Source organism: Planotetraspora mira (genome assembly GCF_016863275.1).
Classification (GTDB): Bacteria; Actinomycetota; Actinomycetes; order Streptosporangiales; family Streptosporangiaceae; genus Planotetraspora; species Planotetraspora mira.
This window is the reverse complement of record NZ_BOOO01000003.1, coordinates 1-57,671: the sequence shown is the minus strand read 5'-3', so window position 1 is coordinate 57,671 and position 57,671 is coordinate 1. Positions and strand designations below refer to the sequence as shown.

46 protein-coding genes (1 of these 46 running past the window's edge) are annotated in these 57,671 nt (G+C 71.4%); 23 read left to right on the top strand and 23 right to left on the bottom strand.

Features of this window, described 5'->3' with window-relative positions; genetic code table 11:
• The 5 genes in view from Pmi06nite_RS03465 to Pmi06nite_RS03445 are tightly spaced (at most 38 nt apart) and all read left to right on the top strand, a layout consistent with a single transcriptional unit that may run on beyond the window.
• Positions 1-356, top strand: the 3' portion of a protein-coding gene (locus Pmi06nite_RS03465) for an ATP-binding protein (RefSeq protein ID WP_203951351.1). 712 nt of this gene lie to the left of the window's left edge; 356 of the gene's 1,068 nt are visible here — the last part of the coding sequence; its start codon lies beyond the left edge, outside the window; its stop codon occupies positions 354-356.
• Positions 346-2,493 carry a DUF5682 family protein gene (locus Pmi06nite_RS03460; RefSeq protein WP_203951350.1) on the top strand — a complete coding sequence of 716 codons (2,148 nt, stop codon included), beginning with the start codon at positions 346-348 and terminating at the stop codon, positions 2,491-2,493. Before Pmi06nite_RS03465 ends, Pmi06nite_RS03460 begins: the two co-directional genes overlap by 11 nt.
• On the top strand, positions 2,493-3,611 hold the full coding sequence (locus Pmi06nite_RS03455; RefSeq protein WP_203951349.1) for a VWA domain-containing protein: 1,119 nt from the start codon (positions 2,493-2,495) through the stop codon (positions 3,609-3,611). Before Pmi06nite_RS03460 ends, Pmi06nite_RS03455 begins: the two co-directional genes overlap by 1 nt.
• A 10-nt stretch (positions 3,612-3,621) precedes the next feature.
• The gene (locus Pmi06nite_RS03450; protein WP_203951348.1) at positions 3,622-4,971 is read left to right on the top strand and encodes an MFS transporter; all 1,350 of its coding nucleotides are present in this window, start codon (positions 3,622-3,624) and stop codon (positions 4,969-4,971) included.
• Between the two features lie 38 nt (positions 4,972-5,009).
• The gene (locus Pmi06nite_RS03445) at positions 5,010-6,005 is read left to right on the top strand and encodes an enolase C-terminal domain-like protein (protein WP_203951347.1); all 996 of its coding nucleotides are present in this window, start codon (positions 5,010-5,012) and stop codon (positions 6,003-6,005) included.
• Between the two features lie 15 nt (positions 6,006-6,020).
• Here Pmi06nite_RS03445 and Pmi06nite_RS03440 read toward each other — a convergent pair whose 3' ends face one another.
• On the bottom strand, positions 6,021-7,406 hold the full coding sequence (locus tag Pmi06nite_RS03440) for an LCP family protein (RefSeq protein WP_239113586.1): 1,386 nt from the start codon (positions 7,404-7,406) through the stop codon (positions 6,021-6,023).
• Positions 7,407-7,555: 149 nt separating this feature from the next.
• Here Pmi06nite_RS03440 and Pmi06nite_RS03435 point away from each other — a divergent pair, with 149 nt between their 5' ends.
• Positions 7,556-8,506: an alpha/beta hydrolase gene (locus tag Pmi06nite_RS03435; protein ID WP_203951346.1), complete on the top strand. Its 951-nt coding sequence runs from the start codon at positions 7,556-7,558 to the stop codon at positions 8,504-8,506.
• Here Pmi06nite_RS03435 and Pmi06nite_RS03430 read toward each other — a convergent pair.
• Entirely contained in the window at positions 8,479-9,981 is a 1,503-nt protein-coding gene (locus Pmi06nite_RS03430; protein WP_203951345.1) for an alpha/beta hydrolase family protein, read from the bottom strand. The genes Pmi06nite_RS03435 and Pmi06nite_RS03430 overlap by 28 nt on opposite strands.
• Before the next feature lie 126 nt (positions 9,982-10,107).
• Between Pmi06nite_RS03430 and Pmi06nite_RS03425 the strand changes: the two genes are divergently transcribed.
• Positions 10,108-11,226 (top strand): exonuclease SbcCD subunit D, encoded by a 1,119-nt coding sequence (locus Pmi06nite_RS03425; protein ID WP_203951344.1) that lies wholly within the window; start codon positions 10,108-10,110, stop codon positions 11,224-11,226.
• A complete protein-coding gene (locus tag Pmi06nite_RS03420) occupies positions 11,223-14,336 on the top strand; it encodes an AAA family ATPase (protein WP_203951343.1) in 3,114 nt (1,037 codons plus the stop codon). Before Pmi06nite_RS03425 ends, Pmi06nite_RS03420 begins: the two co-directional genes overlap by 4 nt.
• Positions 14,337-14,345: 9 nt before the next feature.
• On the opposite strand, the gene Pmi06nite_RS03415 is transcribed toward Pmi06nite_RS03420, so the two are convergent.
• Positions 14,346-15,104, bottom strand: a complete 759-nt coding sequence (locus Pmi06nite_RS03415; RefSeq protein WP_203951342.1) for a M50 family metallopeptidase — start codon at positions 15,102-15,104, stop codon at positions 14,346-14,348.
• 67 nt (positions 15,105-15,171) lie between these two features.
• On the opposite strand from Pmi06nite_RS03415, the gene Pmi06nite_RS03410 reads away from it, so the two are divergent.
• The 5 genes from Pmi06nite_RS03410 (at position 15,172) to Pmi06nite_RS03390 (ending at position 21,001) form a co-directional block, all read left to right on the top strand.
• A complete protein-coding gene (locus Pmi06nite_RS03410) occupies positions 15,172-16,257 on the top strand; it encodes a magnesium and cobalt transport protein CorA (protein WP_239113581.1) in 1,086 nt (361 codons plus the stop codon).
• A gap of 85 nt (positions 16,258-16,342) precedes the next feature.
• Positions 16,343-16,891, top strand: coding sequence for a PadR family transcriptional regulator (locus Pmi06nite_RS03405; RefSeq protein WP_203951340.1), 549 nt, complete (start codon positions 16,343-16,345; stop codon positions 16,889-16,891).
• On the top strand, positions 16,891-17,862 hold the full coding sequence (locus Pmi06nite_RS03400; RefSeq protein WP_203951339.1) for an ATP-binding cassette domain-containing protein: 972 nt from the start codon (positions 16,891-16,893) through the stop codon (positions 17,860-17,862). The genes Pmi06nite_RS03405 and Pmi06nite_RS03400 overlap by 1 nt, the downstream gene beginning before the upstream one ends.
• Positions 17,863-17,867: 5 nt before the next feature.
• Entirely contained in the window at positions 17,868-18,722 is an 855-nt protein-coding gene (locus Pmi06nite_RS03395; RefSeq protein ID WP_203951338.1) for an ABC transporter permease, read from the top strand.
• A gap of 176 nt (positions 18,723-18,898) precedes the next feature.
• On the top strand, positions 18,899-21,001 hold the full coding sequence (locus Pmi06nite_RS03390; protein ID WP_239113577.1) for a thiamine pyrophosphate-dependent enzyme: 2,103 nt from the start codon (positions 18,899-18,901) through the stop codon (positions 20,999-21,001).
• Positions 21,002-21,017: 16 nt separating this feature from the next.
• Here Pmi06nite_RS03390 and Pmi06nite_RS03385 read toward each other — a convergent pair whose 3' ends face one another.
• Positions 21,018-21,596 (bottom strand): SACE_7040 family transcriptional regulator, encoded by a 579-nt coding sequence (locus Pmi06nite_RS03385; protein WP_239113575.1) that lies wholly within the window; start codon positions 21,594-21,596, stop codon positions 21,018-21,020.
• 54 nt (positions 21,597-21,650) lie between these two features.
• Here Pmi06nite_RS03385 and Pmi06nite_RS03380 point away from each other — a divergent pair, with 54 nt between their 5' ends.
• Genes Pmi06nite_RS03380 through Pmi06nite_RS03365 form a run of 4 tightly spaced genes read left to right on the top strand, consistent with a single transcriptional unit; the run spans position 21,651 to position 27,176 of the window.
• Positions 21,651-23,219, top strand: a complete 1,569-nt coding sequence (locus Pmi06nite_RS03380; protein WP_203951373.1) for a carboxyl transferase domain-containing protein — start codon at positions 21,651-21,653, stop codon at positions 23,217-23,219.
• Between the two features lie 7 nt (positions 23,220-23,226).
• Positions 23,227-25,146 carry an acetyl/propionyl/methylcrotonyl-CoA carboxylase subunit alpha gene (locus Pmi06nite_RS03375; protein ID WP_203951372.1) on the top strand — a complete coding sequence of 640 codons (1,920 nt, stop codon included), beginning with the start codon at positions 23,227-23,229 and terminating at the stop codon, positions 25,144-25,146.
• On the top strand, positions 25,137-26,030 hold the full coding sequence (locus tag Pmi06nite_RS03370; RefSeq protein ID WP_203951335.1) for a hydroxymethylglutaryl-CoA lyase: 894 nt from the start codon (positions 25,137-25,139) through the stop codon (positions 26,028-26,030). The genes Pmi06nite_RS03375 and Pmi06nite_RS03370 overlap by 10 nt, the downstream gene beginning before the upstream one ends.
• Positions 26,031-27,176, top strand: coding sequence for an acyl-CoA dehydrogenase family protein (locus Pmi06nite_RS03365; protein ID WP_203951334.1), 1,146 nt, complete (start codon positions 26,031-26,033; stop codon positions 27,174-27,176).
• Here the strand turns inward: Pmi06nite_RS03365 and Pmi06nite_RS03360 are convergent.
• The 4 genes from Pmi06nite_RS03360 to Pmi06nite_RS03345 form a co-directional block, all read right to left on the bottom strand.
• Positions 27,173-27,613: an ester cyclase gene (locus Pmi06nite_RS03360; RefSeq protein ID WP_239113573.1), complete on the bottom strand. Its 441-nt coding sequence runs from the start codon at positions 27,611-27,613 to the stop codon at positions 27,173-27,175. The genes Pmi06nite_RS03365 and Pmi06nite_RS03360 overlap by 4 nt on opposite strands.
• A gap of 147 nt (positions 27,614-27,760) precedes the next feature.
• Positions 27,761-28,372: a DUF3887 domain-containing protein gene (locus tag Pmi06nite_RS03355; protein ID WP_203951332.1), complete on the bottom strand. Its 612-nt coding sequence runs from the start codon at positions 28,370-28,372 to the stop codon at positions 27,761-27,763.
• Positions 28,373-28,424: 52 nt separating this feature from the next.
• Positions 28,425-28,661, bottom strand: a complete 237-nt coding sequence (locus Pmi06nite_RS03350) for a hypothetical protein (RefSeq protein WP_203951331.1) — start codon at positions 28,659-28,661, stop codon at positions 28,425-28,427.
• Positions 28,662-28,919: 258 nt separating this feature from the next.
• Positions 28,920-29,735 carry an alpha/beta fold hydrolase gene (locus tag Pmi06nite_RS03345; RefSeq protein ID WP_239113571.1) on the bottom strand — a complete coding sequence of 272 codons (816 nt, stop codon included), beginning with the start codon at positions 29,733-29,735 and terminating at the stop codon, positions 28,920-28,922.
• A 110-nt stretch (positions 29,736-29,845) separates the two neighbouring features.
• Here Pmi06nite_RS03345 and Pmi06nite_RS03340 point away from each other — a divergent pair, with 110 nt between their 5' ends.
• Positions 29,846-30,418 carry a hypothetical protein gene (locus tag Pmi06nite_RS03340; protein ID WP_203951329.1) on the top strand — a complete coding sequence of 191 codons (573 nt, stop codon included), beginning with the start codon at positions 29,846-29,848 and terminating at the stop codon, positions 30,416-30,418.
• A gap of 7 nt (positions 30,419-30,425) precedes the next feature.
• On the opposite strand, the gene Pmi06nite_RS03335 is transcribed toward Pmi06nite_RS03340, so the two are convergent.
• Complete coding sequence (locus Pmi06nite_RS03335; protein ID WP_203951328.1) at positions 30,426-31,496, bottom strand: DNA alkylation repair protein; 1,071 nt, start codon at positions 31,494-31,496, stop codon at positions 30,426-30,428.
• A gap of 57 nt (positions 31,497-31,553) precedes the next feature.
• On the opposite strand from Pmi06nite_RS03335, the gene Pmi06nite_RS03330 reads away from it, so the two are divergent.
• Positions 31,554-31,997, top strand: coding sequence for a GNAT family N-acetyltransferase (locus Pmi06nite_RS03330; RefSeq protein WP_203951327.1), 444 nt, complete (start codon positions 31,554-31,556; stop codon positions 31,995-31,997).
• Here Pmi06nite_RS03330 and Pmi06nite_RS03325 read toward each other — a convergent pair.
• The 3 genes from Pmi06nite_RS03325 to Pmi06nite_RS03315 form a co-directional block, all read right to left on the bottom strand.
• Complete coding sequence (locus tag Pmi06nite_RS03325; RefSeq protein ID WP_203951326.1) at positions 31,987-33,795, bottom strand: hypothetical protein; 1,809 nt, start codon at positions 33,793-33,795, stop codon at positions 31,987-31,989. The two genes, Pmi06nite_RS03330 and Pmi06nite_RS03325, sit on opposite strands and share 11 nt — an antisense overlap.
• Positions 33,796-33,901: 106 nt before the next feature.
• Positions 33,902-34,840, bottom strand: coding sequence for a carbohydrate kinase family protein (locus tag Pmi06nite_RS03320; RefSeq protein WP_203951325.1), 939 nt, complete (start codon positions 34,838-34,840; stop codon positions 33,902-33,904).
• The gene (locus Pmi06nite_RS03315) at positions 34,840-35,745 is read right to left on the bottom strand and encodes a pseudouridine-5'-phosphate glycosidase (RefSeq protein WP_239113569.1); all 906 of its coding nucleotides are present in this window, start codon (positions 35,743-35,745) and stop codon (positions 34,840-34,842) included. The genes Pmi06nite_RS03320 and Pmi06nite_RS03315 overlap by 1 nt, the downstream gene beginning before the upstream one ends.
• 55 nt (positions 35,746-35,800) lie before the next feature.
• On the opposite strand from Pmi06nite_RS03315, the gene Pmi06nite_RS03310 reads away from it, so the two are divergent.
• Both Pmi06nite_RS03310 and Pmi06nite_RS03305 read left to right on the top strand, forming a co-directional pair.
• Complete coding sequence (locus Pmi06nite_RS03310) at positions 35,801-37,357, top strand: phytoene desaturase family protein (protein WP_203951323.1); 1,557 nt, start codon at positions 35,801-35,803, stop codon at positions 37,355-37,357.
• 142 nt (positions 37,358-37,499) lie between these two features.
• Positions 37,500-39,419 carry a glycosyltransferase family 39 protein gene (locus tag Pmi06nite_RS03305; protein ID WP_203951322.1) on the top strand — a complete coding sequence of 640 codons (1,920 nt, stop codon included), beginning with the start codon at positions 37,500-37,502 and terminating at the stop codon, positions 39,417-39,419.
• A 2-nt stretch (positions 39,420-39,421) separates the two neighbouring features.
• Here Pmi06nite_RS03305 and Pmi06nite_RS03300 read toward each other — a convergent pair whose 3' ends face one another.
• From Pmi06nite_RS03300 to Pmi06nite_RS03260, 9 genes are all read right to left on the bottom strand, one after another.
• Entirely contained in the window at positions 39,422-39,679 is a 258-nt protein-coding gene (locus tag Pmi06nite_RS03300; RefSeq protein WP_203951321.1) for a hypothetical protein, read from the bottom strand.
• Positions 39,680-39,749: 70 nt separating this feature from the next.
• Complete coding sequence (locus Pmi06nite_RS03295; RefSeq protein WP_203951320.1) at positions 39,750-40,685, bottom strand: helix-turn-helix domain-containing protein; 936 nt, start codon at positions 40,683-40,685, stop codon at positions 39,750-39,752.
• A 125-nt stretch (positions 40,686-40,810) separates the two neighbouring features.
• Positions 40,811-41,017 carry a hypothetical protein gene (locus Pmi06nite_RS03290; RefSeq protein WP_203951319.1) on the bottom strand — a complete coding sequence of 69 codons (207 nt, stop codon included), beginning with the start codon at positions 41,015-41,017 and terminating at the stop codon, positions 40,811-40,813.
• Positions 41,018-41,099: 82 nt separating this feature from the next.
• Complete coding sequence (locus Pmi06nite_RS03285) at positions 41,100-42,848, bottom strand: acyclic terpene utilization AtuA family protein (protein WP_203951318.1); 1,749 nt, start codon at positions 42,846-42,848, stop codon at positions 41,100-41,102.
• A gap of 18 nt (positions 42,849-42,866) precedes the next feature.
• Positions 42,867-43,670 carry an enoyl-CoA hydratase-related protein gene (locus Pmi06nite_RS03280; protein ID WP_203951317.1) on the bottom strand — a complete coding sequence of 268 codons (804 nt, stop codon included), beginning with the start codon at positions 43,668-43,670 and terminating at the stop codon, positions 42,867-42,869.
• Positions 43,670-45,856, bottom strand: coding sequence for an ATP-binding protein (locus Pmi06nite_RS03275; RefSeq protein WP_203951316.1), 2,187 nt, complete (start codon positions 45,854-45,856; stop codon positions 43,670-43,672). The genes Pmi06nite_RS03280 and Pmi06nite_RS03275 overlap by 1 nt, the downstream gene beginning before the upstream one ends.
• A gap of 13 nt (positions 45,857-45,869) precedes the next feature.
• A complete protein-coding gene (locus Pmi06nite_RS03270) occupies positions 45,870-47,465 on the bottom strand; it encodes an acyl-CoA carboxylase subunit beta (protein ID WP_203951315.1) in 1,596 nt (531 codons plus the stop codon).
• The gene (locus tag Pmi06nite_RS03265) at positions 47,462-48,088 is read right to left on the bottom strand and encodes a TetR/AcrR family transcriptional regulator (RefSeq protein WP_203951314.1); all 627 of its coding nucleotides are present in this window, start codon (positions 48,086-48,088) and stop codon (positions 47,462-47,464) included. The genes Pmi06nite_RS03270 and Pmi06nite_RS03265 overlap by 4 nt, the downstream gene beginning before the upstream one ends.
• A 30-nt stretch (positions 48,089-48,118) precedes the next feature.
• Complete coding sequence (locus Pmi06nite_RS03260) at positions 48,119-49,471, bottom strand: FAD-binding oxidoreductase (protein ID WP_203951313.1); 1,353 nt, start codon at positions 49,469-49,471, stop codon at positions 48,119-48,121.
• Positions 49,472-49,654: 183 nt separating this feature from the next.
• Between Pmi06nite_RS03260 and Pmi06nite_RS03255 the strand changes: the two genes are divergently transcribed.
• Together Pmi06nite_RS03255 and Pmi06nite_RS03250 are read left to right on the top strand one after the other, a co-directional pair.
• Positions 49,655-52,402, top strand: a complete 2,748-nt coding sequence (locus Pmi06nite_RS03255; RefSeq protein WP_239113567.1) for an immune inhibitor A domain-containing protein — start codon at positions 49,655-49,657, stop codon at positions 52,400-52,402.
• Positions 52,403-52,518: 116 nt separating this feature from the next.
• Positions 52,519-53,448, top strand: coding sequence for a diacylglycerol/lipid kinase family protein (locus Pmi06nite_RS03250; protein ID WP_203951312.1), 930 nt, complete (start codon positions 52,519-52,521; stop codon positions 53,446-53,448).
• On the opposite strand, the gene Pmi06nite_RS03245 is transcribed toward Pmi06nite_RS03250, so the two are convergent.
• Together Pmi06nite_RS03245 and Pmi06nite_RS03240 are read right to left on the bottom strand one after the other, a co-directional pair.
• A complete protein-coding gene (locus tag Pmi06nite_RS03245) occupies positions 53,411-54,211 on the bottom strand; it encodes an SWIM zinc finger family protein (RefSeq protein ID WP_203951311.1) in 801 nt (266 codons plus the stop codon). The genes Pmi06nite_RS03250 and Pmi06nite_RS03245 overlap by 38 nt on opposite strands.
• Entirely contained in the window at positions 54,211-57,477 is a 3,267-nt protein-coding gene (locus Pmi06nite_RS03240; protein WP_239113565.1) for a DEAD/DEAH box helicase, read from the bottom strand. The genes Pmi06nite_RS03245 and Pmi06nite_RS03240 overlap by 1 nt, the downstream gene beginning before the upstream one ends.
• Positions 57,478-57,671: the final 194 nt, after the last annotated feature.

The window sequence follows — 57,671 nt, the reverse complement described above, 5'->3', positions numbered from 1 at the left end:
GCCGCTCGCTGGAACTGCCCGAGACCCCGGCCGGGATGGAGGAGATCCGCCGCGTGGTCACGGTCTTCCGCGAGCTTCGCGCAGGAGTGACGTCAGACGGGCGGACCAAGGTCAAGTCGCCGAGCGGCACACTGAGCACGGCCGAGGCGATCTCGGTGGTGACCAGCGGGATCGCCCTCGCGGCGCACTTCGGCGACGGAGTGCTGCGTCCCGCCGACATCGCGGGCGGGATCGTCGGCGCGGTCATCCAGGATCCGGTGGCCGACCGGGTGATCTGGCAGGAGTACCTCGAGGCCGTGGTCCGCGACCGCGACGACTGGCGCGACTTCTACCGGGCCTGCCGCGATGCGGGCTGACGTCGCCGCACCGTCGATCCTGGGCGTCCGGCACCACGGCCCCGGCTCCGCGAAGGCCGTCCGCGCCGAACTCGAACGGCTCAAGCCGGACGTCGTCCTCATCGAGGGCCCCCCGGAGGCCGACCCGCTTGTCGCGCTGGCGGGCGATCCCGGCATGGAACCGCCGGTCGCGCTCCTCGCGCACGCGCAGGGACGGGCCGCCTTCTGGCCGTTCGCCGTGTTCTCACCCGAATGGCAGGCGATCACCTACGCGCGCGAGGCGGGCGTCGAGGTGCGCTTCTGCGACCTGCCCGCCGCGCACAGCCTCGCCCTGCCCGAAGAGGAGGAGGCTGTACGGCTCGATCCGATCGGGGAACTCGCCCGGGCCGCGGGTTACGACGATCCCGAACGCTGGTGGGACGACGTCGTCGAGCATCGCGGGGAGAGCGGGACCCTCCACGCGGTCGCCGAGGCGATGGCGGCCATCCGGGAGGGACACGAGCCGTCCGGCACCGAGGCGCTGCGCGAGGCCGCCATGCGCCGGGCGCTGCGCCGGGCGCTCAAGGAGGGGTTCGGCTCCGTGGCCGTCGTCTGCGGCGCGTGGCATGTCCCCGCGCTGACCGATCTGCCCTCCGCGGCGGAGGACGAGCGGCTGCTACGGGGCATCCCCAAGGTCAAGGTCGACATGACCTGGGTGCCGTGGACGCACGGGCGGCTCGCCGCGCGCAGCGGGTACGGCGCGGGCGTCGCGTCGCCGGGCTGGTACGACCACCTGTTCTCGGCCTCCGACCGTCCCGTGGAGCGCTGGCTGGCCGGCGCCGCGGCGGTCCTGCGTGAGGAGGGACTGCCGGTCTCCTCCGCCCACGTGATCGAGTCCGTACGGCTCGCGCAGGGCTTGGCCGGGCTCCGGGGCCGGCCTCTCGCGGGGTTGTCGGAGGTGACGGAGGCCGCGAGGGCCGTGTTGTGCGAGGGCGACGACCTGCCCGTGGAGCTCATCCAGCGCCGCATGGTCGTGGGGGAGCGGCTCGGCGGCGTGCCGGGCTCGACCCCGATGGTCCCGCTTCAACGCCACCTGCGGGAGGAGCAGCGGCGGTGGCGCCTCAAGCCTGAGGCTCTCCCGCGCGAGCACGACCTCGACCTGCGCAAGCCGCTCGACCTCGGGCGCAGCCGCCTGCTGCATCGGCTGAACCTGATCGGCGTGCGGTGGGGGACCACGCGGGAGACCCGCGGGAAGGGCACCTTCAAGGAGTCGTGGACGCTGGAGTGGCATCCCGAGTTCGACATCGCCCTCATCGAGGCCGCTCCCTTGGGGATCACGGTCGACGGCGCGGCGGCCGCCCGGGCCAGGGAACTGGCGGCGGCGGACGGCACGTCCCTGGCCGATCTGACCTCGCTGGTCGAGCGGTGCCTGTTCGCCGACCTGGCCGGCCCGCTGCCGGACATCCTCCAGGCGATCAAGGACAAGGCGGCGCTCGACGGGCAGGTGTCCCATCTCATGGCGGCACTTCCCGCGCTCGTCCGGGCGCAGCGCTACGGCGACGTGCGCGGGAGCGGCGGGCTGGCCGCGATCACCGACTCGCTGCTCGCGCGGATCTGCGCCGGCCTGGCACCCGCGCTGACCGGGCTCGACGACGACTCGGCCCGGCAGATGGTCGCCCTGATCGACGGCGTCCACAGCGCGGTGGGGCTGCTCGAGAGCGACCTGTGGCCGGCGACCCTCGCGAACCTGGCCCGGCGCACCGGACTGCCGGGGATCATCGAGGGCCGGATCGTGCGCATCCTCTTCGACGCCGACGCGAGCGTGGACGACGTCTCCGTCCGCATGGCACGGGCGATGTCCTCCGGCAACCCGCCCGAGCGGGCCGCCGCGTGGATGGAGGGCTTCCTGTCGGGCGGCGGCCTGCTGCTGGTCCACGACCCGAGGCTGCTCGCGATCGTGGACGGCTGGCTCACTGGCCTGTCGGCGGAGGCGTTCGTCGACGTGCTGCCGCTGCTCAGGCGTACCTTCGGGGCCTTCGCGGCGCCCGAGCGCCGCATGATCGGCGATCGCGTCAGATCCGGCGCCCCCATGCCCGCCAACGAGGTGTCCGACGCCGACGACGACGAGCAGGCCGCGGGAGCCGTACGGACCGTTCTGGAAATCCTGGGGAGAGCGTGATGGACGAGCGGGCACGCCGGTGGAGGCTGGTGCTCGGAGGCGCGGCTGAGGGCGCCCTGCAGGGCGCCGACGCCGGCATGGACGCCGCGCTCGCGGCGCTCTACGAGCGGGGAGCGGGTCTCGGCGCGTCCGCGCCCCGGGTGGCGAGATGGCTGGGAGACATCAGGGAGTACTTCCCGTCGACCGTCGTCCATGTCATGCAGAAGGACGCGATCGAGCGGCTCAACCTGACCCGCCTGCTCCTCGAACCGGAGATGCTGGAGGCCGTCGAGCCGGACGTGCATCTCGTCGGGACGCTCCTGTCGCTCAACCGGGTGATGCCCGACAAGGCGAGGGAGTCCGCCCGGGCGGTCGTCAGGAAAGTGGTGGCCGAGCTGGAGGCCAGGCTGGAGCGGCGGACCCGCGCCGCCGTCACCGGCGCGCTGGACCGCTCGGCCAGGACCTCCCGGCCGAGGCGGGCTGCCGACATCGACTGGAACCGCACCATCAAGGCCAACCTGAAGAACTACCTGCCCGAACGGAACACGGTGGTGCCGTCCCGGCTCGTGGGCTACGGCCGCAGGCAGCAGGCCGTCCAGCGGGAGGTCGTCCTGTGCATCGACCAGAGCGGGTCGATGGCCGCCTCCGTGGTCTACGCGAGCGTCTTCGGCGCCGTCCTGGCCTCGATGCGGTCGCTCAGGACCTCGCTCGTGGTGTTCGACACCGCGGTCGTCGACCTCACCGACCAGTTGCACGACCCGGTCGAGGTGCTCTTCGGCACCCAGCTCGGCGGCGGCACCGACATCAACCGGGCGATCGCCTACTGCCAGGGCCTCGTCACCCGGCCGGCGGACACCATCTTCCTGCTGATCAGCGACCTCTATGAGGGCGGCGTGCGTGAGGAGATGCTGCGCCGGGTGGCCGCGATGACCGACGCCGGCGTCCAGGTCATCGTCCTGCTCGCCCTGTCCGACGAGGGGACGCCGCAGTTCGACCACGACAACGCGGCGGCGCTCGCGCAGATGGGGGTGCCGGCCTTCGCCTGCACACCTGACGCGTTCCCGGAGCTGATGGCCGCGGCGATCGAGCGCCGGTCCTACGACCAACGTCCGATGGCCGCCCCCGGCGGCCACCCGTAAGGTCCATGGCATGTCAGCCACGTCGACCGAGTCCGCCGTCTTCTCCCCGCGTCTGCGCGCCCTGAGCGCCGGAATGGTCGCGCTGAGCACGCTGGTGGCGTTCGAGTACCTGGCCGTGGCGACGGCGATGCCCGTCGTCGGGCGCGAGCTCGACGGCTACCACCTGTACGGCCTGGCCTTCAGCGGCGGCCTGGCCGCGGGAGTGATCGCGACGGTCGCGGGCGGGCGCTGGAGTGACGCGAAGGGCCCGCGTGCGCCTCTGTGGACCGGGGTCGCCGCCTTCATGGGCGGCCTCCTCATCGCCGGGACGGCCCCCACGATGGAGGTGTTCCTCGCGGGCCGGTTCATCCAGGGGCTCGGCGGCGGTCTTTTCAACGTCGCGCTCTACGTCCTGGTCGCCCAGGTGTACCCGGCGCAGGCGCACCCCCGGGTCTTCTCGCTGCTGGCCGCCGCCTGGGTGCTGCCCTCGGTGGTCGGGCCCGCGATCACCGGCATCGTCGCCGAGCAGCTGAGCTGGCGGTGGGTGTTCCTGGGCGTGCCGGTGCTCGCCGCTCCGGCGGCGCTCGTCCTGTGGCGCGGCCTGCCGCGGGGGACCGCGCCGCCCGCCGCCGGGACGGACGGGAACCGGGACTTCGTGCCGGCCCTCGTGTGGGGCGCGGTGGCCGCCCTGGGGGCGGCCCTCCTCCAGTACGGCAGCGGCACGTCGTGGCCCGGCTCGTCGCTGGCGATCGTGGGCCTGGTGCTCCTCGCTCTCGCGCTGCCCCGGCTGCTGCCCCCGGGGACGTTGCGGGCGGCGCGCGGCCTGCCGGCCGTCGTGGCCCTGCGCGGGCTCGCGGCCGGCGCGTTCTTCGCCACCGAGGTCTTCGTCCCTCTCACCCTGATGTCCGAGCGGGGGCTCAGCCCGGCGCAGGCGGGCATCGCCCTCACCGGAGGCGCGCTGGCCTGGTCGCTGGGCTCGTGGATCCAGGGGCGCGGATCGTTCGGCAGGGCGACCGTCCTCCGTGTGGGCACCGCGCTGATCGCGGCCGGGATCGCGGTCACCGCTCTGGCCGTCTTCGACAGTGTCCCCGTGCTCGCCGCGTTCGCGGGATGGGTCCTCGCCGGGCTCGGCGTCGGCCTGGTCTACCCGACGCTGTCCGTCCTCGTCCTCGAGTTGTCCGCGCCCGGCGAGGAGGGCAGGAACTCCGCGTCCCTCGGCATCGGCGAGTCCGTTTTCTCGATCGTCGCGGTGGCCGCCACAGGTGCGATCTTCGCGGGGTTCGGCGGCACGCCGGCCGTCTATCTGGCGTGTTTCGCCCTGCTCGTGGTCATGGCGGGGACGGGCGCCGCCGTCGCCGGGCGTTTTGACCACGCTCGCTGAGCGGGCACCATGGAGATCTGAAACAAGGGGGATTTCCATTGCCGCGCGTTCGGGAGCTCGAGATCTTCAGGATGACCCTGCCGTACGGCAGGCGTCCGGAGAGCGCCCTGGTCAAGTTCACCGACTACGGAGGCATGGCCGGCTGGGGTGAGATCGTCCAGCCGTCGCCCGACACCCCGCTCGAGAAGTCCCTGCCCGCGCTGATCGGCGTCGACTGGGAGCATCCGTCCGAGCTCGGGGAGATCCCCGGCGGGGCGGCCGGCGACATGGCCTGCTGGGACCTGTGGGGACGGATGAGCGGAGTCCCCGTCTTCCACGCCCTCGGCGGCACCCGTACGTCGCTGATCGCCACCGTGCGGGTGCAGGCCGACCGCTCGCTGGAGAGCATGGTCGCCCGGGTGAACCGCCACGTCGGCGGGGGCTACGCCCACGTGACGATCGACATCCACCCCGGCTGGGACGTGGAACCGGTCCGCGCCGTCAGGGCCGCCTATCCGGGGCTGGCCATCGCGGTGGACGGCCGCGGCGCCTACACCGACATCGCCCAGCTCGAGGCGCTGGACTCCTACGACCTGGCCGCCATCGAGCGTCCGTTCGCCGACCTGCTGACCAGCGCGGAGTTGCAGGACCGGGTGAGCGCGCCGGTCGCGGTGGAGGTCCACTCGGTGGCCGAACTGGACGAGGCGGTCGGCCTGCACGCCGGTCGCGCGCTGCTGCTGCGCCCGTCGCGGTTCGGCTCGCTCGGAGCCGTGCGCGCCGCGCACGACCGGGCGGTGGCGGCGGGATGGGACATCGTCTGCATGGGCGGTCTCGGCGTGGGACTGGCCCGCGCGGCGACGGTGGCCGTGGCCAGCCTGCCGGGGTGCACGCTTCCGAGCGCCGTGGCCGAGCCGCCGCAGAGCGCCCAGGTCGTCGTCCCCCCGGTCGGCGCCTCCGGCGGCGTCGTCGCGGTCCCCCTCACCCAGCCGGGCCTCGGCCACACCGTCGACGAGGCCAGGGTCCGCCGCCTGTCCAAGGAGTCCTTCCGGGTCTGAGGGGCCGGTCGGGCGTCACACGGCGCCGCAGCCCTCACCGATGGCGGTGAACGCGGGTGCGGGCGCGGCGACCACGGGCCGGTGCGGCGCGGGGGTCGGAGCGGCCGACTCGTGGAGGGCCTGGGCGGTGAGCGACCGGATCCGCGCCCAGTCGGGGGTGACCGTGCTGATCAGCGGGGGCATGAACTGCAGGCTCGTCACCCCGGCCTGCTTGACCTTCCAGGCGAGCGGCACCAGGTGCTCCAGCATGGGCCGAGGCACGTCGGTGCTGATGATCTCCTCGGTGGCCTCGGCCATCTGGCTGAAGTGCCTGAGCACGGCCGCCGGGTCCGTCTGCTGGAGCAGCGCGCCGAAGACGCAGCGCTGACGGTGCATGCGGTCGTAGTCGTCGCTCCCGGTGCGCGACCGGGCGTACCAGAGCGTGTCGGAACCGTTCAGCCGGCGGGTCCCCGCGGTGACCGTGCCCTCGCCGTACGTGCCGTACGTGATGTCCCTGTCGACGCTGAGCACCAGGCCGCCGAGGGCATCGATGATCTTGGCGAAGCCCCAGATGTTGACCATCGCGTACCAGTCGATCCTGATGCCCAGGATGTGACCGATGGTCTCCTTCAGCACCTGGGCGCCCATGTTCGTGCGCCCGCCGAAGAGTTCGGGATGGTCGTCGGCGTACTGCCACACCGAATACAGCAGGTCCTCGCGCCAACCGGGCCGCGACTCCGGCAGGAGGAACCCGGTCGGGAAGCGCGCCGCCATGGGGCTGCCCGGCGGGAAGCGCACGTGCTCGAGGTTGCGCGGCAGGCCCAGCAGCACGGTCTTCCCCGTACGGACGTCCACGCTGACCACGTTGATGCTGTCGGTCCTGATCCCGACGCGGGTGGTGTCCCCGTCTCCGCCGAGCAGGAGCACGTTGACGCGGCTCCGGCCGGCCCACGGGTCCTCCGGCCTGACGGGTTCACCGGGGATGCCCGGTTCGGTGAACACCGCGCCGATGGTCCGTTCCGAGATCGCCGCGTATTCGGCGACGACGGTGAACGGCACGGCGACCAGGACGGCCAGCATGCCCGCGGCCAGGCCGGTGACCACCTGCGCGCCCTGCGGCAGGGTTCCCGGGCGCAGCACCACGAACGAGTGCACCACGAGGCAGAGCCAGGCGACGGCGCCGACCAGGGCCCCCACGGTGATCGGGATCAGCCAGGCGATCGCCCGTCCCGCCGTGCCGGCGTCGGCGGCCGCCGTCACCACGGCGAGGCAGGCGGCGAGTGTCACGTAACCGCCGAGCAGGGCGAACCCGGTGCGCCGCCAGCCGGCGCGGAGGTGGGCGGCGCCCGGCACGAGAGCCGACAGCGCGACCCAGCCGATCAGCGCGGCGGCTTTTCTCGACGACACACCCCAGGAACGCATTTTCACATTGAAGCGGTCTGTCCCCGGACGTACCGATGGGCGAACGACGCCTAGCGAGTCGCGACCCACGGTTTGCCCGGGCCCCATCCGCGAGGTCTTCCGCTTGACCACCTCTTGTCCGTTAACCGACGCCGTTTACGATGTGCGCCGTGGACGACATCCTCGGCCCCGACTACGAGGCCATCACCCTGCCCATGGGCCGCGACGCCGAAGGGGAGGTCGTCGCGACGCTCGTCCGGCGGCCGGTTCCGGGGTCCCGCCGGGCCGTCCTCTACCTCCACGGGTTCACCGACTACTTCTTCCAGACGCACGTGGCCGACCACTTCGTCTCCCAGGGGATCGGCTTCTACGCCCTCGACCTGCGGAAATACGGACGGTCCTTGCTGCCGCACCAGACCAGGGGCCTCGTCGGCAGCGTCACGGACTACTTCCCCGAGATCGACGAGGCCGTCCGCATCGTCAGGGAGGACTGCGACGAGCTGACGATCATGGCGCACTCGACCGGCGGCCTGATCGCCGTCCTGTGGGCCGACCGGATGCGCGGCCGCGGACTGGTCGACGCACTCGTCCTCAACAGCCCGTTCCTCGACCTCAACGTGCCCGCTCTCGTCAGGGGCGCCGCCGACGCGCTCGGGGGCGTCCTGGCCAAGCTGCCCCCGAAGACGGTGCTCCCGCTCGGCGTGGCCACCGCGTACGGCACGAGCCTCCACCGCGACCATCAGGGGGAGTGGGACTACGACCTCGCGTGGAAGCCGCTCGAGGGCTTCTCCGTCCACGCCGTGTGGCTGGCGGCGATCAGGCGGGCGCACCGGCGCCTCCACGCCGGGCTGCGGGTGGACGTGCCGGTGCTCGTGCTGGCCGCCGAGCAGAGCCTCAAGGCCCGCGACTTCGTGCCGGGGGCGCACGGCGCGGACGTCGTCCTCGACACCGAGCAGATCGCACGCTGGTCCACCCGGATCGGCCCGCACGTCACCTGCGTCCGCGTGCCCGGCGGCATGCACGACCTCGTCTTGTCGGCGGAGCCGGTGCGCAAGCAGGTGTTCGCGGAGATCGACAGGTGGACGGCCTACGCCTACCAGGGGAAGGCGTACAACCCGTAGTAGGCGGCGGTCAGCAGCAGCAGTCCCGTGCCGCCGAGGACGCCGATCAGGACGCTCTTCTGCCAGCGGGTCGGCTCCCAGCCGTCCCGCAGGCCGCTCAGCACCGCCGCGGCCGCGGCGACCTCCTGCAGGAGCATCACGACCGCCAGCAGTCGCACGACCAGCCACCCGGCCTGTACGGCGGGCCACGCGCCCGCCTGGTTGACCGAGAACAGCACGATCAGCGTGATGAACGCGAGGACGGCGGCGAACCCCCCGAGACCGGTCCAGGCCATCCGGCGTAGCCGGCGTCGCACGGCGGGCCAGATGTCGGCCGCCGGCTCCACCGGCGCCTGCAGGCGCGTGTCGCGTCCCCGGATCCGGACGACCATCTCGGTGACCGGCGCCGCCACGTAGCCGACGGCGGCCAGGCAGATGGTCAGCCAGAGGATCGTGGCGCCGCCGTACCACGGGGCGGCGGGCACGTCGCTCGCCTCGAACCGCTGCACGGGAGTCGCGCCCGCGATGGGCACCGACGGCTTGGCCGTACGGGGGAGGTCCCTGATCCAGTTGGCCAGGGTCGGCAGGTAGTCGGGGACGAAGGGGCCGCCGGTCATCCTCATGGCGTGGTCGGCGCCGGCGAGGAAGCGGATCGTGTAGTCGGGGTTCCCGGCCGTGTGCAGGGCGCTGGTCAGCGTCTCCGTGCTCTCCACGAAGGGGATGGAGGGATCGGTCGTGCCGTACAGCGCGAGGACCGGCTGCTTCATGCCCTGGAGCGCGGGGACGCCGTCGTGGCGCAGGAAGTCGAAGCCCACGCCGCCCATCGCGCGGGTCAGCAGGTCACGCACGCCGGAGGGCGCGTGCAGGCGCTGCAACTGCTCGTTCAGCGCCCACGCGACCTGCCGCAGGGGGGAGACGTTCGGCGAGGACACCAGGACCACGTAGGCCACGTCGCTGCTGGCGGCGGCGATCGGGACCACCCAGCCGCCCTCGCTGACGCCCCACAACCCGGCCTTGGCGGGATCGACGTCGGGCCGTTGCAGCAGCGTGTGCAACATGCGCAGCGCGTCGTCCGCGAGCAGGGAGAAGTCACGCTGCCGGAAGTTGTAGCCCACGGTGCGCTTGTCATAGGAGAGGGTCACGATGCCCGCCTTGGCGAGCCACTCCGACTGGGTGGTGAACTCCGACCCGCTGCCCGATCCCGAGCCCTGGACGAACACCATCGCCGGGTGCCTGCCCGGCGTCGTGGGCGACCTGATCGTGGCCGTCAGCGTCTCGTTCCGGGCGGCCACCTTGACGTGCTCGGTCCTGATCGGCGTCGTGGTGGCGACCGGACGTGTCTCCGACGCCGGTTGGGCGGGCAGGTTCCTGAACTCCGGAGAGGCGGCCAGGGGTGGGGGATCGAACGCCGGAGGGGACAGCATGTAGCCGATCGCCGCCAGCACGACCAACAGCACACCCGCCGCGAAACCCAGCGTGCTCCGGCCGACATTCATGAGGCCGCTCCCCGGTGGATCATCCTGTACCGAGTCCAGGCTAAGTCATTACTCGTTCCATGGCCCGGATCGATTTGGGATCAGTGGGGCCGCATTTGTCGGAGGGACCTGTTAGCTTCCTGCGACATGCGTGTCCTGCACACTTCCGACTGGCATCTCGGCCGGTCGTTCCACCGGGAGAGCCTGCTCAGCGCCCAGGCCGCCTTCGTGGAGCACCTCGTAGAGACGGTCAGGGCCGAGCGGGTCGACGTCGTGGCGGTCTCCGGAGACGTCTACGACCGGGCGCTGCCGCCGGTCGACGCGGTGGCCCTGTGCGACGAGGCGCTCGCCCGGCTGAAGGCGGAGGGTGTGCACACGGTGCTGATCAGCGGCAACCACGACTCCTCCGTACGGCTCGGCTTCGGCGCCGGCCTCATGGAGCGGGTGCACCTGCGGACCGACCCGGCGCGTGCCTGGGATCCGGTCGTCGTCGGCGACGTGGCCTTCTACGGCATCCCCTATCTGGAGCCCGAGCTGGTCAGGGGCCCCTGGGAGCTGGCCGAGCGCACCCACACGGCCGCGATCACGCACGCCATGGAGCGGATCCGCGCCGACGGGTCCGGCCGGCGCAAGGTCGTGCTCGCCCACGCGTTCGTCACCGGCGGCGAGGCGAGCGACAGCGAGCGGGACATCAGCGTCGGCGGCGTGTCCCACGTGCCGCTGGCTGCCTTCGCCGGCGCCGATTACGTGGCGCTGGGCCATCTGCACGGCCGTCAGGTGATGAGCGAGACCGCCCGCTACTCGGGGTCGCCGATCGCCTACTCCTTCTCCGAGGCGGGGCAGCGCAAGGGGTCCTGGCTGGTGGATCTCGACGCCGACGGGCCGGGGGACGCCCGCGTCGACTTCGTCCCCGCGCCCGTTCCCCGGCCCGTCGGCACGCTGAGCGGCCGTCTCGACGACCTGCTGACCGACGCCCGCCACGCGGACCGCGAGGACCACTGGCTCCAGGTGACCCTCACCGACCCGGTCCGCCCGCGCGAGGCGATGGAGCGCCTGCGGCGCCGCTTCCCGCACACGCTGGCGCTCGCCTTCAAGCCCGACGGCCCGGTGGCCGTGCCCGCCCGGCCGGTCCACGTCGCGGGGCGCGCCGAGATCGACGTGGCGGCCGACTTCGTCCGCGAGGTCCGCGGTGAGCCGGCCGACGACGAGGAGATCCGCCTGCTCGGGGAGGCCGTCGAGGCCTCCCGGATCAAGGAGAGCCTGTGAGATTGCACCGGTTGGTGCTGGAGGCGTTCGGGTCCTTCCCGGGGGTCGAGGAGGTCGACTTCGACGCCCTCGGGGAGGCGGGGCTCTTCCTGATCCACGGGGCGACGGGCGCGGGCAAGACGACCGTGCTCGACGCGGTGTGCTACGCGCTGTACGGACGGGTCCCCGGCCGGCGGGACAGCGCCCGCAGCCTGCGTTGCGACCACGCACCGCCCGGGCGGGGGCCCGTCGTCACGCTGGAGGTGACGATCCGGGGGCGGCGCCTGCGCGTCACCCGGTCGCCCGCCTGGATGCGGCCCAAGCTGAAGGGAGAGGGCCTGGTCGAGGAGAAGGCCAAGGTCCTCGTGGAGGAGTTCACCGGCACGTGGATCGGGCGGAGCACCCGCGCCGACGAGGCCGGTCACCTGATCGGCGAGTTGCTCGGGATGAACGCCGAGCAGTTCTGGCAGGTCGCCATGTTGCCGCAGGGCGACTTCGCCCGGTTCCTGCAGGCGGACGGCGACGACCGCCGCAGGCTCCTCGAGAAGCTGTTCTCCGTCAAGATCTTCACCGACGTCGAGGCGTGGCTGGCCGACCACCGCACGCGGACCGGGCGCGATCAGCAGGAGCTCCGGCAGCGGGCCGAGTCCGTCGTGGACCGCATGCGCGGGGCGGCGGGCGCGGAGCTCCCCGTGCCGGAGGACGAGCCTGAGGCGGTGGTCGCCCTCGCCGCCGCCGCCTTCGAACATGCCGCAGGACTGTGGGCGGTGAGCGAGGCCCGCCTGCGCTCCGCTCGGGACCTGCTCGCCGGCGGCCGGGCGCTGGCCGACCGCCGGCGCAGGCACGCGGACGCGCTCGCCCGGCGTGAGGCACTGGACGGCGCCGCCGAGGAACGGGCGGACATCCAGGCGATCCTCGACGACGCGGCCAGGGCCGCGCGGGTGCTGCCTCTGATCCGCCTGGCGGAGCAGCGGGCCGAGGCCGCGGCCAAGGCCCGGCGGATGGCCGCCGACGCCACGAGCCGGGCGCTGCCGGGGCAGGAGCCGCCCGGCGAGGAGCGTCTGGCGGCCATGGAGCGGGAGCGCCTCGACGAGGTCGCCCGGGTGCGGCAACTCCTTCCCGAGGAGACCCGCCTGCGGCAGGTGCGCGCCGACCTCGACGCCGGCAGACGCAGGCTCACGGCTCTCGGGGAGCGTGAGGCGGCCCTCGCCGTCCGGCTCGCCGCATTGCCCGAGGGCCGGCGCGAGGCCGGCATGCTCCTCGATGAGGCGCGCCTGGCCGCGGCGGGCGTCCCGGGCCTGGCGGCCGCGAGGGACACCGCGGCGCGTGCGGCCGAGGTGACACGGCGGATCGGCGTGCTGGAGGCCGAGCTCGCGGCTCTCGCGGACAGCGAGAAGCGGATCCTCGCCGCCTCCCAGGACCACCGGCTGGGGGCGGCGGCGGCCGGGGTTCCGGCGCTGGAGACCGCCGCGCGGCTGGCCCGCGAGCTCGACGCGGCCGAGCAGGCCAGGCGCGCCGCGGTGGACGGGGCGCAGACCGCCCGCGACCGGCTGCAGGAGGTGCGCCGTGCCCGGATCGAGGGCATGGCCGCCGAGCTGGCGGCCTCCCTCGTCGCGGGGGAGCCGTGCGTGGTGTGCGGGTCGGCCGACCACCCTGCGCCGGCTGAGGCCGCCGGCCGGGCGTTGAGCGGCGACGACGAGCAGGCGGCCCAGGACGCCTTCGAGTTCGCCCGCCGGGCCCGCGAGGCGGCGGAGGAGAGGTGCGCCGAGTGGTCCTCGCGCCTCGCCGCCGAGATCCGCGACCAGGTGGCCCTGGCCGGCCGCCGTGTCGCCGAGACCACGACAGGGCTCACCGCTCTGCTGGAGGAGAAGGAACGCCTCCCCGGTGACGCCGGCGACCTCGACGAGGCGGAGCGGAGCCTGCGCCGCGCCGAGCAGGTCGCGGCCCGGGAGCCCGAGCTGGCGGACAGGTCCGCCCGGCTGGCCGCCGAGCTGGACGACCTGACGGTCCAGGCCCAGGAGATCGCGATCGAGGCGGCGGACACCCGGGCGCGTGACGAGCAGCTGACCGCCGACGAAGGCAGGCTCGCCGCGCTGGTGGACGCCGCGCGGGGTGGCGACGCGTCGCTCATGACCCGGCTCGACCGGCTCGTCGACGAGGCCGCACTCCTCAGGGACGCCAGTGAGGCGACCCGCGCCGCCGCCACGGCGGACCTCGAACGCCGGGCGGCGCTCGAGCGGGCCACCGACGCCGCGACCGACGCGGGGTTCGCCGGGCTCGAGCACGCCGGGGCGGCGGTGCGCGCGCCGGCCGATCTGGAGGCGATGGCCGAACGCCTCAGGTTCCTCGACGGCGAGCAGGTGGCCGTCGGCCGGCTGCTCGCCGATCCCGAGCTCGTCGCGGCGGCGGCCGAACCCGCACCGGACCTCGCGACCCTGGAGAGCGAGCACGACCGGGCCGACCGGGAGCACGCCGCCCGCACCTCGGCCAGGGATCTCGCCGGGGAGACGGCGTCCCGGCTCACGGCCCTCGCGGGAGAGCTGCGCGAGGCCCTCGCCCGCTACCGCCCGGCCGCCGAGCGGCACCGGCTCGCCCGCCGGCTCGCCGAGCTCGCGGGCGGGACGTCCGCCGACAACCAGTGGCACATGCGCCTGTCGGCGTTCGTGCTCGGCGAGCGGCTCAGGCAGGTGGTCGAGGCCGCCAACGAGCGGCTCGAGCACATGTCGTCAGGGCGCTACCTGCTCCAGCACGACCTCCGCCGGGCCGCGGGCGACCGGGGCCGGTCGGGCGGCGGGCTCGGCCTGCGCGTCCTCGACGCGTGGACCGGCGTCGACAGAGACCCGGCCACGCTGTCCGGAGGGGAGAGCTTCATCACCTCCCTCGCCCTCGCGCTGGGGCTGGCCGACGTCGTGACGGCCGAGGCGGGCGGCGCGGAGATCGGCACCCTGTTCGTGGACGAGGGCTTCGGCACGCTCGACGAGGAGACGCTCGACGACGTGCTCGACATCCTCGACGGCCTTCGCGAAGGCGGCCGGGCGGTCGGCATCGTCAGCCACGTCGCTGAGTTGCGCGTCCGCGTGCCCGTTCAGCTGCGGGTGGTCAAGGGCAGGGCAGGCTCGACGCTCGCGTGAGGGACGCGGTCAGGCGACGGGGATCCACCGGACCGCGAGGAGATAGGTGCCGGTCACGAGAGAGACCGCGGAGACGAGCAGGAACAACAACACCCAGAAGGTGCCGGGAATCCGCGTGAGCCGGGCGAGCTGGTCGGCGTCGGAGTCGGGCGCCCGCCCCCTGCGCCGTTTGCTCTGCAGTTCGAGGATCGGGCGCATGCCGCCCAGCAGCAGGAACCAGACCGCTCCGTACGCGGACACGGCCTGGGCGGTCGGGGGCGCGAACCACGACAGAGTGAACACGGCCCCGCCCACGGCGAGCAACGCCGCCGCGCCGTAGAGGTTCCTGATCTTGAACAGCATGCAGGCGAGCAGCAGGAGCACCGCCCACAGGAGCAACGTGATGTAGCCGTCCGCGACGAGCCAGGCGGCCCCGAACCCGAGCAGCGAAGGGGCGACGTATCCCGCGGCCGCGGTCGCCACCATCCCCAGACCTCTCGGGTTGCCCCGCGTGAGCGTCACGCCCGAGGTGTCCGAATGCAGCCGTATGCCCTGCAGCTTCCGCCGGGTCACCACGGCCACCAGCGCGTGGCCTCCCTCGTGCGCGATCGTGATCAGCCCGCGGGAGACGTGCCACGACGGCCGGTAGGCGATGACCGCGAGCGCGACGCAGCCGGACAGGACGATCAGCCAGAGCGGGGGCGCGACCTGTGTCGCGGTCAGCTCGTTCCAGAGGGCGTTCAGGTGGGCCACCTCCGCGGGGAATCGTACGGCCTCCGGGCACTTCATGGGTTCGAGGCTCTACCGTCTATGTGTGGCTGAGCGTGGAATACGTGGATTACGTGGCTTGATGCGAATGAAGGTGGAAAATTCCCCCGAGCATTCGATGGACCCCCGGTCGGGCGAGCAGGAGGCGACCCGGGAGAGCGTGGTCGACAACGCGATCTACGTCGGCGGCAGACGGGTGGACTCGCCCCCGTCGCTGGCCGCCGCGATCACGTCGCTGCGGTCCAGACCCGGCGCGATGGCGTGGATCGGCCTCTACCGGCCGGAGGACTCGGAGCTGGTGAAGGCCTCCGAGGAATTCGGCCTGCACGAGTTGGCGATCGAGGACGCGATCGTCGCCCACCAGCGGCCCAAGGCCGACCGCTACGGAGAGACCCTCTTCGTGGTGCTCAGGGCGGCGCGCTACCTCGACCAGGAGGAGAAGGTCGAGTTCGGTGAGCTGCACGTCTTCATCGGCCCCGACTTCGTCCTGACCGTACGGCACAGCGAGGCGCCCGACCTGTCGAGGGTGCGCCGCCGGATGGAGTCGAACCCCGACCTCCTGCGCCAGGGTCCGCAGGCCGTGCTGTACGCGATCCTCGACGCGGTGGTGGACGGGTACGCGCCCGTGGTCGCCGGACTGCAGAACGACATCGACGAGATCGAGGTCCAGGTCTTCGGCGGGGACCCGGCCGCGCCGCGGCGCATCTACGCGCTGTCGCGCGAGGTCATCGAGTTCCAGCGCGCGACCAGCCCCCTGGTGGGCATGCTCGACGGCTTCATCGCCGCCTCGCCCAAGTACGGCGTGGACGAGGAACTGCAGAGCTACCTCCGTGACGTGTCCGACCACGCCATCACCGTGACCGAGCGGGTGGCGGTGTTCCGGCAGATGCTCCAGGACATCCTGATCGTCAATTCGACGCTGGTCAGCCAGGCCCAGAACGAGGAGATGACCAAGCTCACCGCCGCCAGCATCGCCCAGGGCGACGAGGTGAAGAAGATCTCGGCGTGGGCGGCCATCCTGTTCGCGCCGACGCTGGTCGGCACCATCTACGGCATGAACTTCGACCACATGCCCGAGCTGCACTGGGCCGTCGGCTACCCGTTCGCCGTCGTGCTCATGGGCGTGGTCTGCCTGACCCTCTACTTCGTCTTCAAACGCCGCGACTGGCTCTGATCTCCCAAGGCACAGTAAAAAGTGCCTTGCTCTGTCAACTATCTAGATATATCTTTACGCTATCTCGATAGTTGAGGAGAAGGAGATGTACGAAGACGAGCACCCGCACTGGATGGGCGCCCCGCCACCGCCCCACCACGGGCTTCCCCCGCTTCCCCCGATGCCCCCCGCGCCCCCTGTGCCGCCGCATTTCGCACCACGGGTACGGCGCGGCGACGTCAGGATCGCCCTGCTCAGGCTCCTCACCGAGGAGCCGCGCAACGGCTACCAGATGATCGAGGAGATCTCCCGGCGCAGCGGCGGCGTATGGCGGCCGAGCCCCGGTTCGGTCTACCCCGCGCTCCAGCAACTGGAGGACGAGGGCCTCGTCCGGGGCGAGGAGTCAGGCGGCAGCCGCACCTATCGGCTGACGGACAAGGGCCGCGAAAACGCGGACGAGGGCGCCGAGCCGTGGGCCGACGTGGCGCGCAGCCTCCCCGAGGACCGGCACGAGCTGCGCCTGTTGTGGGGCCATCTCGGCGAGGCGTTCGTGCACCTCACGCACGTGGCGGACGACCGGCAGGTCGCCGAGACGAAGAAGCTTCTCAAGAGCACCCGTCAGGCGATGTTCAGGATCCTTTCGGAGGGCGAGTGATGGATGCCGCGGTGGCCGTGAAAGGCCTGAAGAAGACCTACGGAAAGGTCGAGGCGGTGAAGGGGGTCGACTTCGAGGTCGCCCCCGGCGAGGTGTTCGGCTTCCTCGGGCCGAACGGCGCGGGCAAGACGACGACGATCAGCATGCTCTGCACGCTGATCAACCCCACGGGCGGCACCGCGACGGTGGCCGGGCACGACGTGGTGTCCCAGCGCGACCAGGTCCGCCAGAACATCGGGCTGGTCTTCCAGGACCCGACGCTGGACGGATACCTCACCGCGGAGCAGAACCTGCGCTTCCACGCGGAGCTGTACGGCGTGCCCAGGTCGGCGCTCGACGACCGGCTCAGGCAGGTCATGGAGATGGTCGCCCTGTGGGACCGCAAGGACAGCAAGGTCATGACCTTCTCCGGCGGCATGAAGCGCCGGCTGGAGATCGCCCGCGGCCTGCTGCACTCGCCTCGTGTGCTGTTCCTCGACGAGCCCACCGTGGGGCTCGACCCGCAGACCCGGTCCGCCATCTGGGGATATATCAACAAATTGCGCCTGACTGAGGACATCACGATCTTCATGACGACGCACTACATGGAGGAAGCCGAGTTCTGCGACCGGATCGCGATCATCGACCACGGCGAGATCGTGGTGATCGACTCTCCGGAGGCGCTCAAGGCGAGCATCGGCAAGGACCGGGTCCAGCTCCAGACGGGTGACGACGACAAGACGATCGCGCTGCTCAAGGACCGCTTCGACATCGACGCCGCCGTCCACGAGGGCCAGGTGACCTTCGCCGTGGCGTCCGGCGAGTCGTTCGTGCCGCTGCTGTTCGCCGATCTCGGGCTGCCGATCCGGTCGGTCAGCGTATCCCGCCCGTCGCTCGACGACGTCTTCATGTCCTACACCGGCTCCACCATCCGCGACGCCGAGTCAGGCGACGGCAACGCGTGGATGCGTGCGATGGCCCGAGGAAGGTGAAATCGATGACTGCCGAAGTGGTCGGGGTGCGCGTCCCCCCGAGGACCGGCTCGCACGACGCCCGTGCGATCAAGGTGGTGCTCCACCGGGAACTGCTGCGGTTCGCGAACGACCGCACCCGCATGATCACAATGCTGATCCAGCCGATCCTGTGGCTGTTCGTCATGGGAACCGGGCTGGGCACGCTGGTGCGCGGGGTGATCCCGGGCATCGACTACCGCACGTTCATGTATCCGGGCATGATCTCGATGACCGTGATCATGACGGCGATGTTCTCCGCCGGCTCGATCGTCTGGGACCGCGAGTTCGGCTTCCTGCGCGAGATGCTCGTCGCACCCGTGAGCCGGGGCGCGATCGTGGTCGGCAAGTGCCTGGGCGGCGCCGTCGTCGCCACCGCGCAGGGCGTCATCATCCTCGCCCTCGCCGGTCTCGTCGGCGTGCCGTACTCGCCGATCCTGCTCGTCACGCTGCTGGGGGAGATGTTCCTCGCGGCCTTCTCGATCACGGCCTTCGGCGTGCTCCTCGCCGCCCGGATGCGCAACATGCAGTCGTTCTTCGGGGTCATGCAGATGGCCATCATGCCGATGATGTTCCTGTCGGGCGCCATGTTCCCCCTGGCCAACCTGCCCTCGTGGCTGCACGTCCTGACCACGGTGAACCCGCTGACCTACGCCGTCGACCCGATGCGGCAGGCGGTGTTCGGCCGGCTGGACGTGCCCGCACAGGTCAACGCGATGCTCAACCCCGGAGTGACCTGGTTCGGCTGGCGGCTGCCCGTCATCGTGGAGATCGGCCTGGTCGCCGCCATCGGCGCCGCCCTGCTCGGCGTGGCGATCACCCAGTTCAGGCGCGCGGAGTGAAGGAGATCTGAACGGAGTCATCACTGTGCGGGACGGAGCGTGCATCCTGCGACATAATCGGGCTTGTGGTGCGGGACGCTGTGGAGACTCATTTCGCCGAGGCCGTCGGTGCTCTGACGCCGGGATCCCCCAGGGATCCGAGCCTGCCGGTGCGACCGGGAACGACCCTTACAGGCATGCGGTGCCGCGAGCTTTTCGAGGTGCAGCTGGCAAGCCGGCTCCTCGACATCGCCGCGCGGGTGCTGCGCGAGCGCGGTGAGGGTTTCTACACGATCGGGTCGGCAGGGCACGAGGGCAACGCGGCCGTGGCCGCGGCCCTCCGCGTGTCCGACCCCGCGCTCCTGCACTACCGGTCGGGCGCGTTCTACCTGACCCGATCCGCTCAGGCCGGGCGGCTGGCCGAGGAGGGACTGCGCGACGTCCTCCTCGGCCTCGCCGCGTCGGTGGAGGAACCGATCGCGGGCGGCCGGCACAAGGTGTTCGGCCACCACGACCTCGCGGTGATCCCGCAGACGTCCACGATCGCCAGCCACCTCCCGCGCGCGGTCGGCGTCGGCTTCGCCATCGAGCGCGCCAGGACCCTCGGCGTCTCGTCGGGGTGGCCGCAGGACGCCGTCGCCGTCTGCAGCTTCGGTGACGCCTCCGCCAACCACGCCTCCGCGCTGAGCGGGTTCAACACCGCGGCCTACAGCCGGTTCCGGGGGCTCCAGCTTCCCGTTTTGTTCGTCTGTGAGGACAACGGCCTCGGCATCAGCGTGAAGACGCCCCCTGGCTGGATCGAGCAGGCCCACCACCCCCTGCTCGAGTACTTCGACGCGGACGGCTGCGACCTGGCGGACGTCTACGACAAGGCTCGCGAGGCGGCCGAGTATGTGCGGTCGACCCGTTCGCCCGCCTTCCTGCGCATGCGGACAGTCCGGCTGATGGGCCACGCGGGCTCCGACGTGGAGATCGGCTACCGCACCCGCAAGGAGATCGCCCTCGACCTGGAGCGCGACCCCCTGGTGGCCACGGCCCGGCTGCTCGTCGAGGGCGGCCTCGCCGAGCCCGACGAATTGTTGTCCCGCTACGAGGCCGAACGCGAGCACATCATCAAGCTGGCGATGGAGTGCACCCGCCGGCCCCGCCTCACCACAGCGGAGGAGGTGATGGCCCCGCTCGCCCCACGCGACCCCGAGGCCGTCGCCGCCGAGATCGCCAGGGCGGCGCTCACCGAGGTACGGGACCGGACGTTCGGCACGCTCCCCGAGCTGGAGGGCAAGCTCACGCTCGCGCAGTCCGTCAACAGGACCCTCGCGGACATGATGGCGTTGGACCCGGGCGTCATGGTGTTCGGCGAGGACGTCGCCAGAAAGGGCGGCGTGTACGGCGTGACCCGCGGCCTGCTGCGGAAGTTCGGCTCCGAGCGGGTCTTCGACACGCTGCTGGACGAGCAGGCGATCCTCGGCCTCGCGCTCGGCTCAGGGCTGTCCGGCCTGCTGCCCGTGCCCGAGGTCCAATATCTGGCCTACCTGCACAACGCGCTCGACCAGATCCGGGGAGAGGCCGCCACGCTGCAGTTCTTCTCGCAGGGGGCGTTCCGCAACCCCATGGTGCTCCGCGTGGCCGCCTATGCCTATCAGAAGGGCTTCGGCGGGCACTTCCACAACGACAACTCGATCGCCGCTCTGCGCGACATCCCCGGTGTCGTCATCGCGTCGCCGGCCCGGCCGGACGACGCGGCGGCCATGCTGCGCACCTGCCTCGCCTCCGCCCGCACCGATGGGAGCGTCTGCGTCTTCCTGGAGCCGATCGCGCTCTACCACACCCGCGACCTCTTCGACGAGGGCGACGGTGGATGGCTCGCGTCGTACGCGCCGCCCGCCAGGTGGACCGAGACCCATGTGCCGATCGGCCGTGCGCGCTCGTACGGCGACGGCCGCGACCTCACGATCGTCACGTTCGGCAACGGCGTGCGGATGAGTCTGCGGGCGGCCGTGAAGCTCACGGCGGAGGAGAAGGGCTGCCGGGTCCTCGATCTGCGCTGGCTGTCCCCCCTGCCCATCGAGGATCTGATGCACTCGGCGGAGCTCACCGGCAAGGTCCTGATCGCCGACGAGACCCGGCGCAGCGGCGGCGTCTCCGAGAGCGTGATCGCCGCGCTCATCGACAACGGCTTCACCGGGAAGATCGCCCGGGTGACGTCGCGCGACAGCTTCGTCCCGTTGGGCGACGCGTCCGGCACCGTGCTGCTCTCGGAGTCCGACATCGAGGACGCGGCGCGCAAAATGCTCGCCTGACGCCCTTTCAGGGCTTTCAGGGCAGGGCGGCGAAGGCGGCGCGCGCCATCTCGTGCAGGACGGAGGCCATCGCCTCGGGCGGGAGCTCGCCGGCGCTCCGGGGTGTCGAGTTGAGCAGGCCGAAGACCGCGTGGGTGGCGGCGCGCAGGCGCGCGGGCTCGCAGGAGGGGTGCAGCTCGCTGAGGACCGTCACCCACTCCTCGACGTAGAGCCGCTGGAGCCGCCGGATCGCGCGGCGGGCCGGTTCCGGCACGTTGTCGAGCTCCCGCTCGTGGACCCGGATGAGCTCGGGATTGCCGAGCGCGAACTCGATGTGGCCGCCCAGCAGCGCGTCGAGCGCGGCCTCCGCCGTCGGGGGCGCGGTCGCGAGCCGGGCGCCCTGTTCGTGCAGCCGCTCGCTGATGTCGAGCAACATCTCCCGGAGCAGCGCGTCCTTGCCGCTGAAATGGCGGTAGAGCGCCGGCCCGGAGATCCCCACGGCTGAGCCGATGTCCTCGATGGACACCCCGTGGAAGCCCCGCGCCGCGAACAGGGCGGCCGCCGCGCCGAGGATCTCGGCGCGCCGATTGCGGGTAGGGATTCGTGCGGTGGTCACGACACCCCATGGTAGACGAAGCCAGTTAATGATGACTAACATCCGAGCATGAGCATGAGTGCCTGGCCGGTGCTGGAGAGCACGTGCGACCCGGGCGCCGAGCCGTACAAGCGGAACGCGGAGGCGAACGAGGGCCTCGTCGCCGACCTGCGCGACCGGCTGGCGGCGGCCGCCCTGGGCGGTCCCGAGCGATCCCGCGAGCGGCATGTCCAGCGGGGCAAGTTGCTGCCGAGGGACCGGGTGGACACGCTGCTCGACCCGGGTGCGCGGTTCCTGGAGTTGTCCCCGCTCGCCGCCACCGGTCTCTACGACGACCAGGCGCCCGCCGCGGGGATCATCACGGGAATCGGGCGGATCTCCGGCCGCGAGTGCGTGGTCGTGGCCAACGACGCCACCGTCAAGGGCGGGACGTACTACCCCGTCACCGTCAAGAAGCACCTCCGCGCCCAGGAGGTGGCCCTGCACAACAACCTGCCCTGCGTCTACCTCGTGGACTCGGGCGGGGCGTTCCTCCCCAGGCAGGACGAGGTCTTCCCCGATCGGGAGCATTTCGGGCGGATCTTCTACAACCAGGCCACGATGTCGGCGCGGGGCATCCCGCAGATCGCCGCGGTCCTCGGGTCGTGCACGGCGGGCGGCGCCTACGTGCCCGCGATGAGCGACGAGGCCGTGATCGTCCGCGGCCAGGGCACGATCTTCCTGGGCGGCCCGCCGCTGGTGAAGGCCGCCACGGGCGAGACCGTCACGGCCGAGGAACTGGGCGGCGGCGAGGTCCACGCGCGCGTCAGCGGAGTCACCGACCACCTCGCCGAGGACGACCCCCACGCCTTGAAGATCGTCAGGGACATCGTCGCCACGCTCGGGCCGCGTTCGGCCCCGCCGTGGGAGGTCGCCCCCGGGGAGCCGCCGGCCCACGATCCGCGTGAGCTGTACGGGATCGTCCCGCAGGACACCCGGACGCCCTACGACGTGCGGGACGTCATCGCCCGCGTCGTCGACGGCAGTCGCTTCCTGGAGTTCAAGGCCGAGTACGGTCCCACCCTGGTCACCGGCTTCGCCCGGATCCACGGCCACCCGGTGGGGATCGTCGCCAACAACGGCATCCTGTTCAGCGAGTCCGCGCTGAAGGGCGCGCACTTCATCGAGTTGTGCGACCGGCGCAGCATCCCCCTGGTCTTCCTGCAGAACATCAGCGGGTTCATGGTCGGCAAGGCGTACGAGGCCGGGGGGATCGCCAAGCACGGCGCGAAGATGGTCACCGCCGTGGCCTGCGCGCGGGTCCCGAAGTTCACCGTGATCATCGGCGGCTCGTTCGGCGCGGGCAACTACGCGATGGCGGGGCGGGCGTACTCGCCGAGGTTCCTGTGGATGTGGCCGAACGCCCGGATCTCCGTCATGGGCGGCGAGCAGGCGGCCACCGTCCTGTCCACGGTGGGGAGCGCCGACGCGGACGAGATCCGCGCCCAGTACGAACACCAGGGCAACCCCTACTACTCGACGGCCAGGATCTGGGACGACGGCGTGATCGACCCCGCGGACACCCGGACCGTCCTCGGCCTGGCACTCGGCGCCGCCGCCAACGCGCCGCTCGACCCCGTCGGCTACGGCGTCTTCCGGATGTGAGCGCATGATGTTCGACAGCGTGCTGATCGCCAATCGTGGCGAGATCGCCGTCCGGATCATCCGGACGTTGCGGGCCATGGCCGTCCGCTCCGTAGCCGTGTACGGCGACGCCGACCGCGACGCCCCCCACGTCCGGGCGGCCGACCTCGCCGTACGGCTCCCGCGGGGCTACCTCGACGCGGACGGGATCATCGAGGCGGCCCTCGCGACGGGGGCGCAGGCGGTGCATCCCGGTTACGGGTTCCTCGCCGAGAACGCGGACTTCGCGCGGCGGTGCGCGGAGGCGGGCCTGGTGTTCGTCGGCCCGCCGCCCGCCGCCATCGAGGCCATGGGCGACAAGATCAAGGCCAAGGCGACCGTCTCGCGGGCCGGTGTGCCGGTGGTGCCGGGCGCCGCCGAGCCGGACGACGATCTCCTCGAGTGGGACCGCTTCCCCGCGCTGATCAAGCCTTCCGCGGGCGGCGGAGGCAAGGGCATGCTGCTGGTCAGGACCGCGGCCGAGCTCCCGGACGCGGTCGAATCCGCCCGGCGTACGGCGATCGCCGCGTTCGGGGACGGCACGCTGCTCGTCGAGCGGTACGTCGAGACCCCCCGGCACATCGAGATCCAGGTCATGGCCGACGCCCACGGCAACGCCGTCCATCTGGGCGAGCGCGAGTGCAGCCTGCAGCGGCGCCACCAGAAGATCATCGAGGAGGCGCCGTCCCCGCTGCTCGACGCCGAGACGCGGGAGCGGATGGGCGCCGCGGCGGTCGAAGCCGCCAGGTCGGTCGGGTACGTCGGAGCGGGCACGGTGGAGTTCATCGTCCCCGGGCGGCCCGGGCCGTTGGAGTTCTTCTTCATGGAGATGAACACCCGGCTGCAGGTAGAGCATCCGGTGACCGAGATGGTGACCGGCCTCGACCTCGTCGAACTCCAGCTCAGGATCGCCGCGGGGGAGCCGTTGCCGTTCGGCCAGGACGGCGTCCGCCTGGAGGGTCATGCCGTCGAGGCGCGGGTCTACGCCGAGGACCCCTCGCGCGACTTCCTGCCCACGGGAGGCCGCGTGCTCGCCCTGCGCGAGCCCACGGAAGTCAGGGTCGACTCCGGGCTGGCCGAGGGGATGGTCGTGGGCAGCGACTACGACCCGATGTTGTCCAAGGTCGTGGCGTGGGCCCCCGGCAGGCAGGACGCGCTGAGGACGCTGGACCGGGCCCTGGCCTCGACCGCGATCCTCGGCGTGACCACCAACATCGCCTTCCTGCGAGCGCTGCTGACCCATCCCGACGTGGTGGCCGGACGCCTGGACACGGGCCTCGTCGAGCGGCACCTCGGCGACCTCGCCGGAGGTCCGGTGCCCGACGAGGTCCTGGCGGCGGCCGCGCTCGTCTTCCACTCGCGCACCGCCGGCGACGCCACGGGCGATCCCTGGGACGTGGCGGACGGCTGGCGGCTGGGGGAGCGCGCCTGGACCGACCACCGGTACGCGAGGGTGCGCGGGCCGGCGGACGACGCGGAGATCGAAGTTAATGGTCGTTCACTTGGCCGCGCCAGGATCGAGCTGGGGACCGGGGAGGCGGCCGTGACTGTGGCCGGCACCACCCGGCGCTACGTGACCGCCGACGACCGCGACACCGTCTGGCTCGGAAGGGACGGCCAGGCCTGGCCGTTCGCCCGGCACGAGCCCGGCGACCCGGGGGACCGGCCCGGTGGCGCCCACGCCGCGGACGGCGTCGTCCGCAGTCCCATGCCCGGAACCGTGCTGGTGGTGAAGGCGGCCGAAGGCGACCGGGTGATCGCGGGCCAGGCGCTGCTCATCGTGGAGGCGATGAAGATGGAACACACCGTGACCGCGCCCCTCGACGGAGTGCTCGCCGAGCTGCGCGCCCGGCCGGGGCAGACCGTCGAGCTCGACGCCGTGCTTGCGCGGGTGACGGCATGCGAGTGACGATCTACGAGGTCGGGCCCAGGGACGGCCTCCAGAACGAGGACGTCGTCGTACCGGTCGAGGTGAAGCGGGAGTTCATCGGCCGGCTGGCCGACGCCGGCCTGACCACGATCGAGGCCACCAGCTTCGTCCACCCCAAGTGGGTTCCCCAGCTGGCCGACGCGGCCGAACTCCTGGACGGGCTGCCCCGCGTCCCCGGCGTGCGCTACCCGGTGCTGGTGCCCAACGAACGGGGCCTGGACCGGGCGCTGGAGCACGGGGTCACCGAGATCGCGATCTTCGGCAGCGCGACGGAGACCTTCGCGCGGCGCAACCTCAACAGGTCGCTGGACTCCCAGTTCGAGATGTTCGAGCCGGTGGTGGCGCGGGCGCTGGAACACGGCCTGCGCGTCAGGGCGTACGTCTCCATGTGTTTCGCCGACCCGTGGGAGGGCCCGGTCGCGCCCGCCCAGGTGGTGCGGGTGGGGCGGAGACTGCTCGATCTCGGCTGTTATGAGCTGTCGCTCGGCGACACGATCGGCGTCGGCACCCCCGCCCACGTCACCGCGCTGCTGGAGGCGTTCCGGGCCGAGGGCGTCGGCGCCGAACGGCTGGCGGTCCACTTCCACGACACCTACGGCCAGGCACTGGCCAACACGCTCACCGCGCTGCGCATGGGGGTGACCACGGTGGACGCCTCGACGGGCGGCATCGGCGGCTGCCCGTACGCCAAGAGCGCCACCGGCAACCTCGCGACCGAGGACCTGGTCTGGATGCTCGACGGTCTCGGCATCGAGACCGGGGTCGACCTCCGTTCATTGACCGCCACCAGCCTGTGGCTCGCCGGGAAGCTCGGCCGTCCGAGCCCGTCCCGGGTCGTCCAGGCGCTCGCGAAGGAGATCTAGATGCTGGGCGACGAGTACATCGAGCTGCGCAAGACGGTCGAGGCCTTCGCCCGAGAGGTGGTCGCCCCCGTCATCGGGGACTACTACGAGCGGTGCGAGTTCCCCTACGACATCGTCCGCAAAATGGGAGCGATGGGGCTGTTCGGCCTGCCCGTCCCCGAGGAGTACGGCGGCATGGGCGGCGACTACTTCGCCCTCTGCCTGGCGCTCGAGGAGCTGGCCAGGGTCGACTCCTCCGTGGCGATCACGCTGGAGGCGGCGGTCTCGCTCGGCGCGATGCCGATTCTCCGGTTCGGTACGGCCGAGCAGAAGGAACACTGGCTCCCCAAACTGGCCTCGGGGGAGATGCTCGGGGCCTTCGGCCTGACCGAGCCCGGCGGCGGATCGGACGTCCCCGGAGGCATGCGGACCACCGCCGTGCTCGACGGGGGCGAATGGGTGATCGACGGGACCAAGGCTTTCATCACCAACTCGGGGACGGACATCACCGGAGTGGTGGCCGTGGCCGCGATCACCGGCAAGAACGGTGCCAAGCCGGAGATCTCGACCATCCTCGTGCCCTCCGGCACGCCGGGCTTCACGGTGTCCAAGAAGTACTCCAAGGTCGGCTGGTCGGCCTCCGACACCCGTGAGCTGTCCTTCTCGGGCTGCCGGGTGCCCGAGGAGAACCTGCTCGGCGAGCGCGGCCGGGGTTACGCCCAGTTCCTGCAGACCCTGGACGAGGGGCGCGTCGCCATCGCCGCCCTCTCCGTAGGCCTCGCACAGGGCTGCGTGGACGAATCGGTCAGGTACGTCGGGGAACGCACGGCCTTCGGCAACGCGATCGGCCGCTACCAGGCCATCCAGTTCAAGATCGCCGACATGGAGGCCCGAGTCCACACGGCCAGGCTCGCCTACTACCACGCGGCCGAGCGCATGCTGGCCGGCCTGCCGTTCAAGAAGGAGGCCGCGATCGCCAAGCTCGTCTCGTCGAACGCGGCGATGGACAACGCGCGGGACGCCACCCAGATCTTCGGCGGCTACGGCTTCATGAACGAGTTCCCTGTCGGGCGCTTCTACCGTGACGCCAAGATCCTCGAGATCGGCGAAGGCACCAGCGAGGTCCAGCGCATGCTCATCGCCCGCGAACTCGGCCTGGGCGCCTAGGAGACCGTGCTGGGCTCCGTCAGGCACAAGCCGAGCTGGGTGTACAGCTCCAGCTGATCGAAGTACTCCCGGTGCGTGGTGATCTTGTCGTTCTCGACGAAGGACGCGCATGAGCCGCGGATGGTGATGCGGCGGCCCGTTGGTTCGATTTCGCTCCCGTCGGGGAGAAGGAAGGGACCCGTGTGGGTGCCGGTGACCGTCCATTCCGCCATCAGGGGCGCATCGCAGTCGTAGACCTCGTACCACGGGGTCAGACGACAGTCCGGGAAGCCTTTGAACAGCTGCTCATAGATCCAGGCGATCTGCTCACGCCCCTCCGCCACGCCTGCCGGCGAGACGAGGACGCCGTCCGGGGTGAAGAGCTCGGCTATTCGGTGCACGTCGTGCGCGTTGATCGCTTCGGTGAGCCGACGCTTGACGTTCCAGGGAGCTGACATGACCACGGCCCTTCCATGGTCGGAATATGGACCCTCTCTCATGTTTACCCGGCGCACGATCAGCCCCTGATCACGACGGCGTTGTATGTACGCCACGGAGCGGCTCGCGGTTTCACGGCCGGCCCATGCCGGCGCTAACGAGGTAAATCAGGGGACGTCGAGATTGAGGATGAACAGGCCGCCGACGGTCCGGTCCGCGTTGAAGGTGAAACGGGCCTTCATCTCACCGGCCTCGAACTCCAGTGGGATGTCCACCACGGTCAGGTCGCCCTGGGCGCGGACCAGCGGCTCGTCGGTCCGTTCCAGGGTCCCGACAGTGCCGACGACCTGTGCCCAGGCGGCCGCCAACTCCGTGGCGGACAGGGCCGCGCTCATCGTCGCGTCGAAGTCCGCGACGACCTGCTCGTACCGGCCTTCGGTCCAGTCGGCGAGCAGGGCGGTGGCGCGGCCGGCCGCGTCGGTCTGTGCCGTGTTGCTCATGGGTGCTCCCGTTCGGGGGTCGATGGGTTTGCCGAAACGCTGAAAAGCGGCCTGCCGGCTGACTCCGAGGAGATCGCCGAGCTCCTGCCAGGTGTGACCCGCTGCCCGGGCCCGCTCCACGCAGACCCGCAACGTCACACCCGACAGCGCGTCCAGTTGCTGCGCCAGCCGGACGGTGGCCAGCTCGCCGGGTGCCCCCGCCTCTTGCTTCGCCACCTCGGCCAGATGCCGGGCGCTTCGCGCCACCTGTTCGGCGAGTTCACCGAGCCGCTCGTCCATACGTGTAAACGTAGCCTTTACGTCGAGCGCGTCAAGGTTTGGTTTACACGCTCTAGGCGTCGTCACACAGACGGCATCCGAACTCCCCCTGGCAGATGAGGTGCCTGGGGCAGAGCGTCAGCAGATCCGGTGGCGGAGCTTTCCGCCAGTCGCCCCAGCTCGGCCTCTCGACCGGCACGGGCGTGAACCCGGTCAGCATCGCCCGATAGGTGCCGAGGGATCCGGCGACGTATGGAGGGTCGTAGCGGAGCCGATCCCAGCCGTGGCGTCCGCTCGCCATGTCGATCATCGCGAGGAAGAACGCCTTCTCCGCCGCCCAGTCGGCGGTCCATGGAACTTCGCCGAGGTCGAATCCGAAGAATCCCCGGCTGTGGCGAATGCCCGTCGGCGAAATGCAGCACGAGGTTCTGCTGCCAGGGCGTCTCGGCGAGGATGCAGCCCGCCAGGGTGAGCACGTCGAGGAAGACGTCGGTGCCGCCGTTGGACAGGGACAGCTCCTCCGGCTCAGACGACGAACCGTACGCGGTGAAGCTGTTCCCCACGCCGATCATGCTCCGTTCAGGAAGTCGAGCAGGAGGCGGTTGACCTGGTCGGGTGCCTCCAGTTGCAGCCAGTGCCCGGCTCCTTCGACCCGCTCGTAGCGCCACGGGCCGGCCACGAAGGCGGCTGAGCCGGTCATGCCGGCCTCGGCCAGCGCGAAGTCGCCGGTGCTCCACACGCCCATGGTGGGCGCCTGGATCGGCGGCAGTTGGGGGGGAGGGGAGACCAGCGATTCCGGGGGAACGTTCGCGCGGTACAGGCCGAGGCTCGCACTCAACGCCTCGGGAACGCGCAGCCGGGCCACCACCGCCTCGTGGTCGGGGTGGTGCGCCCACTCGCGGAAGTTGCGGAAATCGTCCTGGGAGAGCCAGCGCTCGGCGATCCCGGGGAACTGGAACAGCAGCATGTACCAGGACTTCTGCCGCTGGACCAGACCGGCCGCCGCGAACGCCGTGGGATGGCCGACCGACATGCAGGTGAGGCTGGCGACGCGCTCGGGCATCAGCGCGGCCATGGCCCACGCGATCGCCGCCCCCCAGTCATGGGCGATGAGGTGAACCTTCGGCACCTGAAGACGGTCCAGCAGCGCCGCCTGGTCGCCGACCAGCCGCATCACCCGGTACTCCTCGACGGTGCCGGGCTTATCGGAGTCGCCCAGCCCGCGCAGGTCCGGGGCGATCGTCCGGTATCCGGCCGCCGTGAGGGCGGCCACCTGGTTTCGCCACAGGTCATGGGTGTCAGGCCAGCCGTGCAGAAGCAGGACCGGCGCGCCCTGCCCCGTGTCGGCCACATTGATGCCGATGCCGTCAAGGTCGATTCGCATCCCGGCCTCCTTCGGTGTCATCCCGCAGGACGAGTGTTTCAGGGAATGCGTTGTTTGCCTGCTAGACGAATTCGTCCTCGTGGGGTTTCCGGATGATCTAAGGTCGGCCCGTGACGCTCGACGAGGTGCCTGATACCCGGCAGGACACGAGATCCGGGCGATCGAGGTGGCTGTGGTTCACCACCCCGGCTGCATTCGCGGCGGCGCTGACATTGGTCGCCTCCGCCCCTCCGGGCGGTCATTTTCTCGGCACCCTTGCCGCTCTCGGGGCATGGCTGTTCGCGGGTGTGTGGTGGCTGATTCTTCTCGTCGGATCCGCCACCCGGGCCGCCAAATTGCACGCGTGGCCGCCCATCATCGGCGTTCTGACCGCCGTTCTCGTAATCATCGGAGTGCCGACGCGCGTCGCGTTCCTCGTCTCCGAACCGGCGCTGGTCGAATACGCCGAGTCGCTTCCGGCCGGCGAGGATCACATTTTCGTGGGCCGGTTCGTCGGAGTGTTCTCCATCAGTGATGTCCAGCGGTCCGGGGGCGCTGTGATCTTCGACGTGGACGGTGTCGGCGGAATGCTTGAGCAGTGCGGATTCGCCTACACGCCGGGTGGCCGGGTGCAGGACCTCCCGGTCTCCACCGCCGACCACCTGACGGGCGACTGGTACGCGACCTGCACCGACTTCGACTAGACGCCCGCTAGCCCTCGACGAGGGTGAAGGCGGCGCTTGCCCGGACCTCGCCGTTGACGACGATCTCGAGCACGCGGGGACCGGGAGGCTCGGTCCTGGTCGTGACCGGCCGGAACGAATGGGATTTGGTCACCGTGAAGCGCTGCCCCGAAGCGGTGGCGACGCGCTCGCCGAGGTGGAAGATCCTCCGCGAACCGTCACGACGCACGGCGTACTTGAGCACCACGGGGCCCGGGGAGTCGGCGCGGACCGTGACCGTGAACGGCAGTCGCTCGCCCACCGCCACCTCGGTGCCGTCGAGGGCCAGCGACTCGACCGCCCCGCTGCCGGGGACGGCGCCCATCAGCGACAGCGCCTCCGGATGCCCGGAGCGGATCAGGCCGCGCATGGCATGACGGACGACCCGCTCGACATGGGAGCCCCCCTCGGTCCGCCATCGGCCCAGCAGGTCGATCGCCACCTCGGGGTGATCCTTCGCGAGATCGTTGACGTGGTTGGCCACCGAGCGCCGGACGTATTCGCTCGGGTCGTCGCGGAGCAGGTCGAGGATGGGCAGGGTGGGCCCCGGCGACATCAGCCAGCGGACGCGTGAACCCCACGGCAGCCGGGGGCGTGACCCCTCTGAGGCGAGTCGCCGCAGGTGCTCGTCCGCCGACCCGGCCCAGCCGTACATGATCTTCAGGGCGTCGTCCCGGTGGCGGTCGAGGAAGGGCCGGACCGCGAACTCGCCGGTGGCGTACGGGGTGAGGGCCGCCAGCGTGGCCATCGCCTCGTCCAGGTGGTCGAGCCCGCGCGTGCCGACGTAGTCGGTGGCCGGCCAGCCGCTCCACATGTCCAGCCGGACGCGTGCCGCCGCCTCCCGGAGCGCGGCGGCCGCCTCGGGAAACGGCAGCGGAAGGGCGCCGTCCAGTGCCTGCGCGACGTGCCGGACGCGGTCCTTCAGCTCCAGTCCGCCGAGACCGGTCGTGGCGGCGGACACGAAGTCGTCGCCCCGGAACGGCGCCCACGCCGCGGCCACCCCGTCGGCGAGCCGGCGCACGGACTCGAGGTTGATCATTTCCTTCAATGGTTCGGCCACAGCCGACAGGCTGCCAGGCGGTGCCGACATTTCCGCCCGTGGCTTAGAGTCCTTTTCATGACATCTGGTGATCTCAAGCTTCGGCAGGCCGAGAAGACCGATGCCGACCAGATATTCGCGCTGGCCCGTGAGTTCGCGCTGACCTTCCGGCCGGAGCGGCAGGCGTTCGACGACGCCTTCCCGCAACTGCTGGAGAACGAGGACGCCCTGCTGCTCGTGGCCACCGTCGAAGGGACAGTACGGGGCTACCTGCTGGGGTTCACCCATCTGACGCTCTTCGCCAACGGAAGGGTCGCCTGGGTCGAGGAGGCGATGCTCGAGAGCGCCTACCGGCGGCACGGCATCGGCCGCATGCTGCTGGAGGAGTTCGAGACCTGGGCCCGCTCCCGCGACGCCGGATACGTCGCCCTCGCGACCCGGCGCGCCGCGGAGTTCTACGGCGCGCTCGGGTTCGAGGTGTCGGCGACCTACTACCGGAAGATGCTCACGGTCACGAAGTGAGCTGGGCGTCCAGGCGATAGCCGTCCACGGTGACGTAGACCGCGTCGCCCGGCCGCGCGTTGAGCCGCATCAGCACCGGCTGGAGCGAGTCGAACATCGGCTGCCTGTCCCGCCAGACCAGGACGACGGCGTTGTCCCCGGGGCCGGTGACCGACAGCAGGGTGCCCGGCCGCATTCCCAGCTGGGTGGCGTACCCCTCGGGAACGGCCACCGGCTCGCCCCGGAGATGGCCGCTCGTCACGTCGATGCGCTGCCAGCGGCGCGGGTCCGAGGCGGGGCTCGGGGTGGCGCGCGGCCCGGGGACGAGATGGGGCCGCGGAGGCTGGGCCGTCAGCGCGTTGAGCGCAGCCAGAGCGGTGGCCGCGTCCGGTCCGTTGTTCGCCTGCGACGGGATGGGAACCCCGCCACGCTGAAGCTGGTGGCCGTTCGCGCCCGGTGTACGGCGGGGCAGCGGCTGAGGCTTCTCCATCGGCGCGGGCGGTGCGAACGCACGCGGGTCGGAGGCCGGGGGAATCGAGTCCAGCCACGCCCTGGCCGAATGAGCCCGGATGCCGAGCTGGCCCAGCACCTGGACGACGTCGGCGTCCGGGGGGCTGCCCGCCAGGATCTGCCGCGACTTGTCACGCAGGCCGGCGAGGTCGCCCACCACCAGCCATCCGTCCTGGAGACGGCGGTCGGGCATGAGCGTGACCAGGACCCGCCAGAGCGGCGTGCCCAGAGCGGGCACCTCGATCGGGTGGGAGGGGTCGGCGGCGATCAGCTGATCCTGGGTGGCGGCCGCGCCCAGCCACTCGGTCAGCCCGAACAGGTGGCCGGTCAGCGCCGTCGAGTCGGGGGAGCGCAGCCAGTGCAGCACCCGCTCCTCGGCGGCGCGCTGGGCCTGCGACAACGTGTCGCGGTCGACGTTCAGCTCGTGCGCGAGCGTGCGGAGGCTGACGGGCTCGGCCGCGAACAGCCGCTGGACCGCGACGGCCCGCGCCAGCGGGTCCCACTCGCGGAACAGTCCGTCGACGACTCCCACCATCGGGTGCTCGCTCGCCAGCGACGGGGGCAGGGGCGGCGGGCTCAACAGCGCCGCCGTGGGGGGCGCCTCGACCGGCGCGGGCGGAGCGGCGGCCGGCTGCGCCGGGGCGGAGGGCGCCTGGGCCGGTGGCTGCTGGACCGCTTGCTGGCTCGGCGCCTGCTGAAGCGGTGCCTGCTGAACCGGCGCCTGCGGAGCGAGTTGCTGCTGGACCGGTGCCTGCTGAACGGGTGCCTGCTGAATCGGAGTCTGCTGAACCGGTGCCTGCTGGACCGGGGCCAGCGGAGCGCGCGGGCCCGGCACCAGGGATCCGTTGGTTTCCGGCCGCCGCTGCTGCAAAGGCGGCTGCACGGACGCCTGAACCGGGGCCTGCACCGGGGACTGGACGGCCGCCTGCACCGCCGCCTCCGGCGCCGGGTGGATCAGCGGATGGCTGAAGATCTCACGGAAGAGCGTCGCCAGCACGGCCTCCGGCGCCGCGGGCGCCGACGCCGACTGGAGGTCGTGCGGGGTCAGCCTGCGCAGGCGGAACCAGCCGCCCGCGCCCTTGACGGCGGCCTGAACCGGCTCCGGCCAGCCCGGCAGGGCCAGGTCCACCGGGTGGACCTGGAGAGCCGGAAGCAGATCGGTGAGGGTCAGATGATCCCAGCGGCTCACGGCCAGCCGGGCGAGCCGCTCGCACAGCCAGTCAACACCGGTCGCCTCCAGAGCGCGCTTCAACGCGACGGAGGCCCACCAGCCGCCAGGCAGGCGAGGATCGGCCAGAATTTCGGCCACCTGCTGAGGACGGCTCCAGCGCAAAGCAGGAACCATATCGCTCAGGCAGATCGTTGACTCGGCGTCCATCTGTTAGACCGCACCCTCCCGAGAGTGACGCGTGTTGCTACTGAGGCAGCTTACGCTGGAAGCGAGCAATTGGTGTCAATCGGGTAAAGTTCCCAGCGCCTGGTCGGCCTCCCACCTCGGAGACCGCCGCCGCACCCGCCTCACAACCTTTTTTCAGAGCCTCGGCCGGAGGGATTCCGGCGAGCATCGCGGCCAGGAATCCGGCCGCGAAGGCGTCTCCCGCTCCGGTCGAGTCCACGAGATCGGCGGCGGCCGCGGGCGCCCTGCCGACCACCTGGCCGCCCACCCCGAGAAGCGCGCCTCCGGAGCCCAGCTTCACGACCGCCGTGCCGTACCGGCCGCTGAGGATCTCCGCCGCGGCCTCCGGGACGGACGCTCCGGAGAGCACGAGTGCCTCCTCCAGGTTGGGGATGACGATCCCCGCGGGTGAGGTCTCGCTGAGGAAGCGCTCGACGCCGAAGGCGCGCAGAGGACCCGTCGACGCCGGATCCACGCTCACGGTGACACCGCGCTCCGCGGCCTCGCGCATCGCGAGCCGCGCGAGCTCCAGGCCGGGTTCGGCGAACAGCGTGTACGCCGAGACGTGCAGGTGCCGTACGCCGTCGAGCAACGTGGTCGCCCAGTCGGCCACGGAGATGTGGCCGCCCGCGCCCCGGTTGGTGAGCATCGACCGCTCACCGGTCGCGTCGACCATCGCGATCACGATCGCGGTCGGCCGGTCGGGGTCCACCCGCACGTGCGGGTGGACCCCCGCCTTGACCAGTTCGGCGATGTGCCAGTCGCCGGTGTCGTAGCCGGCCCGTCCCAGGAAGCGGGTGTCCGCCCCGAGGCGGGCGGCCCAGGAGGCGGTGTTCGCCCCCGAGCCGCCCGGGCGCAGCACGATGTCGGCGGCTGTGTCCGTGCCGGTGGCGAGCGGCCGCTCGTGCAGCGCCACGACATCGGTGACGACGTCGCCGATCACGAGCAGGCCGCCCACTAGCCCTCCCGGCTGAAGGCGGCCGCGATCCGCCCCGCGAGGCCGGCGTTGCCGCGCACGGCGGCCAGGTTGGCCTCCAGCGACGCCCCGCCCGTGCCGTTCACGAGGTACTCCAGCAGGAACGGCGTGATGGCCTGCCCGGTGACCCCCTGGGTGTCGGCCGCGGCCAGCGCCTCGGCGAGCACGCGGTCGTGCAGAGCCGGGTCGAGCTGGTCGGCGACGGGCACCGGGTTGGCGACGATCAGCGCCGTCTCCGGGCCGCCGAGGGCGTCCTGCGCCCGCATGATCCCGGCGGCGTCCGACGGCGTCTCGATCCGCCAGTCGACCGGCTCGCCCGAGGTGTGCAGGTAGAAGCCGGGGAACTCCTCGGTCTGGTAACCGACGACGGTGACCTGCCGGGTCTCCAGCCGCTGCAGCGTGGCGGGCACGTCGAGGATCGACTTCACGCCGGCGCAGACGACCGTGATCCGTGTACGGCTCAGCGTGTCGAGGTCGGCCGACTCGTCCTGGACGGTGGTCCAGCCCCGGTGGACGCCGCCGAGACCTCCGGTGGCGAAGACCCGGATGCCCGCGCGCGCCGCCAGGAACGACGTCCCCGACACCGTGGTCGCACCGCTGAGCCGCAGCGCGGCGGCGGGCGCGAGGTCGCGGAAACCGAGCTTGCGCAGGCCGGGCTCGGTCGCGATCCGCTCCAGGCCCTCCTTGTCGAGGCCGATCCGCGGGACGCCGTCGAGGACCGCGATCGTGGCCGGTACGGCTCCCGCCTCGCGGACGGTCTCCTCGAGTTCGACGGCGACCCGCAGGTTCCGGGGCTGGGGCAGCCCGTGGGAGATGATGGTGGACTCCAGGGCCACGACAGGCCTGCCCTCGGCGATGGCCTCGGCGACCTCATCGGTTATGCGCATGACTCTCCTGTGTGGGGTTGGCGGAATATGTCCGCTTCGGGATATTGTGCCCGCCATGTCGCCTAGCTCGCGCTACGACGTCGTCATCGCCGGCGCCGGGCACAACGGCCTGGTCGCCGCCGCCTACCTGGCCGGGGCCGGCCGGCGGGTGCTCGTCCTCGAACGGCTCGGGCACGTCGGCGGCCTCGCCGTCTCCGCGCGGGCCTTCCCCGGCGTCGACGCGCGGTTGTCGCGCTACTCCTACCTGGTCAGCCTGCTGCCGACGAAGATCGTCAAGGATCTCGGGCTCGGGGTGGAGCTGCGCCACCGGCGCTTCGCCTCCTACACCCCGGTCGGCGACACCGGGCTCCTCGTCGACAACGGCGACGCCGGCCGCACGGCCGCCTCCTTCGCCGCGGTCACGGGCGGAACCGGAGACCTCGAGGCCTGGCGGCGCTTCTACCGGATGACGGCCCACGTGGCCGGGCGCGTCGCCCCGACCCTCCTGGAGCCGCTCCGGGACCGTACGGCGCTGCGCGGCGTCGTCGGCGACGACGAGGCCTGGCGTGACCTGTTCGAGCGCCCGATCGGCGCGGTCGTCGACGAGCGGTTCGCCGACGACACCGTCCGCGGGGTGGTCCTCACCGACGCCCTCATCGGCACCTTCGCCGACCCCGACGCCGACCTGCTGGCCAACCGGTGCTTCCTCTACCACGTCATCGGGGACGGGACCGGCGACTGGAACGTCCCCGTCGGCGGGATGGGCGCGGTCACCACCTCGCTCGCCGAGATCGCCGCCCGCCGGGGCGCGGAGATCCGCACCGGCGCCGAGGTGCTGGCGATCGACCCGGACACCGGCGAGGTCACCTTCACCGACAGAGCCGACGGTGCCGACGGAGCCGAAGGTGCCGACGGGTCCGAGCATGTGGTCACGGGCGACCGCGTGCTGGCCGCCCTGCCGCCCGCCGTGCTCGCCCGGCTCCTCGGAGAGGACGTCCAGACGCCGGAGGGCGCCCAGCTCAAGGTCAACATGGTGCTGTCCCGGCTGCCCCGCCTGAAGGACCCCGCCGTCGGCCCGGCGGAGGCCTTCAGCGGCACCTTCCACATCAACGAGAGCCGTGACCAGCTCGCCGCCGCCTACGCGCAGGCGGCCGCGGGCCGGATCCCCGACCTGCCGCCCGTCGAGGTCTACTGCCACTCGCTCACCGATCCGTCGATCCTGGGGGAGTCGCTGAGGGAGTCGGGCGCGCAGACGATGACGCTGTTCGGGCTGCACATGCCCGCCCGGCTCTTCCAGGATCCGCAGGCGCGGCACGAGGCGTTGCGCCGGACCATCGCCTCCGTCGACTCCGTGCTCGCGGAGCCGATCGAGGACTGCCTGCTCCGCGCCCCTTCCGGCGAGCCGTGCCTGGAGGCGAAGACACCCGCCGACCTGGAGCGGGACGCCGGGCTCCCCGGAGGCCACATCTTCCACCGTGACCTGTCCTGGCCGTTCGCCGAGTCGGCCGACGAGGGGCCCTGGGGCGTCGAGACCCCGCATCCGCGCGTCCTGCTGTGCGCCGCCGGAGCCCGCAGGGGCGGCGGCGTCAGCGGAATCCCCGGGCACAACGCGGCAATGGCCGTTCTCGCCTGATTGCCGCCTGTTCTCGACTGAATCTCACCCCATATCGCCGTAAGGACTCTTCCTGCTGACGGCGTCGCCTCCCGCCGCGGCGGGCCGGTCGTCGTGACACTTGCCGCTGGGCCACCCGCAGGCCCATCGGGAGGAGAACGCGATGATCACCGGTACCACCGGGACGACACGCTGGGCGCGGCCGGCCCTGTGGGGTGTCCTCGCCCTCGCGGCGGTGCTCTACACCTGGGCGCTGGGCCGCAACGGCTACGCCAACGAGTACTACGCCGCGGCGGTCTACTCCGGGACCCGGAGCTGGAAGGCGTTCTTCTTCGGCGCGCTCGACGCCGGGTCGTTCATCACCGTCGACAAGCCGCCGCTCGCCCTGTGGGTGATGGGCCTTTCCGCGCGGATCTTCGGCTTCGGCCCGTGGAGCATGCTCCTGCCGCAGGCCGTCGCCGGGGTCGCCTCGGTCGCCCTGGTCCACTCGGCGGTGCTGCGCTCTCTCACCGGGGCCCAGGCCCGCGTGGCGGCGCTGATCGCGGCTCTGGTGATGACGCTGACGCCGATCACCGTGGCCATCACGCGGGACAACAACCCCGACACGATCCTCGTGCTGCTGCTCGTCACGGCGGCGTGGTTCTGCCTGGAGGCGGTCCGGACGGGCCGCCTGCGGCCCCTCCTGCTGGCGGCCGCCTTCGCGGGACTGGCGTTCAACGCCAAGATGTTGCAGGCCTACCTCGCGGTGCCCGCCCTCTGCCTCGCGTACCTGTGCGTGGCCCCGGGCGGCCTGGCCCGGCGGGTACGGCACCTGCTCGCGGCCGGGGCCGTCCTGGTGGTCTCCAGCGTCTGGTGGATGGTCCTGGTCGACCTGTGGCCCGCCTCCTCCCGGCCCTACATCGGGGGCAGCACGGACAACAGCGTCTGGGACCTCGTCATCGGCTACAACGGCATCGGCCGGATCGTGGGCCGCGGCGGCGAGACCGGCAGGTTCCCCGGCGCACCGGACGTCTCCGCGGGCGGATGGGGCGGGTTCGGCGGGACGTCCGGCGCCGGGCGGCTCTTCAACGAGTCCATGGCCGGGCAGATCTCCTGGCTGCTGCCGTTCGCGACTCTCGCCCTCGTGGCGGGGCTCCTGCTGGCCTACCGCCGCTCGCCCGTCCAGGCGGCGCTGGTCCTGTGGGGCGGCTGGCTCGTGGTCCACTTCGTCGTCTTCAGCTTCTCCCACGGCACCTTCCACCCCTACTACACGACCGCGATGGCTCCGGCGGTCTCGGCGCTGACCGGCATCGGGGCCGTCCTGCTCTGGCGGGCCCTGCGTGAGTCGCCCGCCTGGAGGTGGGTGCTGCCCGCAGGGGTGGCCCTCACCGGCGGCTGGTCGTTCGTGGTGCTCCGCCGTACGCCCGACTTCGTGCCGTGGCTGGCCTGGGCCGTCGCGGCCGCGACGGCGGTCGCCGTGGTGGGCCTGGTCATGGTGGCACGGCGGATCCTGCTCATACGGCCCGGCAGGCGGCGGCTCCTCGTGGCGACCTCGCTCGCCGGACTGTTCGCCTGTCTCGCCGGGCCGGCCTCCTACGCCCTGACTCCGCTGACCGTCTCGGTGCGCGGTGGCGATCCGACCGCCGGCCCGGCGAACCGCCGGGCGTTCTGGCCGGGCGCCATGCGGCAGGAGGGCGTCCTGTCGCGCGCGCTGACCCCCTGGACGAGGCGGAACGGAAGCGTCGCCGACGAGATGGTCGACTATCTGGAGCGCAACCAGGGCGACGCCACCTGGCTGCTGGCGGTCGGCCAGGCGCGCAACGCCTCGTCGATCATCCTGTCCACGGGGAGGCCCGTCCTCGCGATGGGAGGCTTCAACGGCCGCGATCCCGCGATGACCCTCGACAAGCTGAAGGAGTACGCCTCCGCGGGCCTGCTCAAATACGTCCTGGTCGGCGACAGGCTCAGCCCGAGGCTCACGGGAAGGGACCGGGGGGCCGGCATGAGCGCCGACCTCACCGACTGGGTCACGGGGAGCGGAACCCCGGTTGATCCCCAGGAGTACGGCGGGGCTGCCGGCGGCACGCTCTACCGGCTCGGGTGAGGCTAGGCGGGCAGGGCGGCCATGAGATAGGCCAGCCGGGCGGCGGCGTCCGGCACGTCGTCCACCGTCCCCAGCCGGTAAGCCCACGAGGTGACGAAGGCGCCCTCGTCGGAGCAGGTCACCGTCTCGTGCAGCGTCTCGCTGAAGCGGTTGCGGACCTCGACCCGGGGAGGCGTGCCGGCCATCACCCGGACCGACAGGTCGATGTGCCGGCGAGCGGCGGCGGCGAACTCCTGGATGCCGGTAACCGTGTCGACCATCGCCCGTCACCTCCCGTTCAGAGGGACAGGATTGCACGCTCCGGGAGCGGCCATCAAGCAATTGCCGCGATCAGCCCGGTGATTGTTCCCGTATCCGCTCCCGGCCGTGGTCCCGGCCGTGGTCCCGGCTGTGGTCCAGGGCGTGGTCCCGGGCGTGCTCGCGGTGCCGGCCCAGGCCCTCGTCGATGACGCCGACGATGACGGCCCTGGCGGCCTCGTGGAACGACGCCACCTCGCAGAGCTCCTCGAACGCCTGGGCGTAGAACGCCACGTCGTCGGGGTCGCGCAACAACAGGTCCTTGGTCCTCGTCGGCACTCCCACCGTGGAGTCGTTGTAGATGTAGAACGAGTTGACGAGCGCCGCCGGCAACGGCGCCTCGAACGGGATGATCCCGAACTCGACGTTCGGGAGGGTCGTGACCGCGAGCAGCCGGTCGAGTTGGCCGCGCATCACCTCGAGCGGCGCCAGACGGTAGCGCAGCGCCGACTCCGGCATGACGAAGCGGAACCGGCGGCCCGGGTCGTAGAGGATCTCCTGCCGCTGCATCCTGACCCGGATCGCGGCGTCGATGTCGTCGGTCGTGTCGTAGAGGCGGCGGACCTTGCTGAAGATGTGCCTGGCGTACTCGGCGGTCTGCAGGAGCCCGATCACCAGGCCGGGTTCGAACACTCGCAGCAGCCGGGTGCGGGACTCCAGATCCTTGACGTCCTCCTGGAGCGCGGCCAGCCCGCTCTTGTGCCGCTGCCGCCACGTGTCCTGGTGGGCCTGCAGCCCGACCGCCTGCTCGATCAGGCCGTCGAACGTCTCGGGCCCGGCCTGTACGGCCTGCGCCCAGACGACCACGTCGTCCTCCGTGGCGGTCTGCCGGGCGTTCTCGATGCGGGAGACCTTGGACGGCTGCCATCCCAGCCGCTCGGCCAGGTCCTTTCCCGACAGGTGGGCGGCCTCGCGCAATTGCCGCAGATGGACCCCCAGGTCGACGCGGGCCTGCTGGAAACCGCTCACTCCTACCTCCGGCCGTGGTGCGCTCAAAGGTAGCCCCGGCCTGAAGGATCAAGCCATAGGGAAGTCCCTATTCGTGATCAGCACGATGATCAGCACGATGATCAGTGCCGTGATCAGTGCCGCGATCAGCCGAGCACGCGCCTGGCGATCTCGACCAGGAGCTCGCGCGGGACCTCGACGGCCGTCTCCCCGTCGAGCACGTGGAGCAGGTCGGCCCGGGCGTCGTGGTCGACCAGCTCGAGACCCTGGACGACGACCGTGCCGCGGTCGGTCTCGTACAGCGAGGGACACGCCCCGGACTCCGAGGTGGAACCGAGAAACCGCAGTCGCATGGCAGTACCCCCGCATTTGAGCGCCAAGAAGAGCAATTGCGCGCAATGGTAGGACGAGCCCCGTTACCTCTGCTCCTGTATTTCAGGAAATGTCGCATTTCGGGGCGTCGATAAATGGAGGAATGGGCACGGCGACCGCTCTCAGCCGTTCCCCCAGTGCCTTCGCCTGGGCGTCGAGCAGGGGGCTGGCCGCGACGCCGCGCCCCAGCAGACCCCGCACGACGAAGTTGAGCGCGAGCAGGTTGGGCAGCGCGAACCGCTCGATCGGCAGGTCGCCGGTCTCCGGCAACAGCTCCCTGAGCCTGTCGACGGTGAGGAAGGAGCTCAGCCACGCGTACTGCTCGGCCGTACGGACCCAGACGCCGAGGTTGGCGTTGCCGCCCTTGTCGCCGGAGCGGGCCCCGGCCACCGTCCCGAGCGGCCGCACCTGGCCACCGGAGGGCTCGTCCCCGCCGTCCCGACCCGGCTGACCCGGCTCGTCTTGCCTCTCGTGCTCGTTCTGAGGCGCCTGGTCCCCGGGCACGGCCACGTGGGGGACCTCGATCCGCGTGCCGTCCACGGTCACCACGGCCCGCACGGCGTCCGCGGCGACGGACGACGGCGTGTAGACGCCGTAGGGCGAGGCGTCGCCCGGGGGAGTGAGGCCGTAGAAACCCGGATACCCCGCCAGCCCGGTCTCCACCACGGCAGAGGAGAACGCCCGGCCCGCCTTCCCCTTGTCGGCGTCCATCACCGTGATGCGGAGCAGGGCGGTGCCCGCGCCGCCGGCCGGCGGGAACATCGGGGTCAGCTCGACGTGGACCTCGTCGAAGGACTCCCTGGGCACGCGCGCCCAGACGGCCTCCTGCGCGACGCGCGCCTTGTCCTCGATGCCGAGCCCGGTGAGCACGAGCGTCATCGTGTTGCGGTAGCCGCCGAGGTGGTTGACCGCGACCTTCAGCGTGGCAGGCGGAGCCTCCCCGCGCACGCCGGAGACGAGCACACGGTCGGGGCCCTCCTGCTCCAGCCGGATCGTGTCGAACCTCGCCGTCGCGTCCGGCCCGAGATACCGCGGCGAGCCGATCTCGTAGAGCAACTGGGCCGTGACGGTGCCCACCGACACCAGGCCGCCCGTGCCGGGATGCTTGGTGATCACGCTTGACCCGTCGGCCCGCAGCTCTGCGATCGGGAACCCGCAGTGCGCCAGGTCGGGCACCTCGCCGAAGAACGCGTAGTTGCCGCCGGTCGCCTGGCAGCCGCATTCGATGATGTGTCCCGCGACCACCGATCCCGCCAGCGCGTCGAGGTCGCCGGGCTGCCAGCCGTACCACCACATCCCGGGGCCCGTCACCAGGGCGGCGTCGGTGACGCGCCCGGTCACCACGACGTCGGCGCCGTGCTCCAGCGCCACGGCGATGGGCCGGCCGCCGAGGTAGGCGTTCGCGGTGATCGGCGCGGCCGCGAGGGTCTCGCCGGTGTCGGCGTCGACGACCGGCCCGCCGAGGGGCATGAGGTCGTCGCCGGTGACGTGGGCGACCGACGCCCGCAGGCCCAGACGCCCGGCGAGCTCGGACACGGCCTCGGCGCAGGCCCGCGGATCGAGACCGCCCGCGTTCGAGACGACCTTGATGCCCCGGTCGAGGCAGGTGCCGAGGACCTGCTCCATCTGGGTGAGGAAGGTGCGGGCGTAGCCGGGACGCCCCTTGAGCCGGTTGCCCGCGAGGATCATCATGGTCAGCTCGGCCAGCCAGTCGCCGGTGAGGACGTCGATCGGGCCGCCCTCGACCATCTCCCGCGCGGCCGAGAGGCGGTCGCCGTAGAAGCCGCTGCAGTTGGCGATGCGCAGAGTCATATCCGGCTCATCTCCGGCTCAGCCCCTGCCGTCCGGCACCCAGGAGGCGGGCCGCTTCTCCATGAACGCGCGGATGCCCTCCTGGCCCTCCTCTGAGGTGAAACGCCGGGCCGACAGCTCGGCCATCCGGCGGAACCCCTCGTCGACGGGCATCCCCGGCACCTCCCGGACGAGCCGCTTGGTGATGGCCAGGGCCTCCGGGGCGCCGCGCAGCAACATGTCCGCGTAGTGCGCCACCGTGGCGTCGAGATCCTCCTCCGGCACGGCACGCGTCAGCAGGCCGATCTCGGCCGCGCGGGCGGCGGTGAAGACCTCGCCCGTCAGGAAGTACTCCGCCGCGGCCCGCGGATCGAGCCTGCGCAGAGTGGTCACCGAGATCATCGCCGGGACCACGCCCAGTCGCACCTCGCTGAACGCGAACGACGCCGTGTCCGGCGCGATGGCGAAGTCGCACGCGGCCACGAGCCCGAGGCCGCCCGCGCGCGCGGTGCCGTTCAGCCGGCAGACGACCGGCTTGGGGCTCTCCCAGATCAGGCTCATGATCTCGGGGAAGGACGTCGTGACCGGCGCGGCGCCGCGCTGCTCCTTCAGGTCGGCGCCGGAGCAGAACACGGGCCCGGCACCCGTCAGCACCGTGACGCGCACGTCCGGATCGGCGATCGCCCACGTCAGCGCGTCGTCCAACTCCTGGAGAAGCCGGGACGACAGGGCGTTGCGGTTGCGCGGCGAGTCGAGCGTGATCGTGGCCACGCCGCCCGCCTCCTCGCGGCGGACGAGCGGCTCCGTCGCCGGCTCTGACACTGGATCCGTCACTGGCTCCATCACTGCTCCCCGGCAGGTTCGGCCACCGGCGATTCCACCGGCTGCACGGGTTTGACGGCTTCCACCGGTTCCGCGGGTTCCACGGGTTCCACTGCTTCCGCGGCCGCCGGGTCCGCGGGCACAGGACCCGGGGGCGCCTGCTCCACGGGCACGGGTTCTGGGAACACCGGGTCTGGGAGCACGGAGTCCGTGGGCGTGGGGTCTGGGAGCACGGGGTCCGTGGGCGTGAGGTCTGCGGGCGCCTGCTCCGCTGCCTCCTCGATCACGGCGAGCACGGCTCCCGCCTCGACCTGCCGGCCGGGCGCGACGTTCAGGACGGACAACCTGCCGGAGGCCGAGGACACGATCCGATGCTCCATCTTCATGGCCTCGAGCACGATCACCGGCTGGCCGGCGGTCACCGTGTCGCCCTGCTCGACCTCGATCCGCAGCACCGTCCCCGGCATGGGGGCCAGCAGCGAGCCGGGCACGACCTGTTCGACCGGCTCGGGCAGGCGCTCGACCGGTGCCAGCCGTACGGGACCGAGGGGGGAGTCGACGTGCACGAGCCCCGGATAGGCGGCCACGTCGAACGCGTGCCGGAGGCCTCCCGACTCGAGCACCACCCGGCCGGGGGCCGCGGACACCAGCGTGACGCCGTCGAAGCCCTCCGCCGCGAGCCCGCCGCGGGTGAACCGGTAGGCGATCTCGACCGTCTCGCCGCCCTCGGTCAGGAAGGCCGCGCTCTGGGGCCGGGAGGCGACGTTGCGCCAGCCGCTGGGCAGGCCGCCGAGCACCCGGGCGGCGACGCGGTTGGCCGAGGCCTGCGCGAGTGCCGCGGCGAGTCCCGAGATCCGTACGGCTTCCGCGTCCGCGAGGGGGGCGGTCACCGCGTTCCGGTCGAGGAAGCCGGTGTCGAGGGCGCCCGACAGGAAATCGGGATGCCGGAGCACCGAGACCAGCAGGTCGCGATTCGTCGTGAGCCCGTGGATCTTCGTCCGGGCGAGCGCGGACGCCAGCCTGCGGGCGGCCTCCGCGCGAGTCTCGCCGTAGGAGATGATCTTGGCGAGCATGGGGTCGTAATGGACGCCGACCTCGTCGCCGGCGACGACCCCCGAGTCGAGCCGGAGCCTTCCGCCCAGCCGGAACTCGGCGTCCACCTCCGGGACGTCGAAGCGATGCAGCACGCCGCTCTGCGGGAGCCAGCCCCGCGCGGGGTCCTCGGCGTACAGACGCACCTCGATGGCGTGGCCCACCGGGCTCGGCGGCAGCCCCGCCAGCTGGGCGCCCTCGGCGATCTCCAGCTGGAGCCTGACGAGGTCCACCCCGTAGACGCACTCGGTCACCGGGTGCTCGACCTGGAGCCGCGTGTTCATCTCCAGGAAGAAGAAGCCGTTCTCCCCGAGCAGGAACTCCACGGTTCCCGCGCCCACGTAGCCGATCGCCTTCGCCACCCTGATGGCCGTGTCGCACAGCTCCCTGCGCAGCTCGGGGGAGACGGCGGGGGAGGGTGCCTCCTCGATGACCTTCTGGTGGCGGCGCTGGATCGAGCACTCCCGCTCGCCCAGCGCCCAGACGGTGCCGTGGGAGTCGGCGAGGATCTGCACCTCGATGTGCCGGGCGCCCTCGAGGAGCGGCTCGGCGAACACGGTGCCGTCCCCGAACGCCGCCAGCGCCTCCCGCTGGGCCGACTCGACGGCGGCGGGCAACTCGGCGGCGTCGCGGACGACGCGCATGCCCCGGCCGCCGCCTCCCGCCGAGGCCTTCACGAGCAGGGGGAGGTCGAGCGCGGGAAGCTCGTCAGGCGTGACGGTGACACCGGCGAGCACCGGGACCCCGGCCTCGATCATCATCGCCTTCGCCTCGATCTTGGACCCCATCGCGGCGATGGCCTCGGGAGCGGGCCCGACCCACGTCAGGCCCGCCTCCAGCACGGCCTGGGCGAACGGCGCGTTCTCCGACAGGAAGCCGTATCCGGGGTGCACCGCGTCGGCCCCCGATCGCCGGGCGGCCTCGACGATCCGCTCCGGGTCCAGGTACGCCCTCGGGTCGCCGAGCCGTACGGCGTGGTCGGCCTCGGCCACGTGCGGCGCGGACGCGTCGGCGTCGGAGTAGACGGCGACCGTCTCCACGCCCAGCTCGCGGCAGGTCCTGAAGACCCGGCGAGCGATCTCTCCCCGGTTGGCCACCAGCAATCGCCGGATCATCCCCACCACCCCTTCACATCCGGAAGACGCCGTAGCCGGCGGGTTCGGCGGCGGGCGCGTTGCCGACCGCGGACAGGCATATCCCGAGCACGGTCCTGGTGTCCCGGGGGTCGATCACGCCGTCGTCGTAGAGCCTGCCGGACAGGAAGAACGGCAACGACTCGGCCTCGATCTGCGCCTCCACCATCTGCCGCATCGCCACGTCGGCCTCCTCGTCGTAGGCCTGGCCGCGCGCCTCCGCGGCGGCCCGGCCCACGATCGACAGGACGCCGGCCAGCTGCGCCGGGCCCATGACGGCCGACTTGGCGCTCGGCCACGAGAACAGGAACCGGGGATCGTAGGCCCGCCCGCACATCCCGTAGTTGCCCGCGCCGTAGGAGGCCCCCATGACGATCGTGATGTGCGGCACGGTCGAGTTGGACACAGCGTTGATCATCATCGCGCCCTGCTTGATGATGCCGCCCTGCTCGTAGTCCTTGCCGACCATGTAGCCCGTCGTGTTCTGCAGGAACACCAGAGGGGTGCGCGACTGGTTCGCGAGCTGGATGAACTGCGCCGCCTTCTCGGCCTCCTCGCCGAACAGGACCCCGCGCGCGTTGGCGAGGATCCCGACCGGGTGCCCGTGCACCGACGCCCACCCGGTCACCAGGCTCGCGCCGTAGAGCGGCTTGAACTCGTCGAAGTCGCTGCCGTCCACCACCCGGGCGATGACCTCGCGCGGGTCGAAGGGGATCTTCAGATCCTCAGGGACGATCCCCAGCAACTCGTCCTCGTCGAGGAGGGGCTCCGTCGCGGGGCCGGGGGGCCGTCCGGCTTTGTGCCAGTCGAGCCGCCTGACGATCCGGCGGCCCAGGCGGAGGGCGTCGTGCTCGTCGGCCGCGAGATAGTCGGCCAGGCCTGAGGTCCGCGCGTGCATCTCCGCGCCGCCGAGCGACTCGTCGTCGGACTCCTCGCCGGTCGCCATCTTCACCAGGGGCGGCCCGCCCAGGAAGACCTTGGCCTGCTCCCTGACCATGACGACGTAGTCGCTCATGCCGGGGACGTACGCCCCGCCGGCCGTGGAGTTGCCGAAGACCAGCGCGATGGTGGGGATCCCGGCCGCCGACAGCCTGGTCAGATCACGAAATATCCGGCCGCCGGGGATGAAGATCTCCTTCTGCGTCGGAAGGTCGGCTCCCCCCGACTCCACCAGGTTGACGAACGGCATGCGGTTCTGCAGCGCGATGTCCGCGGCCCGCAGGGTCTTGCGGAGGGTCCACGGATTGGACGAGCCGCCCCGGACGGTCGGGTCGTTGGCGGTGATCACGCACTCGACGCCCTCGATGACGCCGATCCCGGTCACCACGCTCGCGCCCACGGGGAAGTCGGTGCCCCAGGCAGCGAGGGGGGACAACTCCAGGAACGGGGAGTCGGGGTCGACGAGCAACTCGATCCGCTCACGCGCGAGCAGCTTGCCCCGCCCCCTGTGGCGCTCGACGTACTTCGGCCCGCCGCCGGCCACCGCCTTGGCGTGCTCGGCGTCCAGGTCGGCGAGCTTGGCCAGCATGGCCTCGCGGCGGGAGCCGTACTCGGGGCCGGAGGGGTCCAGCCGGCTGCTGACGACGGTCATCGGGGGACCTGCCCCTCCTCGAGTCGGATCGCTCTGGTCCACAACGTCGTCAACATGTCCACCGCCGTCTTCTCGTCACACGATTCCCCGAGATCCAGCCACACGTGGGCGAAGTGCTCGACCATCCCGCCCAGCATGACGGCCGTCAGCCGCGGGTCGAGCGCGGGGTCGGCCAGCCCCTCCTCCTGGAGGCGCCGCAGGCCCTCCGCGCCGCGCCGCACGAACATCTCGCGCAGTTCCAGCAGCAGGTCGCGGAAGCTCTCGTCGGCCATCGCGGCCTGCTCCAGCATGCGCATCAGGCGCGAGTTGCCCGCCCACGCCCGCAGATAGAGCCGGTTGGCGGCCTCGACCCTGGCGTACGGATCGTCGGGGACGGCCGGGCCGACGACGCTCGCCGCGAACATCTCGCCGACGACCGCCTCCGCGACCTCGCGGAACAGGGCTTCCTTCGAACCGAAGTAGGTGTAGAAGGTGCCGTGCGAGACGCCCGCCCGCGTGCACACGTCGTCCACCCGCACGTTGTCGTACGGATGCTCCTCGAACGCCTCACGTCCCGCCCGGACCAGGGCCGTGCGCGTACGGCGGCCCCGCCCGGTGATCGGCGGCTCGGACTTGACGATCACGTCAGGTACCTTACCCGGGATTGGACCGATTCAGATGGCCTTTCCCGGATTGAGGATGTTGAGCGGGTCGAACACCTGCTTGATCCCCAGGTGGAGTTCGGCGGCGACGGGCCCGATCTCCAGACCGAGCCATCGGCGCTTGATCAGGCCCACGCCGTGCTCGCCCGTCAGCGTCCCGCCCAGGTCGAGAGCCGCACGGAAGATCTCGTCGGCCGCCGTCCAGACCTCCGGCGGGGGCTCCGCCAGGCCTCGGTCGAAGATGAACACGGGGTGCAGGTTGCCGTCCCCGGCGTGCGCCACCGTCGCGATGGTCACGCCGTGCCTCTTCGCGGCGTCCTCCACCGTGGAGATCATCTCGGGGAGTCGCGAGCGGGGCACGCACACGTCCTCGACGAGGCACTGCCCGAGGCGCTCCTTGGCCTCGTAGGCGAGCCGCCGGAGGCCGACCAGTTCCGCCGCCTCCTCGGGCGTCGACGCCTCCGCGACGAACGAGGCGGAATCGCACAGGGCGGCCATCTCGTCCGGCGAGCCCTCGGCCTGGGCGATGAGCATGGCCCGCGTCGTGGGCTCCAGGCCGATGTTCTTCCAGGCGTCGATGGCCTCCAGGGTGGTCCTGTCCATCAGTTCCAGCATCGAGGGCCGGCACCCGGCCGCGATGATCGCCGAGACGGCGGAGGCGGCGTCCCGCAACGAGGTGAACTCGGCGGCGACGGTGGCGACCTGGAGGGGGAGACGCCGCAGTCGCAGGGTGGCCGCGGTGATCACGCCGAGCGTGCCCTCCGAGCCGACGAACAGGCCCGTCAGGTCGTATCCGGTCACGCCCTTCACCGTCCGCCGCCCGGTGTCGAGCACTCTGCCGTCCGCGAGGACGACCTCCAGTCCCAGCGTCGAGTCGCGGGTCACGCCGTACTTCACACAGCGCAGGCCGCCCGCGTTCGTGGCCAGGTTGCCGCCGATCGTGGAGATCTCGTACGAAGACGGGTCGGGCGCGTACATCAGCCCGTGCTCCCGGGCGGCCCGATCGAGGTCGGCGGTGATCACACCGGGTTCGACGACCGCGATCTCGTCCGCCGGGGACAGTTCGCGGATCTCCGTCATCCTGGCCAGCGACAGGACGAGGCATCCGTCGACGGCGGTCGCCCCGCCGGCGAGGCCGCTTCCCGCCCCGCGCGGCACCACGGGCACGCGGTGCTCACTCGCCCAGCGCAGCGTGGCGACCACGTCGTCACGCGTCTGCGCGAGGACGACGCCGAGCGCCTTTCCCGGTGGGGCGAACGTCCGGTCCCTCGCGTACGACTCGGTGACGTCCGGGTCGGTCAGCACCCGTCCCTCAGGCAGCGCGGCGACGAGGCCGGTTACGGGCGTGGCGTTGAGGTCCTTCACATCTGGACTGTACGGCCGGTCCGCAAAACGGCGGTAACGCGCATTTCGCGAAAGATCACGGTTTGACAACCTTCGGTGAAGGCTCTTTACCCTTATTTACCTTCTCTTTATGGTCCGTCCAGTGCGCCTATCCGGCGTGCCCTGAACGGCGTCCGGAGAACCCCGGGCGGGAAAGGGATCTTGTTGTCCAAGAGATTTCGGCGCTTAGCCGCCATCGTTCCTGCGCTGGGGCTTGCGGCCGCGGGCCTTGCCACCACCGGAGCGGCCCAGTCCACCGCCTCGTACCAGCCGTCGGCCAAGGATCACTACATCAACTACGCGCCTCCGCGCGTACAGGGCGACGTCACCACGATCGACGAGAGGGTGCCGTCCAAGACCGCCAAGCGGACCGGCCAGACGGCGACGGAGATCGACCACAAGTTCGCCATGGGCAACCCGGTGGCCGCGCGCGTGCTGGCCAAGCACGAGAAGCAGGCGCTGCGGACCGGGAAGAACCCCTTCGACTTCATCTACAAGAAGGCGAAGACGACCAAGAAGGCCGAACTCCTCACGCTGCTCGTCGAGTTCAACGACAAGGCGAACGACGACTTCTCCGGATGGTCGCATCCGAAGACGATCGACGACGTCAACGACTGTGTGACCGAGCCCGCGGGCACCAAGCTCAACGGGCCGTTGCACAACAAGATCGAGAACCCTGCCACCGCGGCCGGCGGCGGCAAGGACAACAACTCGATGTGGGTCTCCGACTTCAACACGGCCCACTACAACGACATGCTCTACACGTCCAAGGGGATCACCAAGCGGGTCCGCCCCGACTTGACCGACCCCAGGGACGGCAAGAAGGGCATCGACATCGCCGGCTCCACGATGAAGAACATGTACGAGGAGCTGTCGAAGGGCGCCTACACGGTCACCGGCCAGGCGGTCGGCTGGATCAAGGTCCCGCACTCCGAGGCCTGGTACGGCGCGGGCCAGTGCGGCACCTTCCCGCAGGACATGGCCGGCCACCCCGACAACCCGCGCGGAGCCGCCCAGCTCCCCATCGACGCGGTGAACGCGCTGGCCGCGCAGAACCCGTCGTTCAACTGGGCGGACTACGACAAGGAAGACGTCTCCGACGCCGACGGTGACGGCAACTTCGACGAGCCCGACGGCGTGATCGACCACCTGGTGCTCATCCACGCCGGTGAGGACAAGTCCGGCGGCGGCGGCGCCGAGGGCACGTTCTCCCTCTGGGCGCACTCCAGCGACGTGACCGGCGGCTACACCGTGCCCGGCACGAGCGTGAAGATCTCCAACTACATCCTCCAGCCGGAGGACGCGGGCGTCGGCGTGTTCGCCCACGAGTACGGCCACGACCTGGGCCTGCCCGACCTCTACGACACCTCGGGCACGGGCGACTCCGACATCGACTTCTGGGACCTCATGTCCAGCGGCTCGCACTCCGGGCCGATCTTCCAGTCGCTGCCGACGCACATGGGCATCTGGGACAAGTGGGTGCTCGGCTGGGCCAACCCGAAGATCATCAACCCGGGTGACAAGACGAGCCTCCAGGTGGTCGGCCAGACCTCCCGGACGCCGAAGGGCACAGAGGACGGTCTGCGGATCAACCTCCCGGACAAGCACGTCGTCATGTCCACCCCGCACAGCGGGTCGAACCTGTGGTGGTCCAACAGTGACCAGAGCTGGGCGGACACCCGCCTGACCCGCACGCTGAGCGTGCCCGCCGGCACCGACGAGAAGTTCCGCTGGTGGACCGACTACGGCATCGAGCAGGACTGGGACTACGGCTTCTTCGAGGTCTCCGCCGACGGCGGCACGACCTGGACGGAGCAGAAGGTCTACCACCAGGACGGCACCCTCGCCTCCACCGGCGACGACTACACCGACCCGAACCACCGCCTGGTCGACTACGGCGGCAAGAAGTACGGCATCACCGGTGAGAGCGGCGGCTGGACCCAGCTCTACGCCGACCTCGCCCCGTACGCCGGCAAGACCGTGCAGGTCCGCCTGCGCTACGCCACGGACGCGGCGGCCGAGGAGCGCGGCTGGTTCAACGACGACTTCTCGCTCACCAACGGCGCGGCGACGGTGTGGAGCGACGACGTCGAGGGCGGTGCCAACGGGTGGACCGCCACCACGGGCACCTTCACCGACTCCACGGGCGCCGGGTTCGTGATCCACTCCGGCCAGCTCGAATCCGCCCAGTACTACCTGGCGGAGTGGCGGAACCTCGACGGCTTCGACAAGGGCCTGTCGTACGCCTACGACACCACCTACCAGCGCGACGGCGCCTGGAAGGTCGAGAAGATCAAGTACAACGCGCCCGGCCTGCTGGTCTGGTACCGCGACGCGTCCCGTGCGAACAACAACGTGGTGGACTCCTCCTTCGACCTGCCGTCGGTGGGACCGAAGGGTGAGCTGCTCCTCGTGGACTCGCACTTCGAGCCGCTCCGCCGTACCGGCGCGGCGGCCACGATCGACACGTCCGCGCTGAAGAACCTGCCCTCGCGGCCGCAGTCCTCCAACGCGGCGTTCAACTTCGACGGGACCTACCCGTTCAAGGAGTGCATCGAGGGCGCGCCGTTCACGCAGTACTGCACCTCGTACGGCAAGCTGCCCGCGGTGAAGACGTTCACCGACGCCAAGGGCTGGTACCCCGGCATCGAGGTGCGGGACGGCTCGCTGTTCTACCGGATGCGCGACGCCTCCACGGTCGTGCCGTCCAAGGACAACCAGCCGTACACCACCCGGGTCGTCAACCCCGACGGGTCTCCGGCGACGGACTACTACGGCGCGGACATCGGCAGCATCCTCGGCTCCGGAAACCCCGGTGACGAGGGCAAGCAGCTCGGCGTCCAGATCAAGCTGGTCAGCCCGCTGCCCGCCGACCTCGGTGCGATCGTCCAGGTCACGCCGCCGAAGAAGTAACAGCGAAGAAGTAACAGGTCCGAGAACAGAAGCACCAGCGTCACGCGTGCCCGGCGGCCCTCGCCGCCGGGCACGCTCCCTGTGCGGCACCCTCCGAATCTGCCTACGATGTGATCATGCGGAGCAAGGCGGACCACACGGCGGCCATCCACGAGCACCGGCGGGCCGCACTGGTGGTGAACACCAGGTCCAGAAGAGGCCGGCGCCACTACGCCGAGGTCTTACGGCTCATCGAAGCCGCGAACTTCCAGCTGACCGGCGTGCATCCGATCACGGACCCCTCCCGTCTCCGTGACATCGTCGAGCGCGCGCTGTCCGGCAATCCCGACCTGCTGATCGCCGGCGGTGGCGACGGCACGCTGAGCAGCACGATCAGGCACGTGGCCGGCAGGGACGTCGCCCTGGGCGCCCTCCCTCTCGGCACGACCAACAACTTCGCCCGCAGCCTCGGTCTGCCGCTCGACCTCCCGGGAGCGGTACGCGTCCTGACCGAGGGCAAGGTGGCCGACATCGACCTCGGCCTGTGCGGCGACCGGCCGTTCGCGAACCTCGCCAGCTTCGGCGTCTCCGTCGAGGTCGCCGGGACCGTCCGGCCCTGGCTCAAGCGCATCATGGGCCGGTCCGCCTATCCGCTGACCGCGATGCGGATCCTCCCCGGGCACCAGCCGTTCCGCGCCTACATCACCGCGGACGGCAGGCGGCACGAACTGCTCACCCACCAGCTCAACATCGCCAACGGCCGCTTCCACGGCGGCTGGCAGATCGCCAGGGACGCCGGGATCGACAACCGCACGCTCGTCGCCTACCAGCTCGGGTCAGGCAAGCGGCTGCGGCTGATCGGCGAGACCCTCGTGCGGGCCACCACCGGCCGGTGGCGCAGTCTCGCCGGCGGCCCGTTCGTCACCGGCAGCGAGATCCTCGTGGAGACCGATCCGCCGATGGCCGCCGACATCGACGGCGAGGTGCGGCTGCGCACGCCCCTGGTGATCAAGACGATCCCGAACGGCGTCAGGGTGATGGTTCCCCGGGACTTCGTGGATCGCTGAGCCGCCGGTAGGCCGGGCGCAGCAGGTCGGTGATGGGAATGTGCCGCGTCTTGACCGGAGGCGGGTCGAGCGTGCGGAGCAGGATGTCCGCGGGAGCGGAGGCCCGCGACGGCTGGTGTCGCAACCGGGCCAGCGAGGTGCCGGGCTCGTAGAAGGCGCTCAGCCGCTCGGCGAACGGCACGTCGTCCGTGACCTCCCTGAGGTCGTCGAGCAGCGACTCCTTCGGCATGCCGCGCCAGGCCAGCACCAGGAACGGGTCGTCGTCGAACCGCTCGGCGAGCAGATAGAGCACCGCCGACAGGTGCTTGCAGGGGAAGCCCCAGTCCGGGCAGGAGCACTCCATCTCCAGGCCCCGCTCGTCCGGGAACAGCGGCATGCCGCAGTCGCCGAACACGTCCTCGATCTCCGGCGGCATCTCCCCGGCGAGCAGTTTGGCCCGGTACAGCGCGCGTGAGGCGAGGGCCTCGGTCAGGACCTCCCACTCGCCGTCCCCGTAGGCCGTGATCCGGACGTCCACGTCGTACGGCACGGGCCGCGACCCCTGCACGCGCGCTCCGACGTGGCCCGGCGCGATGCCGAGTTCGAGCACCCGGCCGGACCGTGCGTAGGAGCGCCCCCGGCTGAGCCGCCCCTTGTCGCAGATGGTCTCCAGGATGTCGATGAACCGCCGCGACCACCAACGCTCGCCCATGGTCCCGCGCCTGGACCGGGCTCGCAGGCCCTCCTGCGGCTGCTCGGACTGTGCCTGCTCGGGCGAATCCATCAGCTCACCGCCTCCGGGGACAGGCGGAACAGCTCCCGCAGCTCCTCGGTCGACAGGTTCGCGATCCAGTCCTCGCCCGCGCCGACGACGCTCTCGGCCAGGGCCTTCTTGCGCTCGATCATCTCGTCGATCCGCTCCTCCAGCGTTCCCACGCAGATGAACTTCCTGACCTGGACGTTCTTGGTCTGCCCGATGCGGAACGCCCGGTCGGTGGCCTGGTCCTCCACGGCGGGGTTCCACCAGCGGTCGACATGGACGACGTGGTTGGCCGCGGTCAGGTTCAGCCCGGTGCCCGCCGCCTTGAGCGACAGCAGGAAGACCATGGGCTCGTCGTCCTCCTGGAACCGCTCGACGAGCGCGTCGCGCCGCCCCTTCGGCAGCCCGCCGTGCAGCCAGAGCACCGGCCGGTCCAGATGCGCCGCCAGGTACGGCTGGAGCAGCGTGCCGAACTCGGCGTACTGGGTGAAGACCAGGGCCTTGTCGCCTTCGGCGACGATCTCCTCGGCCAGCTCCTCCAGCCGGGCGAGCTTTCCCGAACGGCCGGCCAGCCGGGATCCGTCCTTGAGCAGGTGGGCGGGATGGTTGCAGACCTGTTTGAGCTTGGTCATCGTGGCCAGGACGTTCCCCCGGCGCTCGATTCCCTCGGAGCCGGTGATCTTGCCCATCATGTCCTCGACGACCGCCTGGTAGAGGGTCGCCTGCTCGGGCGTGAGCGTGCACCAGATCTTCATCTCGAGCTTGTCCGGCAGGTCGGAGATGATCGTCTTGTCGGTCTTGAGACGGCGCAACACGAACGGCCCGGTGGCCCGCCGGAGGGCGGCCGTCGCGGCCTCGTCGCCATGCCGTTCGATCGGCTCCTGGTAGCGGCTCCGGAACGCCGCGGCCGACCCGAGCAGGCCCGGGTTGCAGAACTCCATGATCGACCAGAGCTCCGCCAGGTGGTTCTCGACCGGCGTTCCGGTCAGCGCCAGCCGCGTCCTTGCGGGCAGGGACCGTACGGCCTGGGCCTGCCTGGCGGCGCTGTTCTTGATGGCCTGGGCCTCGTCGCAGACGATCCTGCCCCAGGTGAGCCCGGCGAGCATCCCCCGGTCACGCAGCGCCGTGCCGTACGTCGTCAGGACCAGATCGGCCCGGCCGACCCGCTCGGCTAGCTCCTCCTCGCGCGACCGGGACGAGCCGTGGTGGAGGTAGACCTCGAGGGAGGGGGCGAACCTCGCCGCCTCCTTCTGCCAGTTGCTCAGCAGGGACATCGGGCAGACCAACAGCGTCGGCTCGGGCTCGGCGCCGCCGGCCCGCTCCTCCAGCAGCAGGGACAGCGTCTGGGCGGTCTTGCCGAGCCCCATGTCGTCGGCGAGGACCGCCCCGAGCCCGACGCCGGACATGAAGGCGAGCCAGGACAGGCCGCGTTCCTGGTAGGGACGCAGGCTGCCGTGGAAGTCCGCGGGGGTGGCGACCGGGGTCAGGCGGCGGTCGGCCTCGCCGGACAGCAGATCGCCGAGCAGGCCGTCGGCGTCCACGACCATGGGCAGGTCGTCCTCGCCCCCGTGGACGACCTCCCGGATCACCTCCGCGACCGTCATCTCGCCGGAACGGCGCCGCTCGACCGCTCTGAGGGCGGCGCCTAGCTGGCGGTCGTCGAGCTCGACCCAGCGCCCTCTCACACGGACCAGCGGCACCTTCAGCCGGGCGAGCTCGGCGAGCTGCTCCTCGGTGATCGTCTCGTCGCCGATGGCCAGATCGACCCGGAAGTCCACGAGCTGGTGGAGGCCGAAGCCCTGATCCGAGGCCGCCCCTGGCCCGGATCGCTGAGACCTGGTGGTCATCTTGAGGCCCAGGCGCGACTTCCCGGCCCAGGCGGGCAGCTGGACACCGAATCCCGCCGCCTGGAGGAGGGGAGCGGCGTGGCGGAGGAAGTAGAAGGCGCCCGCCATGTCGAGCAGGACCCCTGACGGGCGCGTTCCGCCGAGGGCCTCGTCGATCTTGGGATAGAGGCGGGCGGCCCTGCCGAGGCCCGCGAGCAGCGTCTCCTCGGGGCGTCCGACGAGGCCCGGTACGGTCTCGCCCGCCCATAGGAGCTCGGCGGGCAGGTAAAGGCTCGGGTCGTCCGAGCCCTGGAGGGCGAACTCGACCTGCCAGGGTCCGCCGTCCTCGGTCGCGGGCGGTTCTGTCGCGGGCGGTTCGGTTGTGGGGGGTTCGGTCAGGGGCTCTGCCGGTTCCGTGAGCCGGAAGCACACGCGGAAGGGGCCGTCCGCCCGCTGGGCCTGGTTCAGCCACGCCTGGAGTGGCCGGGACAGTTGCTCGGCCTGGAGTGCGGTCACGCCGGGCAGGGCGGCGTCGTCGCCGGTGAGCGCGACGATCCAGCGGTCCGCCAGCGGGCTTCGCGTCCCCGGGCGATGCCCCCCGAGGAGGCGCTCGGGAAGGGCCTGCCGTACGGCGGAGTCGGCGAGCCCGGCGAAGGCCTCGCCGAGCACATGGGCGGAGGGCCACTCGTCGCCGGCGGCCCGGCAGACCGGAGGCATCGCGGCCGCCAGTTCCCTGAAGCGCACCCCGTCGGCCCCGGTCAGCACCGGCCGCCAGCGTGCCGCGTAGCCGTCCCCCTCGGTGACGAGCTGCGGCAGGATCCGGCCGCGGCGGACCATGTCGCGGACGTTCGCGGCGACCACCGCGAGGTAGCGCAGCGAGGCGCCGGGAATCGGCGCGCCGTCGAGCGACTCGCCCGGTTCGTACGCGGCGGCGGGAAGCTGGGCGATCTCGTCGACCGCGTCGAGCAGATCGAGCGCGGCGGCCGGCTCGACCAGCAGCGCGGGCACGCGCCACGGGGTGATCCTGGGCTGGCGGGTGCCGACGCTCAGGCCGGACTCGGGGGAGGGGAGCGGGCTCCTGGCGGAGCTCGGCAGCAGCATCGTCAGCTCGGCGGTGGTCGCTTTGGCGCACACCGCCGCCGTGACGTCACCCCAGAGCGGCAGCTCGGTGAAAAGCCCGTCCGCGGCGGCGGCGAAGGGATGTGCACGCGCGGCCGTACGTGAGGTGCTGGCCGGTGGTTCGACGGTCTCAGCCTGCCGTGCCTGTGTTGCGTGTGGCGCTGTCTTGGGGGACTGAGCCTTGAGGGGCGGCGTGGGAGACTGCGCGTTGAGGGGCGGTGTCTCGGGTGGCTGCGTATTGAGGGATGACGGCTTGGGGGTCTTGGCGGGTGCTGTCCCGCCCGATGTGTCCTCCGCCCAGAGCGCCAGCCTGCCGCCGATCCATGTTCCGTGGACCACCAGCACCGTCGCTGCCTCCCTCCGCCATCCGAAACCGTAGCAGCGGTCGATGCCTGCAACGACCGAGCCGCGAGTGACCGGTGCGTGGCCGCCGCGCAGCCCCCGCATGGCCGTTGCTGAGCCGCTGCCTGGACGCCGATACGGGCGACTCGACCAATTCCGACAATTAACTGCTTTTGTGCCAAGAGCTTATGCATTAT

Coding starts and splice junctions, on each gene's coding strand:
- Pmi06nite_RS03315 (WP_239113569.1), bottom strand. CDS start 35,745: ATGCGCATAACCGATGAGGTCGCCGAGGCCATCGCCGAGGGCAGGCCT.
- Pmi06nite_RS03410 (WP_239113581.1), top strand. CDS start 15,172: ATGAAGGTGGAAAATTCCCCCGAGCATTCGATGGACCCCCGGTCGGGC.
- Pmi06nite_RS03275 (WP_203951316.1), bottom strand. CDS start 45,856: ATGATCCGGCGATTGCTGGTGGCCAACCGGGGAGAGATCGCTCGCCGG.
- Pmi06nite_RS03425 (WP_203951344.1), top strand. CDS start 10,108: ATGCGTGTCCTGCACACTTCCGACTGGCATCTCGGCCGGTCGTTCCAC.
- Pmi06nite_RS03370 (WP_203951335.1), top strand. CDS start 25,137: ATGCGAGTGACGATCTACGAGGTCGGGCCCAGGGACGGCCTCCAGAAC.
- Pmi06nite_RS03250 (WP_203951312.1), top strand. CDS start 52,519: ATGCGGAGCAAGGCGGACCACACGGCGGCCATCCACGAGCACCGGCGG.
- Pmi06nite_RS03270 (WP_203951315.1), bottom strand. CDS start 47,465: ATGACCGTCGTCAGCAGCCGGCTGGACCCCTCCGGCCCCGAGTACGGC.
- Pmi06nite_RS03365 (WP_203951334.1), top strand. CDS start 26,031: ATGCTGGGCGACGAGTACATCGAGCTGCGCAAGACGGTCGAGGCCTTC.
- Pmi06nite_RS03290 (WP_203951319.1), bottom strand. CDS start 41,017: ATGCGACTGCGGTTTCTCGGTTCCACCTCGGAGTCCGGGGCGTGTCCC.
- Pmi06nite_RS03375 (WP_203951372.1), top strand. CDS start 23,227: ATGTTCGACAGCGTGCTGATCGCCAATCGTGGCGAGATCGCCGTCCGG.
- Pmi06nite_RS03390 (WP_239113577.1), top strand. CDS start 18,899: ATGCGGTGCCGCGAGCTTTTCGAGGTGCAGCTGGCAAGCCGGCTCCTC.
- Pmi06nite_RS03415 (WP_203951342.1), bottom strand. CDS start 15,104: ATGAAGTGCCCGGAGGCCGTACGATTCCCCGCGGAGGTGGCCCACCTG.
- Pmi06nite_RS03360 (WP_239113573.1), bottom strand. CDS start 27,613: ATGTCAGCTCCCTGGAACGTCAAGCGTCGGCTCACCGAAGCGATCAAC.
- Pmi06nite_RS03310 (WP_203951323.1), top strand. CDS start 35,801: ATGTCGCCTAGCTCGCGCTACGACGTCGTCATCGCCGGCGCCGGGCAC.
- Pmi06nite_RS03305 (WP_203951322.1), top strand. CDS start 37,500: ATGATCACCGGTACCACCGGGACGACACGCTGGGCGCGGCCGGCCCTG.
- Pmi06nite_RS03395 (WP_203951338.1), top strand. CDS start 17,868: ATGACTGCCGAAGTGGTCGGGGTGCGCGTCCCCCCGAGGACCGGCTCG.
- Pmi06nite_RS03345 (WP_239113571.1), bottom strand. CDS start 29,735: ATGCGAATCGACCTTGACGGCATCGGCATCAATGTGGCCGACACGGGG.
- Pmi06nite_RS03405 (WP_203951340.1), top strand. CDS start 16,343: ATGTACGAAGACGAGCACCCGCACTGGATGGGCGCCCCGCCACCGCCC.
- Pmi06nite_RS03380 (WP_203951373.1), top strand. CDS start 21,651: ATGAGTGCCTGGCCGGTGCTGGAGAGCACGTGCGACCCGGGCGCCGAG.
- Pmi06nite_RS03245 (WP_203951311.1), bottom strand. CDS start 54,211: ATGGATTCGCCCGAGCAGGCACAGTCCGAGCAGCCGCAGGAGGGCCTG.
- Pmi06nite_RS03455 (WP_203951349.1), top strand. CDS start 2,493: ATGGACGAGCGGGCACGCCGGTGGAGGCTGGTGCTCGGAGGCGCGGCT.
- Pmi06nite_RS03430 (WP_203951345.1), bottom strand. CDS start 9,981: ATGAATGTCGGCCGGAGCACGCTGGGTTTCGCGGCGGGTGTGCTGTTG.
- Pmi06nite_RS03460 (WP_203951350.1), top strand. CDS start 346: ATGCGGGCTGACGTCGCCGCACCGTCGATCCTGGGCGTCCGGCACCAC.
- Pmi06nite_RS03350 (WP_203951331.1), bottom strand. CDS start 28,661: ATGATCGACATGGCGAGCGGACGCCACGGCTGGGATCGGCTCCGCTAC.
- Pmi06nite_RS03330 (WP_203951327.1), top strand. CDS start 31,554: ATGACATCTGGTGATCTCAAGCTTCGGCAGGCCGAGAAGACCGATGCC.
- Pmi06nite_RS03440 (WP_239113586.1), bottom strand. CDS start 7,406: ATGCGTTCCTGGGGTGTGTCGTCGAGAAAAGCCGCCGCGCTGATCGGC.
- Pmi06nite_RS03450 (WP_203951348.1), top strand. CDS start 3,622: ATGTCAGCCACGTCGACCGAGTCCGCCGTCTTCTCCCCGCGTCTGCGC.
- Pmi06nite_RS03355 (WP_203951332.1), bottom strand. CDS start 28,372: ATGGACGAGCGGCTCGGTGAACTCGCCGAACAGGTGGCGCGAAGCGCC.
- Pmi06nite_RS03400 (WP_203951339.1), top strand. CDS start 16,891: ATGGATGCCGCGGTGGCCGTGAAAGGCCTGAAGAAGACCTACGGAAAG.
- Pmi06nite_RS03285 (WP_203951318.1), bottom strand. CDS start 42,848: ATGACTCTGCGCATCGCCAACTGCAGCGGCTTCTACGGCGACCGCCTC.
- Pmi06nite_RS03300 (WP_203951321.1), bottom strand. CDS start 39,679: ATGGTCGACACGGTTACCGGCATCCAGGAGTTCGCCGCCGCCGCTCGC.
- Pmi06nite_RS03280 (WP_203951317.1), bottom strand. CDS start 43,670: ATGGAGCCAGTGACGGATCCAGTGTCAGAGCCGGCGACGGAGCCGCTC.